Below are 57,165 nucleotides of genomic sequence, written 5' to 3'. Positions count from 1 at the left end.
GGATCCACGAGGGCGTCAAGAAGAAGTTCCGCCGGCACCTGCGCACCGGCGAGATGAACCCGAAGACCCGGAACATCGTGGAGAAGCTGGGCATGACCGGTTACGTGGCGCGCGGCGTGGTCGCCATCGGCGTCGGCGTGTTCACCGTGTCGGCCGCGATCAGCTTCGACCCCGACGAGGCCAAGGGCATCGACGCCACGCTGCGGTCGTTCGCCGACACCCCGTTCGGGCCCTGGCTGCTCGTCCTGGTCGCCCTGGGCCTGCTGACCTTCGCCGCGTACTGCTTCTGCGAGGCCCGCTGGCGCAAGACCTGATCGTCGGCCCGCATCCTTTCGCACCCCGGCGGGCCCGGGCGCGTCACGCGCCCGGGCCCGCCGTTCGTCGTCCGGGCGCCGTCAGACGTTGCGCCGGTACTGGCCCCCGGCCTCGAAGAGGGCCTCGGTGATCTGGCCCAGCGAGCACACCCGGGCGGCGTCCATGAGGGCGGCGAAGGCGTTGCCGTCCGACATGGCCGCCTCCTTCAGCCGCCGCAGCGCCTCGGGCGCCTCGCCCGCGTGCTCGTGCTGGAAGGCGCGCACCCGCTCCAGCTGGCCGCGCTTCTCCTCCTCGGTGCCGCGTGCCAGCTCCAGGGAGCCGTGCTCGGCCTCCCCGGCGGGGTTGCGGAACGTGTTGACCCCGATGATCGGCAGCGACCCGTCGTGCTTGCGGGTCTCGTACAGCATCGACTCGTCCTGGATGCGGCCGCGCTGGTAGCCGGTCTCCATCGCCCCGAGCACGCCGCCGCGGTCCGACAACCGCTCGAACTCGGCGAGCACGGCCTCCTCCACCAGGTCGGTGAGGTCGTCGATGACGTAGCTGCCCTGCAGCGGGTTCTCGTTGGACGCCAGGCCCCACTCGCGGTTGATGATCATCTGGATGGCCACGGCCCGGCGCACCGAGTCGGCGCTGGGGGTGGTCACCGCCTCGTCGAAGGCGTTGGTGTGCAGGCTGTTGCAGTTGTCGTAGACGGCGATCAGCGCCTGCAGCGTGGTGCGGATGTCGTTGAAGTTCATCTCCTGGGCGTGCAGCGACCGCCCCGAGGTCTGGATGTGGTACTTCAGCTTCTGCGACCGCTCCCCGGCTCCGTACCGCTCGCGCATGGCGATCGCCCACACCCGCCGGGCCACCCGGCCGAGCACGGTGTACTCCGGGTCCATGCCGTTGGAGAAGAAGAACGACAGGCTGGGGGCGAAGTCGTCGACGTCCATCCCCCTGGCCAGGTACGCCTCGACGTAGGTGAAGCCGTTGGCCAGCGTGAAGGCGAGCTGTGTGATCGGGTTGGCCCCGGCCTCGGCGATGTGGTAGCCGGAGATCGACACCGAGTAGAAGTTGCGCACCCCGTTGGCGATGAACCACTCCTGGACGTCGGCCATCATGCGCAGAGAGAAGTCCGTCGAGAAGATGCAGGTGTTCTGCCCCTGGTCCTCCTTGAGGATGTCGGCCTGCACCGTGCCGCGCACGGTCGCCAGCGCGGTGGCGCGCACCTCGGCGGCCTCGGCGGCGTCCGGCTCGCGTCCCCGCTCGGCGCGGAAGCGGGCGAGGGCCTGGTCGATCGTGGTGTGCAGGAAGAACGCCAGGATCGTCGGGGCCGGGCCGTTGATCGTCATCGACACCGAGGTGCTGGGGGAGGTCAGCTCGAAGCCGTCGTACAGCGCCTTCATGTCGTCGAGCGTCGCGATCGACACGCCGGAGGTGCCCACCTTGCCGTAGACGTCGGGCCGCTCGGCCGGGTCGTGGCCGTACAGGGTGACCGAGTCGAAGGCCGTCGACAGGCGCACGGCCGGCTGGCCCTCCGACAGCAGCTTGAAGCGCCGGTTGGTGCGGAAGGGGTCGCCCTCTCCGGCGAACATCCGGATCGGGTCCTCGTCGTCCCGCTTGAAGGGGAAGACCCCGGCGGTGAACGGGAACCGGCCGGGCAGGTTCTCCGAGCGCAGGAACCGCAGCAGGTCGCCGTGGTCGGTGTACCGGGGCAGGGCGACGCGCGGGACGCGGCTGCCGGCCAGGGACGTGCGCCACAGCGGCGTGCGCAGCTCCTTGCCGCGCACCGGCACCACCAGCTCGTCGGCGCCGTAGGCGGCCACCGTCTCCGGCCAGGCGTCCAGCAGCGCGCGGCTGCCGGGCGACAGGCCGGCGCCGGCATGCTCGGCGAGCGCGTCCAGCGCGGAGGCGTCCCCGTCCCGCCGCAGGAGCTCCTGGACCTCGGTCACCCGCTGGAGGCGGCGCGCCGCCTCGGCCTGCTCGGCCGTCGCCCGGTGGTAGCCGCGCACGGTCTCGGCGATCTCGGCCAGGTACCGCACCCGGGAGGGCGGGACGATCGCGGTGCCCAGCCCGGAGGTCTTGGTGTCCACCCGGGGGAGCAGCCCGGCGCCGCCGGGCAGCCCCTGCTCGGTCAGCAGCTCGCGCAGCCGGTGGTAGAGCGCGGTGACGCCGTCGTCGTTGAACCGCGCGGCCACCGTGCCGTACACCGGCATGTCGTGCGGGGCGGTGCCGAAGGCCTCGCGGTTGCGCACGAGCTGGCGCCGCACGTCGCGCAGCGCGTCCTCCGCGCCCCTGCGGTCGAACTTGTTGATCGCGACCACGTCGGCGAAGTCGAGCATGTCGATCTTCTCGAGCTGGGAGCCGGCGCCGAACTCCGGCGTCATGACGTACAGCGACACGTCGCTGAACGGGACGACGGCGGCGTCGCCCTGCCCGATGCCGGGCGTCTCCACGATGACCAGGTCGTTGCCGGCCGCCCGGCAGACGGCGATCACGTCGGCCAGGTGCTCGGGAAGCTGGTGGGAGCCCCGGGTGGCCAGCGAGCGGAAGAACACGCGGTCGCCGCCGAGGCCGAGGCTGTTCATGCGGATGCGGTCGCCGAGCAGCGCCCCGCCGCCGCGCCGCCGGGTCGGGTCCACCGCGACCACCGCGATGCGCAGCTTGTCCTCGTAGTCCAGCCGCAGCCTGCGGACGAGCTCGTCGGTGAGCGAGGACTTGCCCGACCCGCCGGTGCCGGTGATGCCGAGGACCGGCACCCGGCGCGCTCCGGCCGCCGCGCGCAGGGCGCGCAGGTACTCTTCGCCGGCCCGGCCCGCCTCCACGAAGGTGATCGCCCTGGCCACGGCCCGCTGGTCGCCGCCGTCGACGGCCGGCGGCTCGGCGCCGGCGGTCAGGTCGGCGTCGCACGCCTCGACGATCGTGTTGATCATGCCGGGCAGGCCGAGGCGCTGGCCGTCCTCGGGGGTGAAGATCTTGGCGACCCCGTGCCGCTCCAGCTGGGCCACCTCGCCGGGGACGATCACGCCGCCGCCGCCCCCGTAGACCCTGACGTGCCCGGCGCCCCGCTCGCGCAGCAGGTCGACCAGGTAGGTGAAGAACTCGACGTGACCGCCCTGGTAGGAGCTGATCGCCACCGCCTGCGCGTCCTCCTGGACGGCGGCGGTGACGATCTCGTCCACCGAGCGGTCGTGGCCGAGGTGCACGACTTCGGCGCCCTGTGTCTGCAGGATGCGCCGCATGATGTTGATGGCGGCGTCGTGCCCGTCGAACAGGGCGGCCGCCGTCACGACGCGCACGGGGTTGGCAGGCACGTGCACCGCAGCTCCTCAGAAAGATAATAGGACGTCCTACTAAACTGTATGCGGTCCCGGCTCCCGCTGTAAGCCCCGGCGCGCGCCCCGCCGATCGGCCGCGCTTTCCGACATTGGCGACATATGCGATCAATCAACGTTTTGATGGCTCAAACCGGATAAGTAGGATGCGGTCGGACGTGTGCTCCCTGTGCGCGTTCCACCTCCCCCACGGCCGGCAGAGGCCGCGCACGTGCCGCTCCGGCGCCGTGCCGGGCCGCGGCCCCGTGGGCGCCCCCGGCCCGCCCGTCCCCGCCAGCTAGGGAAAGCACGCCATGAGCCCCGACGACAACCCCGAGCCGATCGTCTTCGAGATGGACCTGTCGGCGCACGAGACCCGCCGCCGCGCCGAGGTGATGGCCGCGCTCGGCCCCGAGTGGGACCCCCCGGCCGTCATGCGGTCGGAGCGGGAGGCCCTGGACCTGCTGTACTCCGGCCTGGACGCCGAGCAGCGCGTGACCTACGAGATGCTGGCCGAGGCCGGTGTGCTCCTCCGCCGGGGCGGTGGCCGTGCTTCCGATTGACCCGCACGCCGACATCGCCCGCCGCGCCTGGGTGCCCTGCCCGCGCTGCCGCGACCACGACGGATGCGCCGACTGCGGCGCCGGACGCAACTGCCGCGACCACTGGCGCTACCTCCTCGCCACCACCGGCGGCGTCCTGCACGTGCAGTGCCCGGCCTGCGCGCACCTGTGGGACCACCACACGCGCTTCGGCGCGGGCGGGCGGCCGGCGTCCCTCTGACGCCCGGCGCCCGGCGCGCGCCCGCCCGACCTGCCGCGACGGCGGGGGCGGCGCGCCCGTGTCGCACCGTCCACTGACGGCGCGTGACGCCGAGGGCACGCTACGGTCGATGGCATGCGCAAGCCACGGGAGCGGATTCCCGCCCTGCTAGAGGGCCCGGGGGTCAAGGTCGACGACCCGCACGAGCTTCTCCTCGGCTACCTCGACTGGTACCGCGACGCCCTGATGCGGAAGATCGCCGGGCTGCCCGACGAACTGCTCCGCGCCAAGATCGACCCGCTCGGGTGGGCGCCGCTGGGCCTGATCCAGCACCTGGGATGGGTGGAACGACGCTGGATGCGGTGGGGCTTCGCCGCCGAGGACGTCGTCCCCTTCCCGCCCGGCAAGATCGAGGCCGAGTGGATCGTGGCCCCGGGGACGTCGACCGAGGCCATATTCGCCGCCTACCGGTACGAGGTCGAACGGTCACGCGCCCTGGCGGCGGGCGCCGCACTGACCGACCAGGCCCGCGTGGGCGGCCGCTTCGCCACGCCCGCCCAGGCTCCCAGCCTCGGGCGCATCCTGTTCCACCTGCTCCAGGAGTACGCCCGGCACGTGGGCCAGCTCGACATCGCCAGGGAGCTCGTCGACGGGGCGACGGGCGAGTAGGCGGCCGCGGGCCCGCCGGGGGGCGACGCACCGGGATCCCGGCGCGGTCGCGTCCACGGCGGGCCGGTCAGCCGCGGCACGCGAGCCCCACGAGGCGGGCGGTCAGGAGACGGGGCCGGCCGGCGGCGGCAAGGCCGCCGGAGCCGGCGACGCGGGCAGCGCCGCCTCGTGCGGCCGCGGGCCCGCGCCGGCGGCGGGCAGTGTGAAGATGAAGCGGCTGCCCCGCGTGACCTCGGTGTCCAGCCGGATGCCGCCCCCGTGGTACTCGACGATCTTCTTGCACAGGGCCAGGCCGATCCCCGTCCCGTCGTAGTCGTCGCGGTTGTGCAGCCGCTGGAAGATGACGAAGATCTTGTCGGCGAAGCGGGGCTCCACGCCGATGCCGTTGTCGGCGACCGACAGCTCCCAGAAGTCCCCGTCCCGCCGCGCGGTGATGGTCACCTCGGGCAGTCGCTCGGGGGCGCGGAACTTGACGGCGTTGCCGATGAGGTTCTGCCACAGCATGGTCAGCAGGTGGGGGTCGCCGACCACCTCCGGCAGCTCGGGGCGTTCGACGACCGCGCCGTTCTCGTCGAGCATCGTCGACAGGTTGGCCAGGGCCCGCTCCAGCGGCTGGTCGAGCGGCACGGGCAGGTGCTGCTCGGCCTGGGTGCGACCCACGCGCGAGAAGGCGAGCAGCTCGCTGATCAGCGTCTGCATGCGCTTGGCGCCGTCGACGGCGAACGCGATGTACTCGTCGGCGCGCTCGTCCAGCCGGCCGGCGTAGCGGCGCTGCAGGAGTTGGCAGAAGGCCGTGACCTTGCGAACGGGCTCCTGCAGGTCGTGCGAGGCCACGTAGGCGAACTGCTCCAGCTCGGCGTTCGACCTGCGCAGTTCCTCGGCCTGCTCCTGCAGGAGCCGCTGGGCCTCGCGCGAGACGGCCAGCTCCGAGGAGATGCGCCGCCGCATGGCGTCGACGTCCGCGGCCAGCTCGGCGACGTCCTTCGGCCCCCCGGCGTCGATGGCGAGGTCGAACTCGCCGCCGGCCACCCGGCGCGACACCGACCCGAGCCGGTCGAGCGGGCGCAGCACCGCGTACCGCAGCAGGACGGTGACCGCCACCAGGGTGAGCAGGAACATGACGAGGATCGCGGCGAAGATGAGGTCGCGCCAGAAGCGCGCCCGGGCGAGCTCGCCGGTCGCCGCGGCCTGCTCGCGGGCCAGGCTGCGGTCCTGCTCGGCCAGCGCGGCGCGCATGTGGTCGAAGAGGACCTTGCCCCGCTGCGCCTCCGCGGGCGTCACCATGCCAGGCCCGCGGGTCTGGACCGCCTCGATCATCGGAGCCGCGTACCCGCCGCGCCAGAGGCCGGCCCGCCGCTCGACCTCGTCGAGGCGGGCGAGCACGTCGGCGCCGGCCGGTGAGCGCCGCAGGGCGGCCACGACCTCACGCTCGGTGGCGGCGCCCTGCTCGTAGGGCGCCAGGAAATCCCTGCGCCCGCTCTGGACGTATCCGTGGACGCCCGCCTCCTGGTCGAGCAGGGCGGTGCGCAGCCGCTGGGAGTTCAGCAGCGCCGGGGTGATGTGGTCGACCAGCTTGTCGGTGGCGTTGGTGCTGCCGATCAGCGCCCAGGTTCCGAACACGGCTGAGACCGTCACCAGCAGGCCCAGCGCCGCCAGGGTCATGGTGAACCACGAACGCGTGCTCACCCGGGGCATCCCCGTGCGACCGGCCCCCGATGTGCCCACCCCCGCCTCCCAGTTCTTCGTGCGCCCCAGTGGCGTCACCGGCGGCCTTCGGAAAGGGATCGTATCGGCGCGCGGCCGCTGCGACGGACAGGCGTGGAGCGTGACGCCCGGGACCTCGGCTTCCCGGCAGCCCCGCCCCGAAACGCCTTGAACGGGGTGATGCCGAGCCGTCGACGGAGTGGGGGCGCGCTGAACTGGGGAGCGGAGACCCCCGGCTGAGCCGCGCCGGCCGTTCCCCGCCGCCCGCCGGGGCGGTCAGTCGTCGCGGGAGGCGCTGTCGATCAGCTCCATGGCCACCCTGAGCGCCGCCTCCTTGCGCTCCTCATAGGGGATCCCCTCGTCCTGCAGGACGAACCAGCTCGCGTGCAGGGTGAACAGCGCCATCGAGCTGCGCAGGCGCTGGGTCGTCGAGTCGCCCTCGTCCCACAGCACCTTCATCATGGTCGTCATCAGGTCGCGCATCTTGGTGACCTTGGGATCGTCGCGCAGCGCGGTCTGGTTGCGCTCCATGAACCTGATGAACGCCGAGTGGCGGCTGCCGTACAGGTCCTCGGCGTAGCGCCGCACCAGCTCGCGTCTGGTCTCGATGGTGCGCGGCTGGTTCTGGGCCCACTTGATCAGGCGCTCCATGCCGGCCCGCCGGTCCTCGGCCAGGCTGGCGATGATGTCGTCCTTGGTCTTGAAGTGGTAGTAGAGCGCCGCCTTGGTCACCCCCAGGGCCTCGGCGATCTCGCGCAACGAGGTGGCCTCGTAGCCCTGCTCGGTGAAGAGCTTGAGCGCGATCTCCTGGATGCGGGTCCGCGTGTCCGATTGTTCCCTCATTCTCCCCAGACGCTCCTTGGACCCTTAATCAACTTGACGACCGGCAAGTAGAAGCCTACTTTTGGGCAGTATAGTCACTTGCCGGTCGGCAAGTAAGTGCGCCGTTCCCTGGGGGAGTAAAGAAATGACTCAGACGGAGGCCGAGCCCATACCCGGCCGGCGGCGGGAGGTCATGGCCGTCCTGCCGGGCCTCATGCTGGCCATGATCCTGGCGATGCTCGACAACATGATCGTCGGCACCGCGATGCCGCGCATCGTCGGCGAGCTGGGCGGGCTCTCCCACCTGTCGTGGGTGGTCACCGCGTACATCCTCGGCACCACCGTATCAACCCCCATCTGGGGCAAGATCGGCGACCTGTACGGCCGCAAGACGATCTTCCTGGCCTCGATCGCGATCTTCATGTTCGGCTCGATGCTCTGCGGCATGGCAGGCATGGACCTGCTCGGCGGCCCCTCCGGAGGCATGGTCGAGCTCATCGCCTTCCGCGCCATCCAGGGCCTGGGCGCAGGCGGCCTCATGGTCAACGCCATGGCCATCATCGGCGACCTCGTGCCGCCCCGCGAGCGCGGCCGCTACCAGGGCATCATGGCCGCGATGATGTCGCTCGCCATGATCGCCGGCCCGCTGGTGGGCGGCTTCATCACCGACCACCTCAACTGGCGCTGGGCCTTCTACGTCAACCTGCCGCTCGGCGCCGTCGCCTTCGTCTGGCTCGCCGTCCGCCTGCGCCTGCCGAAGTACCGCACCGAGCACCGCATCGACTGGCTCGGCGCCGGCCTGCTGGCCGTGGGCATCACCGCCCTCGTGCTCATCACCACCTGGGGCGGCAACCAGTACGACTGGGGCTCCTGGCAGATCCTCGGCCTCGCGGTCGTCGCGGTGGTGACGCTGGCGATCTTCATCCCGGTCCAGCGCCGGGTCGCCGAGCCGATCATGCCGCTGCACGTGTTCGCCGACCGCAACTTCACCCTGATCTCGCTGATCGGCTTCCTGCTCGGGTTCGCGATGTTCGGCGCGATCAACTTCCTGCCGCTGTACCAGCAGACCGTGCAGGGGGCCACGGCCACCAACTCCGGCCTGCTGCTGCTGCCGATGATGGGCGCGATGATGGTCGTCTCGCTCTTCGTCGGGCAGGCGATCACCAGGACGGGAAGGTACAAGGCCTTCCCGGTGGTCGGCGGCGTGTTCATGGTCGCCGGAATGTGGCTGCTCTCGCTGCAGGACGCCCACACCAGGCCCTGGCAGACCGGGGTGTTCATCGCCGTGCTCGGCCTCGGCATGGGCTTCCTCATGCAGACCACGATGCTGATCGCGCAGAACAGCGTGGAGCAGAAGGACCTCGGCGTCGCCAGCAGCGCCTCCACGTTCTTCCGGTCCATCGGAGGCTCGTTCGGCGTCTCGCTGTTCGGGGCGGTCTTCAACCACAACCTCACCGCCGACCTGACCGGCCGGCTCGGGCCCGAGGGCGCCACGCTGGCCGAGGGGGGCGGCGGCCGCCTGGACCCGGCCTCGCTGGCCCAGCTTCCCGCCCAGATGCGCACCGGCCTGCTGGAGGCGCTCGCCTCCTCGATCTCCAGCGTGTTCGTGTGGGCCATCTTCTTCGCGGCGCTGGTGCCGCTGCTGGCCGTCTTCGTCAAGGAGATCCCGCTGCGCGGCGGCCCGGTCGCCCCCGCCGGAGACGGGCAGGACGACGACCCGGCCCGCAGGCCCCCGGTCGTCGCGGCGATCGACTGACCGCGGGACGGCGAAGGATCCCGTCCGCGAGCGCCCCACTCATCGCGCCGTTCGGCCGGCCGAGGACGGCGCTCGGGGCGGGATCATTCCGGTCGAACCCCCTCCAGGTAGTAGCGTCGGCACATGCGACTAGGGGTTCTGGACATCGGCTCCAACACCGTGCACCTTCTCGTGGTCGATGCCCACCGGGGCGCCCAGCCGCTGCCGGCGTACTCGCACAAGGCCGAGCTGCGGCTCGCCGAGCACCTCGACGACGGCGAGAGGCTGTCGGAGAAGGGCGAGAACGAGCTGCGCCGGTTCATCGAGGAGTCACTGCGCATCGCCGAGGACAAGGGGGTGGAGGACGTCATGGCGTTCGCCACCTCCGCCGTCCGCGAGGCGGTCAACGGCGAGGAGATCCTGGCCCGCACCAGGTCGGCGACCGGCGTGGACGTCCAGGTGCTCTCGGGGCAGGACGAGGCCCGGCTGACGTTCCTCGCGGTCCGCCGCTGGTTCGGCTGGTCCACGGGACGGCTGCTGGTGCTCGACATCGGCGGCGGCTCGCTGGAGATCGCCTCCGGCATGGAGGAGGCGCCGGACGTGGCGGTGTCCATGCCGCTGGGGGCCGGCCGCCTCACCCGCGAGTGGTTCACCGCCGACCCGCCGCCCGGCAGGGAGGCCCGCGCCCTGCGCAAGGAGGTGCGCGCGCGGATCGGCCGGATCGTCGGCGACGTGGTCAGGTACGGCCGCCCCGACCACGCCGTGGCCACCTCCAAGACCTTCAGGCAGCTCGCGCGCATCGCCGGCGCGGCCCCGTCCGCCGAGGGCGCGTCCGTCCGGCGCGTGCTGCGCCGCGCCGACCTGTCACGATGGACCGAGCGTCTGGCCAAGATGGGCAACGCCGACCGCGCCGCCCTGCCCGGCGTGTCGGCCGGCCGAGCGCCCCAGCTCCTCGCCGGGGCCATCGTGGCCGACGCCACGATGGACCTGTTCGACCTGGAGGAGCTGGAGATCTGCCCCTGGGCGCTGCGCGAGGGCGTCATCCTGCGCCGCCTGGACGGCATGCCCGGTTCGTGACCTCTCCCGCTCCCGGGTCACGGGGCGCCCCCATGGGCCTCCGTAGCCCCGCCCGGCCCATGGGAAACAGCGCTCCACCTGCTCGGACGACCCGGCGCGCAGGTGTGATCAAGCCTCTCCCGGGCACGTGAACCACGCGGCGACATGACACGAAGGAGGACGCGCCATGATGGCGGTCATCGGCACGGTCTGCACCCTGCTGGCCGTCCTGGCGCTCATGGGGCTCGCGCTGGTGGGCATCTCGGTGATCACGTTGATCTGCCTGGCGGTGCTCGCCTCCACCACCAGCCCCGAGCCGAGGGCGGCCGCGTACGCCAGGCCGGAGACCCGCTCACCCGCCCCGCCCCCCGCCCGCGACCGCTCACGCGGTCCGCTGTCCGCGCCGGTGCCCGCGACGCCCCCCGCCCTCCCGGACGCCCCGGCGCCCGCGCCGGCGCGCGGGACGCCCGCGAAGGTCTCGCACGGATCACCCGCGCCGGCTCGCGCCACCGCCGCCGTGCCCGAGCCCGGGCGGCGCGGCCGGAGCCCGCTTGCGGCGGGCTCGCGGGAGAGGTAGGACGGTAGGCGTTCCGATCTTCTGGAGGATCGCATGCGTACCACACCCCCGTTCCGGGCCGACCACGTCGGCAGCCTGCTCCGCCCCGATGAGGTGACCGACGCCCGCCGGCGCTTCGCCGAGGGGGCGCTGCCGGCCGAGCGGCTGCGCGAGATCGAGGACCAGGCGATCCGGGAGGTGGTGCGCGCCCAGGAGGCGGCGGGCCTGCGATCGGCCACCGACGGGGAGTTCCGCCGGGCCTCCTGGCACATGGACTTCATCTACCGGCTCGGCGGTATCGGCCAGGCCGACGAGCGCATCAAGGTCAAGTTCCACAACGAGGAGGGGGACATCGAGTTCGCCCCCGCCGCCATGCGCGTGCACGACCGGGTGCGCCTGGACGAGACGATCTTCGCCGACGACTTCACGTTCCTGCGTGACCAGGTGACCACCGCGGTCCCCAAGCTCACGATCCCCTCGCCGAACATGGTCCACTACCGGGGCGGGCGGGCCTCCATCGACCCGGGCGTCTACCCCGACATGGAGGAGTTCTGGAGCGACCTCAGCAGCGCGTACGCCGAGCAGGTGCGCCGCCTGGCCGCGCTTGGCTGCACCTACCTGCAGCTCGACGACACCAGCCTGGCCTACCTCAACGACCCCGAGCAGCGCGCCGAGATCGCCGGGCGCGGCGACGACGCCGAGAACCTGCACCTGCGGTACGTCCGGCAGATCAACGACGCCCTCGCCGGCCGTCCCGAGGGGCTGGCGGTCACCACCCACATGTGCCGGGGCAACTTCCGCTCCTCGTGGGCGGCCTCGGGCGGGTACGACTTCGTGGCCGAGGCCCTGTTCTCCGAGTTGGCGGTGGACGGCTTCTTCCTGGAGTTCGACGACGAGCGCTCGGGTGGCTTCGAGCCGCTGCGCTTCGTCCCCAAGGGCAAGGCCGTCGTGCTCGGCCTGGTCACCACCAAGCGCGGCGAGCTGGAGTCCAAGGACGACCTCAAGCGCCGGGTCGAGGAGGCGGCCAAGTACGTCGACGCCGACCAGCTCTGCCTGTCGCCGCAGTGCGGCTTCTCCTCCACGGTGGAGGGCAACTCCCTCACCCGCGAGCAGCAGTTCGCCAAGCTCCGCCTGATCGTGGAGACCGCCGAGGAGATCTGGGGCTGACCCGGCTCCCCGCCGGGCCGCGGGCCGGCCCGGCGGGGCGGCCCGGGGCCGCGGGTCAGCTCAGGGGGGCGGCTGCGACGCGGTGCTCGGCGAGGTGGGCCAGGACGGCCTGGTTGGCCTCCCAGCCGTCGGGGAACCTGACCGGGACGTTGAGCTGGACCCCTCCGGCCGTCGGGTGGGCGTCGAGCAGCTCGGGGATGCCGGCGCGGGCCACGACGACGCAGGCGTGCCGGTGCCGGGACGTCAGCACGCACAACCGCCCGGACTCCAGGTGGAAGGCGGTGGCGTCCCGCCGCCCCGACAGCGGGTGCAGAACGATCGTGACGTCGTACTCGCGCCCCTGGAGCCGGTTCGCGGTGTCCACCGTCACCCCCGGGGGGACGCCGGCGGCCAGGATGGCCGCCACCTGGTCGCGGTGGGCGGCGCCGATCGCCACCCGCTCCGGGCCGACCGCGTGCTCGCCCCGCTCCGACAGCGCGACGGGCGCGAGCTGCAGCAGCCGCGTCGCCAGCACGGCCACCGCGCGCACCGCGTCGGCGTCGGTGCGCACCGTGTGCCGCTCGGGCAGCTCGTACAGCGCCCAGCCGGACGCGGCCGCCTCCTCCAGCGCGCGGTCGTAGGCAGTCCGCATCCCGCCGGCCGTGAACCGCAGGCGGCGCTCCCCGGGGCCGGTTCCGGCCCGGAAGCCGGTGAACGGGTAGAAGGCCGCCGACACCACGGGCGCGGCCGAGGCCGGCAGCCGCCACGACACCGGGAGCCGGTGCACCGGCAGCCCCGGGTTGTGGCGCAGCAGCACCGCCACGGCGCTCTGCAGCGGATCCCACGACAGGCCCGCCCACCGCTCGCCGTCCACGACGGAGAACGGGTCGAGCTGGCCCGGGTCGCCCACGAACAGCGCCCGCTCGAACATGCCCGCGATGCGCAGCAGCTTGTCGGAGCGCATCTGGTAGGCCTCGTCGACGATCGCCCACGGCCACGTGCGGCCGCCCGCCGCCCACGCCCACTTGTCGGCCGTGGCCAGCACCACGGCCGGTTCCCCCAGATCGGGCAGCTTGGAGGCGATGGCCGCCTTGCCCGCCACCCGGGGCGGCGCGGAGTAGTCGCCCGCCGACAGGCGGCCGATCGCCAGGCCGGGCTGCTCGGCCGCGAGCCGGACGATCAGGTCGTCCACCTGCTCGTTGGTCTGCGCGATGATCATCAGTGGCTCGCCGGTCGCGGCCAGGTGCCCCGCCGCGCGCACCACCAGGGTCGACTTCCCCGCGCCGGGAGGAGAGTCCACGACGACGCCGCGGTGCCGCGGAAGATCGTCCAGCACCGCCCGCACCACCGCCCCCGCCTCCTCGGCCGCCGGCACGCCGGGCGCGCTCACGGCCGTCCCACCCGTCCGCCGCCACCCGGGCGGCGCGTCCCGCCGTTGACGCGGTGGACGACGCCTCGGGGGATGGTCGGGCTCACGACCACTCCTCCTCGGAGGACTCGGCCTCGGGCGGGTTCTCCGGCGGGGGGCCGCCGTGGGTCCAGGGGGTGTCCTCGGGGGCGGGCAGGGCGGGCGGGGGCTGGAACTCCTCCAGCAGGGCCGCATAGCAGACCGGCTCGCCGACCTCCGGGACGGCGCCGGGCGTGGCCGAGGCGCCGCGGCCCATCCCCTTGACGATCTTCAGCGTGACCTCGCCGCCGGCGACGGAGACCACCTCCGCCTGCTGCCCGCGCCGCTGCGGCGTGCCGAGCCTGGTTCCGGGGGCCACCCGCACCGGGTCGCCGGTGCGCACGGTGACCAGGGGACGCAGCTTGCGTCCCCGGCCCTCGCCCTCGGCGCGGTCGGGCTCGGCGGCCACGACCGTGCCGGCGAAGGCCTCGCCGGTGAGGCGGTACTCGGCCATGACCAGGGCGTCGTCGTAGGCGCGCTGGGCGTCGTAGGAGGACCGCGCGCGCTCCATCCGGGCGAGGCGGGAGGCGGCGCCCACCGCGCCGTCCCGCTTGGGCTGCGGCGGCGCGCCCTCGGCGAGCTGGGCGGCGAAGGCGGAGAACGACCCGCGGTCGGCCTCCCACCGCGACGCGACGCCCGGCGCGGCGGGCAGGGCCTCCAGCAGGCCGACGGCCCGCCACACCAGCCGCCACACCGGATCGAGCTGCGAGCGCACCGCCTCGCGCACCCGGGCGGCCGCACGCTCGCTCCGCGTCTCCTCGTAGGCGCGGATCGCGGGCGCCAGCACCTCGTTGTCGAAGCCGGGGTCGGTGGCCGGGCCGGCGGGCGGCCAGACGAGCGGGTCCTCCGCCTCCCGCGCCGCCTGCGCCCCGCTCATCCCCGCGGGCGGGTCGATCCAGCCCACCAGGGACGCCAGGTTGGCGTCCTCCAGCCTGCTCTGCCCGGTCGCCCAGTGCAGGGACAGCGCCTCGGTGGCCGCCAGCAGCAGCGACGACCCGGGATGCTGCGCCCGCTGCCCGAGGTAGGTGAGCCACCGGCCCAGGGTCGGCACCGACGGGTGCACCGCGTAGGGCCCCTCGGCGCGCCGGAACCGGGTGGAGCGCCCCAGCATGCGGACGAACGCGGCCGAGCCGGCGTTCGGCACGATGATCTGCGGGGCGTCGACCGACCGCTCGTACGGCTCCGCGCCGCGCCGCTCGACCGTCTCGGTCGCCTTCTGCATGCCCTCGATGTAGGGCAGCAGGACGCCGGCGAGCTCGGCGGCGAAGCCGAACCGCAGGTCGCGGTCGCGCGGCTGGGGGACGACCAGCAGCCGGGGACGCGCCGGGTCGGTGCCGGCCATCACCGCCAGCGGCGCCGCCGCCTCGCCGGCCATTCGCAGCGGGATCAGCACCATGGGCCGGTCGGACAGGTGGCAGTGGCGCACGGTGGCCAGCCGCTGCGCCGTCCCCGTGCGCACCGCCCGCAGGCGTGCCAGGGCCGCGAGCGTGCTCACGCGGCGTCCGCGCGCAGCCGTCCGGAGCGCTTCGCGCTCACCGCGCGGCGCGCCCGCGGGCCGGCCGGGCGGGTGCTCATCCGGCCTCCGCGTAGACGCGGCCGGCCAGCCGCAGGAGTCGGGCGATCTCTTCCTGGCCCTCGCCCGGGGCGATGGAGCCGTCGGCCAGTCCGAGCGCCTCGTCCACGGTCGCCACCCCGCCGAGCGCGTCGCGGACCTGCCGGCCGAGCAGCTCGGTGGAGCCGCGGCCCGCGGCCTCGTCGCGGCAGAAGAAGCACAGGTCGCAGGTCGACAGGCACTCGGGCGCGTACCGGGCGTCCACCCGGCGAACGGCGTCGCGCAGCTCGGCCACCGGCCGGGCGGGCGCGCCGTCGGGGCCGGGCGCGAGGTCGAACGTGAGCCCGGGCGGCAGGGCGTCGACGATGCGGCCAACGCGGGTCATGCGGGCGAGCTGCCGCCGCAGGACGGCCAGCTCCCTGCGCACGTCGACCAGCGTCGCGACGGGCCGGTTGGCGAAGTTCTCCGGGCACACCAGCACGATCTCGTGCGAGACCCGCAGCGGGTCGTGGCCGAGCTCCTCCAGCATGGTGCGCAGCGCCAGCACGTAGACGGCGGCCTGGCGGGCCGCCGCCGCGACCTTCTCGGGCTCGGCCTGCCCGTCGACGACGGCGAAGGACTTGACCTCCACGACGTGGAAGGCGCCGCCCAGGCGGAAGGCGACCACGTCGGGTTCGAGGTAGGCGGTGTGGCCGGCGATCTCCAGCCGCAGCAGCGGGTGGTCGTACAGCGTCCCGTCGTCGTCGGCCTCGGCGGCGGAGCGGTCGATGAGCCGCCGGGTGTGCTCGTGCCGCCGGTGGGCCGGCGGGTCGCCGGCCATGTCGCCGAGGTCGGTGTACCCGGCGCTCTCGACCGGCAGGCCGAGCAGGTCGCGCAGCAGCCGCAGCAGCTCGGCGCAGCCGTTCTCCTTCACCAGCGCCTCGAAGGCGTTGCCCCGCGTGATGGCGAAGGCCGACTGGCCGAAGGGCGCGGGGAAGCCCAGGTGCGCCGCGGTCGCGTCCTTGTCGACGCCGGCGGCGTCCAGCACCGCGCGGCGCTCGCACCCGGGGTTGGCGGCCAGCGCGGCGATGGCCCGCGCGTCGTGCGGGCGCGGCGGCACCGGGCCGCGCAGCGTGTCGAGCCGGTCCATCTCAGGTCTCCCTCTCGGCGCCCGGCCGCCCCGCGGCGGCCAGGCTCAGGATCGTGCCGCCGAACAGCCGCTCGGCGTCGGTCAGCCGCTCGCACGCGCGGGCGATCTCGGCGCGGGCCGCGGCGTCGTCGGCGGCGTGCACGTCGAGCTCCGCTCTGGCCGCCCTCGCCACCGCCTCCGCGCCCGGGAAGCCGGAACCGGCCGGGACCGCGCCGGGGATGCTCTGGGCCATGCGCGCCAGCAGCCGCCGGGCCGCCGGGGGAGCCTCGCCCCCGGGGCCGGAGATCCGCTGGACGTGCTCGGCGACGCGCACGGCCGAGGTGAGGAAGTCGACGCGGGCGCTGAGCGGGCCGACCACCCGCCGCTCCAGCGGCCAGGTGCTGACGGCGAACAGCCCCCGGGAGGCGGACAACCGGTCGGTGAGCGCGGCGCACAGGTAGTACGGCCGGGCGAACGGCGAGGACCTGAAGGAGCGCTCCTCGTCCCTGCGCAGGCTGGCGAGCTGCGTGCCCTTGAGCGGGCCGGCGCGCAGCGCCCCGTGCACCGCCACGAGCATGCGGGCCGCCGACGGCACGCCCAGCAGGGTGAGCGCCTGGTGCACCCGCTCGCGCACCGGCAGCATCGGCCCCGCGCCGCCGCCGGCCTCCGGCTCCCGCCCCGGTGGCGGGCCGGCGCCCCGGCCGCGTGCGGACGCGCCGCCGCCGGCCCGGGAGTCGTGCGGCTCGCCGGGGGAGGGCGGCTCGTGGGCCGCCAGGGCGAGGTCCCAGGCGCGTTCGGCCGTCCTGAGGTCGGCGCGCAGCGAGCGGGTGAGGGCGCTCTCTCGCGCGCGCACGGCTCGCCGGATCTCCCCGCGCAGCGCGCTGATGCGCTCCTCCAGCTCGTCCAGCCTCTCACTCACGCCCGGACCGTACCAGGAGTTCCCCCGAGTTCCAGAGTTCTCCCGGCTACCCGGCGTGTCGGCCGGCCGCACCGCGGCGGTGCGTGATCGTGCGTGCGCCTAAGCTGTGGGCATGGTCACCGCCGCGAGCGGGGGGAGGGACCCGCGGCGGCGGCGGGCGCTCCTGGACGCCGCCGACCGCGTGATCCGCCGGGAGGGCCCCCAGGCGTCCATGGCGGCCATCGCCGCCGAGGCCGGCGTCACCAAGCCGATCCTGTACCGCCACTTCGGCGACAAGAGCGGCCTGTACCAGGCGCTGGCCGACCGGCACCTGCGCACCGTGATCCGGCAGCTCCGCTCGGCGTTCGCCGGCACCGGCGCCGGCCTGCGCACCCGCACCGAGACGACCATCGAGACCTACCTCGACATGATCTCGGCCAACCACAACCTGTACCGCTTCCTGTTCCACCGCGCGGCCGAGGACGGGCGCACCCGCTCCCAGCTCGCCGCGATCGTGCGCGGCCTGGGGGAGGAGCTGGGCCAGGTGATCGCCGCCGACGGCACGGTGGCCGACCCCGTGCGGGCGCAGGTGCTCGGCCACGCCTTCGTCGGCATGGTGCACACCACGGGCGACTGGTGGCTCGACCACCCCGAGGTCGACCGCCGCCGGGTGGTGGACGACCTCGCCTGCGCCGTCGTCGCGGCGCTGACCACTCCGCGCCCGGGCTGAGGCCCGTGGCAGGACCGGGGCCGAACCCCGCGGCCGCGCCGGGCGCGGCCGCGGGGCGGGCTCAGTGGGTGCCCGACAGCTCCACCGGCTTGGTGCGGGGGTCGTTCTCGTCGGCGAAGTAGTCGGCGGGACGGGTGCCGTCCACGCCGTCCGCGGCCTTGGCGGCCCGGGCCGCGAGCGTGACGAGCGCCGCGACGACGAGGTTGACCAGCAGGGCGAGGAACCCCGCGTAGATCGTCATACCGGTGTCCAGGCCCAGCTTCGCCAGCGGGAACGCCGAGCCGCCGAAGTGGGCGTGGTTGATCGCCGGGTTGGAGATGTTGTACAGCATCACCATCCCGGCGGTCATGCCCGCGGCCCATCCGGCGATCAGGCCGTACCGGTGGAACCAGCGGGTGTACAGGCCGAGGGCCACCGCCGGCAGGGTCTGCAGGATGACGACGCCGCCGATGAGCTGCAGGTCGATGGAGAACTGCGGGTCGATGAGCAGGATGACCAGCACCGCGCCGACCTTCACGACCAGCGAGGTGATCTTGCTGACCCTGGCCTCCTGGGCGGGCGTGGCGTCCCGCTTCAGGTACTCGCGGTAGATGTTGCGGGTGAACAGGTTGGCGGCGGCGATCGACATGATCGCGGCGGGCACGAGCGCGCCGATGCCGATCGCGGCGTAGGTCACGCCCGCGAACCAGTCGGGGAACATCTGGTCGAACAGCAGGGGGACCACCGTGTTGGCGTCGGCCTTGCCGTCGGTGGTGATCGGCTTGATCCCGGCGGCGATCGCCATGTAGCCGAGCAGCGCGATCAGCCCGAGCAGCAGGCTGTAGGCGGGCAGCGCGGACATGTTCCGCTTGACCACGTCGCGGTCGCGCGCGGCCAGGACGCCGGTGACGCTGTGCGGGTACAGGAACAGGGCCAGGGCCGAGCCGAGCGCCAGCGTGATGTACTGCAGCTGGTTGTTGGCGTTCAGCAGGATTCCGTCGCCGGGCGCCGGCGTCTCGGCGAACTTCTTCTCGGCCGCGCCGAAGATGGCCTCCCAGCCGCCCAGCCGGGCCGGGATGTAGATGATCGCGACCAGGATCACCACGTAGATCAGCGAGTCCTTGACGAACGCGATCAGCGCCGGCGCGCGCAGGCCCGACTGGTAGGTGTAGGCGGCCAGGATGGCGAACGCGATGATCAGCGGCAGGTCGCCGGTGACGCCCATCGTCTTCAGCACGGCCTCGATGCCGATGAGCTGCAGGGCGATGTAGGGCATGGTGGCGACCAGGCCGGTGATCGCGATCAGCAGCGCCAGCGTGGGGGAGCCGAACCGGGCGCGCACGAAGTCGGCCGGGGTGACCATGCCGTGCACGTGCGCCACCGACCAGAGCCTGATCAGCACCAGGAACACCAGCGGGTAGACCACGATCGTGTACGGCAGCGCGAAGAACCCCATCGCGCCGGCGCCGAAGAGCAGCGCGGGCACGGCCACGAAGGTGTAGGCGGTGTACAGGTCGCCGCCGATCAGGAACCAGGTGATCCACGAGCCGAACTTCCGGCCGCCCAGGCCCCACTCGTCCAGGCTGGCGAGGTCGGCGCGCCGCCATCGGGACGCGACGAACCCCATGCCGCTGACGAGCACGAACAGGAAGGTGAAGACGACGATCTCGGTGATGTGGTCGCTCATCGCCCGCTCCTCTTCCTGCCCACCTGGTACACCACGGTCGTGGCGGTGACGCCGAGGACGATGAACGCGAGCTGCAGCCAGTAGAACAACGGGAAGCCGAAGAGGCGGGGCTCTTGCGCGTTGTACAGGACCGTTGTCAACGGGATCACGATCGGTACGAGCAGCAGCCAGTTCCATGGGCTGCGGTCGCTGCGTGCCGGGCGCTGGTCGCTGGGCGGGGTGGTCAACACATTCTCCTAGGAGAAGGGAGGCGGAACGAGCCTGGTGAAGGTCATCCGGTTGGGCGGAAGCGTAATTTCGCCGCGATGGCCAAGCTCTCACCAATCGCCGAACGGGCCGGTTGGAGCGCTGAACGGCAGGCGTCGCGCCCCGCCGCGCCGGCCGAGCCGGACGCGCCGACGTTCTGACGGGCCCCGCCCGCGGGGGCGGCCGGACGCCCGGCGTCGCCGTCCGGCGATCACCGCCCGGTCACGCCTTGACATCGTCGCACACGGTGCGTGACGGGGGGCGGCGACACGTGCGACCGCCGGGCCGGGCGGCGGGTCAGCCGGTCGCGTGGGGCAGGATGACCGCCGACGGGTGTGAGGGGTCGTGGAAGACCTCGTGGTCGGCCACGACCGTCGCGCGGCCGGTGCCCAGCGGTTCGCCCGCGCCCAGGTTGCGGGCCAGGCGGGGATAGGCCCCGCCCGCCACGTGCACCCGGATCCGGTGGCCCCTGCGGAAACGGTGCGCGATCGGCCACAGCTCCACCTCGACGCGGCGCACCCCGTCCCGGTCCTCCGGCGGCGCGCCCGGGTGCAGCCGCCGGACGCCCTCGCACACGTTGAGCGAGGCGCCGTCGGGATGGACGTCGCACACCCGCACCACCAGGTCGCTGAACGGGGTGCTGGAGCGCAGGAACACCTCGGCGACGACCGGCCCGATCGCCTCCAGGTCCTCCCGCAACGGGTCGCCGGTGTAGACGAGCACGTCGCGCCGCGCCTCCAGGCGCCGGTTGTCCCGGGAGGCCGAGTCGCCCAGCAGCGTCGGGCCGCCGATCACCGGGGTCGGGCGGGTGGGGTCGTACCGGAACCGGTCGGGCGTGGAGCCGGCGGGGTTGGCCTGCCCCAGCCCGTGCCCCGGCTGCAGGTGCCAGCGGCGCGCCGTCATGCCGGGCACGGGCCAGTCGTCGAAGTCGCGCCACTCGCCGGCGCCGGTGACGTACAGCCGCACGGGGCTGGAGCGCAGGCCCGAGGCGTCGCCGAGCAGGTGGGCGCGGAACCACGCCAGCGCGTCCAGGTTGGCCAGCCGGCCGTGCCGCATGTCGGCGTGGTGCCAGGGCCCGATCGTCAGGTGCGGCCGCCTCCCGGCGGCCCGCATGGCCGCGTAGTCCTTGAGCTGCCAGGGCAGGAAGACGTCCTGCCAGCCGCCGGTCATGGTGACGGCCGCGTCCACCTCCCCCACGGTCGCCGAGTAGTCCCTCTTCTTCCAGAACGGGACGGCCGGGTCGGCGTGGTGGTTCAGCAGCTCCTGGAAGAACGGCAGCGGCCGGCCCGCGGCCAGCACGTCGAACTCCCCGACGGGGCGCTCGGACAGCACCGCGCGCTGGGTGCGGCGGGGGGCCAGCAGCACCGCGGCCCCGCTCAGCGGCCCCGACATCATGGCGGTGAGCGTGCTCCAGCTCAGGGTGGCCTCAAGCGCGAACGAGCCGCCCACGTAGGCGGCGTCGCGGAACTGCGAGGCGGTGACCTGGGTGGCCATGGCCTTGAGGTCGGAGCCGGCGTGCGGGGCGATCGCCCACTGCGCGTATCCGAGGTAGCTGGGGCCGTGCATGGCGAAGCTCCCGCCGTACCAGGGCTGGGCGCGCATCCACTCGACCGTCGCCACCCCGTCGTCCTGCTCGTCCAGCGGGGCCAGCTCGCCCCCGGAGCCGAAGCCGCCCCGGCAGCTCTGCAGGATCACCTGGAACCCCTGGCGCGCGAAGGCGCGCCCGTAGGCCAGCCCGAAGACGCCGCGCCTGCCGTACGGAGACCGGATCAGGATCGTCGGCGGGCGCGCCACCCCGACGGGGATGTGCCGGTCGGCGAGCAGCACCACGCCGTCCTGCATGGGGATCGGCATGTCCTTGTGAACGACCACCCTGTACGGAATCCGTGCCATGCGCGCTCCCCTTTGTAAGCGGAGGGTCGCTCCGGGTGGATGTAAGCGGTGCTTTACCCCCTAGTAACATGGTAGTGCTACCCTTCCGGACGCTCGGTGACGGGGCGTCACCAAGTCCCCGCGGCCCGTCCACGACGGCCTTCCGAAGAGGTGGCGGACCGGCGGGCCCTGCGGCTATGATCTGCGCATGCGAACCAGTTCACCCGTGCAGTGGTGGCGCCGCTTCTAGGCGGCGCGCGTTTCGCATGTTTACGGACGGCCGCCCCGGAAGGCGGCCTTTTTCGTGCCCGTCCGGGGTCTATCGATCAGCGAGAAGGGCGGGGCGAAGGTGGACGTCAACGCGTATACCACTGCAGGCGGCATCGGGGTGGAGGTCACCACCAGGGATGTCCCGGAGTCGGTGCTGGAGGAGGTCGTCTCCACGCTCGGCGAACGGCGCGGCGGCGTGCTGTCCTCGGGCATGGAGTACCCCGGCCGGTACAGCCGATGGAACCTCGCCTATGTCGACCCCGTGCTGGAGATCGTCGCCAGGGGCCGCAGGATCGCCGCCCGGGCCCTGAACGAGCGCGGCCGCGTCGTGCTGCCCGCCGTCGCCTCCTGCCTGCTGGCCGCGGGCAAGCCCACCTCCGAGCCGACCGCCGACCGCGTCGAGGTCCACGTGCCGGAGTCGGAGGAGATCCTCCCCGAGGAGATGCGCAGCCGCCGCCCCACCGTCTTCACCGCCATCCGCGAGGTGATCGCCGCCTTCTCCGGCGCGGACGCCCACCTCGGCCTGTACGGGACGTTCGGCTACGACCTCGCCTTCCAGTTCGAGCCGCTGCGCCTGGTGCTCGACCGCGCCGCCGACCAGCGCGACCTGGTGCTGCACCTGCCCGACCGCGTCATGGTCATCGACCGCAAGCGCGAGACCAGCAAGGAGTTCCTGTACGAGTTCACCGTCGACGGGGTCTGCACCCGCGGCGTCGAGCGCACCGGGGAGTCCCTGCCGCTGCCGGCCCCCGCCGAGATCCCGACCAACCCCGAGCCCGGTGGCTACGCCGCCGTCGTGGAGGCCGCCAAGCAGAGGTTCCGGCGCGGCGACCTGTTCGAGGTCGTCCCCGGCCAGGTCTTCCACGCCGCCTGCGCCGACCCCGCCGGCTTCTACCGCAGCCTGCGCCAGGCCAATCCCGCCCCGTACGAGTTCCTGTTCAACCTCGGCGACGGCGAGCACCTGGTCGGCGCCTCCCCCGAGATGTACGTCCGGGTGCAAGGCGACCGCGTGGAGACCTGCCCGATCTCCGGCACCATCGCGCGGGGCGCCAACCCCGTGGAGGACGCCGAGGCCATCCGCACCCTGCTCAGCTCGGTGAAGGAGGAGTCCGAGCTGACCATGTGCACCGACGTCGACCGCAACGACAAGTCACGCATCTGCGTCCCGGGCTCGGTGCAGGTCATCGGCCGCCGCCAGATCGAGATGTACTCCCGTCTCATCCACACCGTCGACCACATCGAGGGCCGCCTGCGCCCCGGGTTCGACGCCCTGGACGCCTTCCTCACCCACATGTGGGCCGTCACCGTCACCGGCGCGCCCAAGAGCTGGGCGATGCAGTTCATCGAGGACCACGAGGCCACCGCCCGGCGCTGGTACGGCGGCGCCGTCGGCTACCTGGGGTTCGACGGGTCCATGAACACCGGCCTGACCCTGCGCACGGCCCAGATCCGCGACGGCGTGGCCACCGTGCGCGCGGGCGCGACGCTGCTGTACGACTCCGACCCCGCCGCCGAGGAGCGCGAGACCGAGCTGAAGGCCAGCGCCCTGCTCGGCGCGCTCGCCGCCGTGGCCGCCCCGGCCGTCCAGGACGACCAGGTCGTGCGCGAGCCCGAGGCCGCCCGGCCGGGGGAGGGGGTGAAGGTCCTGCTGGTCGACCACGAGGACTCCTTCGTCAACACCCTCGCCGACTACTTCCGCCAGCAGGGCGCCGACGTCGTCACCCTGCGCCACGGGTTCCCGCTCGCCATGCTCGACGAGATCGCGCCCGGCATGGTCGTGCTCTCGCCCGGCCCCGGCTGGCCGTCCGACTTCGGCTGCTCGGCCCTGCTGGACGCCGTGTACGAGCGCTCCCTGCCCACCTTCGGGGTCTGCCTGGGTCTGCAGGCGATGGTGGAGCACGCCGGCGGCGCCCTCGACCTGCTGTCGTACCCCCAGCACGGCAAGCGCGGCACCGTCGGGCGTCTCGGCGACAGCGCCCTGCTCGACGGGCTGCCCGAGAGCTTCACCGCCGCCCGCTACCACTCCGTGCACGCCAAGCGGCCGGGGGTGAGCGGCTACACCGTCACCGCGCTGACCCCCGACGGCGCCGTCATGGCGATCGAGGACACCGCCAACCGGCGCTTCGCCGTCCAGTTCCACCCCGAGTCCATCCTCACCACCGAGGGCGGCGCCGGAGCCCGGATCATCGCCAACGTCTTGAGGCTGTGCCGGGGTTGAGTAAAGGCCGGGACGTCGCGGGAGCCCGGCCGTAGAGTCCTCACCGCAGCGCGCGCCGGGCGGGCCGCCGGGAAGACCGGCGCGGCCCGCCCGGCGGTCTTCCGCGCGCCCGGACGCGGCCGGCGCGGCCGGCCAGGTCGACCGGCGAGGCGGTGAGGCGGCGCGATGGATCCGTACGGCGCGTTGCCCGCCGCGGTGCGCGCGGCGCTGCGGGCGCCGCTCGTCGACCACCACTGCCGCGGCGTGCGCCGCGACCACCTCACCCGCTCCCTGTTCGAGACGCTCATCACCGAGGCGCGCACGCCCGCTCCGCCCGGCGCCACCCACTTCGACACCCCGGTGGGCACGGCCATCAGACGCTGGTGCGGCCCCGTCCTCGGCCTCGACCCGCACGCCCCGCCCACCGTCTACCTGGCTCGCCGCGCCGAGCTCGGCGCCGAGGAGGCCAACCGGCGGCTGCTGCGCGAGGCCGGAGTCGTGGCGTTCCTGGTGGACGCCGGCGACGGCGGGCACGAGCTGCTGCCGGCCGCCGAGATGGGACGGCTCGGCGGCGCCGCGGCCGACGACATCGTGGTGCTCGAACGGGTGGAGGAGGAGGTGGCCAAGGCGGGCCCGGCGGCCGTCGGGTACGCCGACGCCCTCGCCGGCGGCCTCGCCCGCGCGGCGGCGCGGGCGGTCGCGTTCAAGTCGGCCATCGCCCGCGGGTGCGGCCTCGACTTCGACCCGGCCCGGCCGGGCCGCGGCACGGTGATCGCCGCGGCCGGCCGCCGGCTCGCGGCGCCGGGCGAGCCGCTGCGCGACCCGGTGCTGCTGCGCCACCTGCTCTGGACGGCGGTCGACGTCGCCCGCGAGCGCGGCCTGCCGCTGCAGATCGCCACCGGGTACGGCGAGGCGGGGCCGCAGCGATCGGACCCCGCGCTGATGTCCGGGTTCCTGCGGGCCCTGCCCCCCGGGGGCGTCCCGGTCGTGCTGCTGCACTGTCACCCCTTCCACCGCCAGGCCGCCTACCTCGCCGGCGTGTTCCCGCACGTCTACCTGGACATCGGCCTGGGGCTCGCCTCCACCGCCGCGGGGTCGGCGGCGGTGCTCGGCGAGCTGCTGGAGCGGGTGCCGTACCACAAGCTGATGTTCAGCTCCGGCTGCCGCGGCGTGGCCGAGACGTGCCACCTGGGCGCCCTGTGCTTCCGGCGCGGCCTGGCCCGCACGATCGCCGCCCGGCTCGGCCAGGGGGAGTGGAGCCCCGCCGACGCGGCGCGGGTGGCCCACATGATCGGTTCGGACAACGCCCGCCGGGTCTACCGCCTCTGAGGGCCCGGCGGGGGCCTTCCCTGGAGCCGCCGACGCACCCCCACTACGATGGGCGCGGTCTCAGACGAGGGGGAGCAGGGCGTTGAAATTCCAGAGTGACGTGAGCGTCGAGCTGGTCAGGCACAGCGCGGACGACTCCGACGTGGTGTGGGCGGCGCGCGTCTCCACCGCAGGCGAGCAGTCGCTGGAGGCGGTGAGCCAGGATCCGCAGCGGGCCCGCGGCCTGATCAACTACCTCATGCGCGACCGCCACGGCAGCCCGTTCGAGCACAACAGCATGACCTTCTTCGTCAGCGCCCCGATCATGGTCTTCCGCGAGTTCCACCGTCACCGTGTGGGCTGGTCCTACAACGAGGAGAGCGGCAGGTACCGCGAGCTCCAGCCCGTGTTCTACGTGCCCGGGCGCGAGCGCAAGCTCGTCCAGCAGGGCAAGCCGGGCCGGTACGAGTTCGTCGAGGGCGACGACGACCAGCACCGGCTGGTGGCCGAGGCGATGGAGCAGTCCTACCGGCGCTCCTACGAGGCCTACCAGAAGATGCTGGAGGCGGGGGTGGCGCGCGAGGTCGCCAGGGCGGTGCTGCCCGTCGGGCTGTTCTCCTCCATGTACGCCACCTGCAACGCCCGCTCGCTCATGCACTTCCTGTCCCTGCGCACCAAGGACGAGCGCGCCACCGTGCCGTCGTTCCCCCAGCGCGAGATCGAGATGGTCGCCGAGCGCATGGAGGCGATCTGGGCCGGGCTCATGCCGCTCACCCACGCCGCCTTCAACGCCGCGGGCCGCGTCGCCCCCTAGCGCCCGCCCGGCCGGCGGGCGCTCGACGCGCGCCGGGCCGGGGAGAGGAGCACACGTGTCCGCGCCGACGGCCGTGAGCGGCCCGCGGCTGGTGCGAGGCCTGCAGGAGAGGGCGGCCCGGGCTCTGCCGGCCGAGCACGTCGAGGACGCCCGGGGGTGGTGGCTGCGGCATGCCTCCGGCGCCGCGTGGTGGGCCGCGACCGTCCTGCCGCACGGTGAGGCCGGGCCGGCCGAGCTGCCCGGCAGGGTCGCCGGGGCCGAGCGGTTCTACGCGTGCCGCGGCGCCGCCGCGCGGTTCCAGATCAGCCCGGGCGCGTGCCCGCCGGGGCTCGACCCGCTCCTGGCCGAGCGCGGCTACCTCCGGCGCAGCCCGATGTCGTTGCGGACGGCGCCGGTCGAGCGGGTCGTGGCACGGGCACCTGCGGGCGCGCCCCGGGTCCTGGTGGACGAGCGCCCGACGCCTCCGTGGTTCGACGTCTGGCACGCCGTGCACGGCCACGGCGGCGACCCCCGTCTCGAGTGGGACATGCTCGCCCGGGTGGAGCGGCCGTGCGCCTACGCCCGAGTGGTGGCCGGGGCCGAGGTGCTCGCGGTGGGCCGCGCGGTCGCCGACACCGGCTGGGCCGGGGTGTTCGGCATGGCCACGCTCCCCGAGGCGCGCGGCGCGGGCGCGGCCCGCCAGGTGCTCGCCGCCCTGGCCGCCTGGGCCGGCGCGCACGGGGCCGGGCGCGTGTACCTGCAGGTCGAGCGGGGCAACATCGCGGCGCTCCGGCTGTACGAGCGCATGGGCTTCCGCGAGATCTGCGCCTACCACTACCGCATCGCCCCGGGCGCGGCGTCCCGCTAGGCCCACGCGACCCTTGCGGGGCTCCGTGATCTCCCTTTGAATGGTGGGCGTGACTCCGCCTCGGAGAGGACTCGCCATGGGTGCGCGCACGCGGGCGCTGGCGGCCGCGGCCGTCGCGGCGGCCGGCGTCGCGCTCGCCGCGGGCCCGGCGGCGGCCGCCCCGGCCGCGCGCGAGGCCGGCTCCACGAGCGTTCGCGCGATGGACTACCGGCAGTACCACGGCCACTATCCGACCAGGGCCCGGTGCGCCGCCGTGGGCGAGGAGTACCTGTGGCCGCGCCACCCGGGCGGAGCCGACGACTACGAATGCGTGGCCGCCGGCGGCGGCTGGGACCTGTACCTGATCTTCGGCTCCTGATCGGAGCGCCACCGAAGTCGTACGCCGATCCGGGGGACCCGCGATAGCCCGCTCAGACCGCTCCACGAAGGTGCCGCGCCTCACGTTCGCCGAGGTGTGCGCCCGTCGCCTCGAACGGCACGCGCTGAACGCCCCGGCCGGGGACGCCGGGCCCGCCGAGATCGCCGCCGCGATGGCCGGCGTGCACGCGCAGGTGATGCCGGCCGCGGAGCTGTCGGTCGGGCTCCGCCTGGCCGGGGCGACCCGCGCGGACGTCCGCCGGGCGCTGTGGAGCGACCACAGCCTGGTCAAGACCTTCGGCCCGCGCGGCACCGTCCACCTGCTCCCCGCCCGCGACCTGCCCCTGTGGGTGGCGGCGCTGTCGGCCGTCCCGCCGCCGCGCGTCGGCATGCCCGACGACGTGCGCATGACCCCCGAGCAGACCGAGGCGGTCGTCGCCGCCGTCGCCGACGCGCTGAAGGACTCCGAGCTCACCAACGAGGAGCTCGACCGGGCTGTGGTCGAGCGCACGGGGCCGTGGGCGGGCGAGCGGGTCATGCCCGCGTTCCAGGGGCAGTGGCCCCGATGGCGCCAGGCCGTCCACCTGGCCGGCGTGCGGGGGGCGCTGTGCTTCGGCCCGAACCGGGGACGCAAGGTCACCTACACCGGCCCCGCCCGGTTGCTGCCCGGCTTCGAGCCGGCCGGCACGCGGGCCGGCCTGGCGCACGTGCTGAGGAGCTACCTGCACGCGTACGGCCCGGCCACCCCCCGCCGGTTCGCGCACTGGCTGAACGCCCCGCCCGGCTGGGCCGAGGAGCTGTTCACGTCGCTGGAGGCCGAGCTGGAGCCGGTGGAGGTCGAGGGGACACGGGCGTGGGTGAGCGCCGGCGACACCGGCGTCCCGCCCGCCCCGCCCCGGGGCGTGCGGCTGCTGCCCTACTTCGACGGCTACGCCTACCGGGTGGGCAACCAGCCGCCCGAGCTGCTCTACCCCGGCCGTGCCGCCGAACGGGTGCTGCCGCGGAACTTCCAGGTGCTCCTGGTCGACGGCGTCGTCGCCGGGCTGTGGCACCAGCGCCGCTCCGGCCGCGTGATCGCCATCACGGTGGAGCCGGTGGTCAGGGCCACCGCCGCCCTGCGCAGGGAGATCGACCGGCAGGCGGGCCGCGTCGGGGAGATCATGGAGGGCCGCGCGGAGGCCGTCATCGGCGAGGTCACCGTGGGCGGCCACGCCTAGCCGTGCCACTGTGGGCGGCCACGCCCGGCCGGGTCACCGTGGGCGGTCACGCGTGGCCGGGTCACAGCGGGTGGTCAGGCGTGGTCGGGTCACCGTGGGCGGTCACGCGCGGCCGGGTCACAGCGCGGGCATGACGTAGACCTCGGCTCCGGGGGGCAGCGCGCAGGCCAGGCCGCCCAGGCGCCGGGCGTTCTCCCCGCACACGAACATGTTGATGTGCCGGCGGATGCCGCCGTGCTCGTCGCACAGGCGTCGTCCGAGCTTCGGGTGGGTGCGGCGCAGGGTGTGCAGGGCGGCGCCGAGGGTGGGGTGGCTCTCGGCGTCGTCCGCGACGGCGAAGACGCGGACCTCGGTCGCCCCGCTGCCCCAGTGCCCGAGCATGACGGGCAGCACGAACGTCACGAGTGTGACCGGTTTGGCCATGGGAGTCAGCGCGCTCCCGCGGCGCAGGGCCGCGCCGGGGCGACCTCGGAGTTGGGTGGCCTGGTGCCGGAGGCGAGCAGGATGCCCCGCATGTTCGCCCTTCCTTTCGGTGTCGGACCGGCACGCCCGTCCCCCCGGCTCGGCGTGGTCGCTGCGGATCAACATGTTGGGTCGCTGTGCGCGGAACGGCATCATCGTGTCACGTTGGCGGGGGGACCGCCGGACTCCACAGGATTTGCGTGATCAGTTCGCCCGGATCGTCCTGCGATATCTGGTTGGCCGAAGCCCGGGCCTACTCCTCGGCCCGGATCGCGTCCCGGTGGATCCGTGCCGGCGGGACCCCGTCGCCACGCAGGAGGCGCACGGTCTCGTCGACCATCGCGTCCGGGCCGCAGACGTAGACCTCGTGCTCGGTCCAGGAGTGGAAGCGCTGGACGACGCCGGGCAGCGTCCCGCGCAGGCCGTCGTAGGCGGGCTCCTCGGACACCACCGGGACCACCCTGAGCCAGGGGAAGGCGGCCTCCATGCGGATGAGGTCGGCCAGGTCGTACAGCTCGGCCGCGGTGCGGGCCCCGAACAGCAGGTGGATGTTGGGGCGGCGGCCCGAGGCGATGACGTGCTCGACGACGGCCTTGATCGGGGCGAGGCCGGTGCCGCCGGCGACGCAGAGGATGTCGCGCGGGTTGTCCTCCCCCGGAGGGACCATGGTGCCGACCGGCGGGCCGAGGAGCACGGTGTCGCCGATCCGGGTGTGCGAGACCAGCGCCGTGCTGACCCAGCCGCCGCCGACGGCCCGCACGTGCAGCCTGACCCTGTTGTCCGGGCGCGGGGCGTTGGCGATGGAGTAGGTGCGCCAGACCCTCGGCCAGCGCGCGCTCTGCACGCTGACGTACTGGCCGGCGGTGAACTCCATGGGCGCGCCCGGGCGCAGCGTGATCACCGCGATGCCGGGCGTGCGGAGCTCGTGGTCCACGACCTCGGCCGGCCACCAGGCGGGCGAGACCCCGGCGTCGGCCTCGGCGGCGTCGATCATCAGGTTGGCCGCGGCCGTGTAGGCGGCGACCCAGGCGGCCTCGACCTCGGCGTCCCAGGTGTCGGCGCTGAAGCGCCTGACCGTCGCCAGCAGCGCGTTGCCCACCGCGGTGTAGTGCTCGGCGACGACCCCGTACTTGCGGTGGTCCCTGCCGAGCTGGCCCAGGTAGGCGCCCAGGCCGTCGGGGCTGTCCAGGCTCCAGACGATGCGGGTCAGCGCCCGGAACAGGCGCTCGCGCTGCACGTCCATGGCGGGCGGGAACATGCCGCGAAGGTGAGGGCTCTCGGCGAACAGCCGCCCGTAGAAGTAGGCGGCCGCCTTGCCCATGACGGGCTGGATCGACGAGAAGGATTCCTTGATGAGACGCGGATTCAACGACATTTGGCGACGCCACCTTAGCGATCGGAATGGTTTCCGATCTCGTTGTGCACCTCCCTGACGGTCCGGGTTGAGAGCGTCCGGCGGCCCCGGCGCGACCGATCGCTCGAAATGGAGTCTTCCATTCCCCCTTGAGCCTCACAACCGTTTCACCACAAGGTGCGGGGAAAGCGAACTGTTAGTAGTGGATCCGTGATTTTCGGTGATAGGGATCAGGAAGGTGCCCACGGCTTAAGTGAATAAAAGTCGCGTTCGTTCATCTTGGTGGCCATAAACCTGTGGTGACCTCCCCGTAATAGCCGCCGCGCGGCAAATCCCGGAAGCGTGGCCGCCCGGCTCCCCGCCTGGCGCGGGCGCGGGACGCCCGCCCGGGGGCGGGGGGGCGGGGTGGTACGGATGGGGTGGATGTGGGGCAAGAGACGTGACTGATACCGGGATACGTGACATGCCGGATTTGGAGGTACGCCATGATGGGCTTGCCACTGAATGGGCTGGGTGCCGTCGTGACAAAGGCGGTACGACCACGCGCGAGCCCCTGGAGATCGCATGTCCCGACCGTTGATCGGTATCACCACCTACTTCGACGCGGCCCGCTGGGGCACCTGGGTCCGTGAGGCGCTGATCTCGCCCCCCGCGTACGCGAAGGCGGTGGACAGGGCCGGAGGCGCCCCCGTGCTGGTGCCGCCGCTGAGCCTGGGAGCGGTCGCCGGGTACGTGCGTGGACTGTCCGGGTTGATCGTGGCCGGGGGTGTGGAGGTCGATCCCGCCGCCTACGGCGAGGAGCGGCACGAGAGGGTCGAGGAGCCGCAGCCCCAGCGTGACCGCTTCGAGCTGGCCCTGGTGAAGGCGGCCGTCGAGGCGGGCGTGCCGGTGCTCGGCGTGGCCCGCGGCATGCACGTGATCAACGTCGCCCAGGGCGGCACGCTGATCCCGTGGCTGCCCGAGGCGGTGCACCACGAGCGGCACGCCGCCGGGGAGGCGCACGTCATCCAGATCAGCGTGTCGAGCAAGGTCGGCAAGGCGGTGGGCGACCGCATCGAGGTCGTCACCCCGCACCACCAGGCCCCCCGTCGCCTCGGCGAGGGCCTGATCGCGGTCGCCTGGGCCGACGACCAGATCATCGAGGGCGTGGAGCTCCAGGGTCACCCGTTCTGCGTGGGCGTCCAGTGGCACCCGGAGCGCGGCGGCGACAACCGGCTCGTGGACGCCCTGGTGGAGGCCGCCATCCCGTGAGCCCGGCCCCGGGCGGTCAGAAGCTGCGCGGCAGGCCGAGGACCTGGGTGGCGAGGTGGTTGAGCAGCAGTTCCTCGGTGACCGGCGCCACCCTGCCGATGCGCGCGTCGGCGAGCAGCCGGGCGATCGGGTACTCCAGCGAGTAGGCCATGCCGCCGTAGGTCTGGAAGGCGCGGTCGGCCGCCTCCCACGCCGCCTCCGAGGCGGTCAGCTTGGCGATGTTCGCCTCCGTGCCGCAGGGCAGGCCGCGGTCGAACAGCCAGGCCGCCTTGTACAGCATGAGCCGCGCCAGCTCGATCTTCGCCTTGACCCGCGCCAGCGGGAAGGCCACGGCCTGGTTGGCGCCGATCGGCCGGCCGAAGACCTCGCGCTCCTTGGCGTAGGCGACCGCGAGCCGCAGCGCGACCTCGGCGCCGCCCAGGGCGGAGGCGCCGAGCAGGACGCGCTCGGGGTTGAGCACGTCCCACAGCACGGCCGCGCCCTTGTCGACCTCGCCGAGCACGCTCGTGGCCGGCACCCGCAGGTCGTCGACGAAGACGGTGTTCGACGGGGTGGTGTTGGCGCCCATCTTCGGGATGGGGCGGTAGGACAGCCGCCCGGCGGCGACCGCCTCGGGCACGTCGACCAGGAACACCGTGAGCCCGTTGGTGCGCGGCCTGGCCTCGGCCGCCGGGATGGTGCGCGTCACCAGCAGCATCCAGGTGGCCCGCTGCACGCCGGTGATCCACACCTTCTGGCCGTTGATCACGTACTCGTCGCCGTCGCGGCGGGCGAAGGTGGAGATGGCCAGGGAGTTGGACCCGGCGTCGGGCTCGGTCAGCGCGAAGCAGGTCTCGACCTCGCCCGCGGCCAGCCGCGGCAGCAGTTCGGCCCGCTGCGCCGCCGACCCGTGCCGGGCGACGGTCATCGCGCCGAAGCCGGGCGTCAGCACGTAGGTGAACGCCGACCCTCCGGCCGCGCCGGACGCCGCGAGCGTCTCGGTGGCCACGGCCAGCTCCAGCAGGCCCTGGCCGCCCCCTCCGTACTCCTCGGGGACCGCCAGGCCCAGCCAGCCGCCCTTGGCCAGCTCCGACCAGACCTCCTCCGGCCAGCGCTTCTCGGTCTCGCAGCGCTGCCAGTAGTCCATGTCGAAGCGTGAGCAGATGTCCCCGACGCCGCGCTGGACCTCGCGGGCCGTCTCCGGGAGCGTGAAGTCCACCGTGATCACTCCGTTCCGTCGCGCGCCATGCTAGGGCAGCGCCCGATCGGCGGGCGAGGCGCGCCCAGCCTCAGGGGCGCGGCCGGCGGGCGTTGTAGACGAAGGCCGGGGGCACGTTGCCCCACACGGTGCGGCCGGCGACGACCTCCTCGAACAGGTCCGACAGGCGGCGCCGGAAGCGCACGGCCGGGGGCAGGGTGCGCGCGTGGACGTAGGCGAACGTGGTGAAGGCCCCCTGCGGCGCCAGGACGCCGATGATCGCCCGCAGCAGCCGCTCCTGCAGCTCCGAGGGGAAGGCGGCCCAGGGCAGGCCGCTCACCACCACGTCGGCCCGCTCCAGGCCGTGCCGGGCGAGGATCTGCGGCAGCTTGGCGGCGTCGTCCACGACCACCTTGGCGCCCGGGTGCCGGTCCGACAGCAGCGTGGCCAGCCGGGGGTTGATCTCGACGGCCAGGTGGTGCCCGCGCCCGCCGAGTCGGCGCTGGATCTCCCCGGTGAACACCCCGGTCCCCGGGCCCAGCTCCACCACGACCGGGTCGCCGCGCTCGGGCACCGGGGCGCAGATCGCCCTGGCCAGGCGGAGCGAGCTCGGGGCGACCGCTCCGGTGGTGCCGGGCGATCGCACGAACTGCCCGAAGAAGAGTGCTGTGTCGTTGGCCATGGCGCTGACATTAAATGACAAAACGGTCTACTCGCTTCCACCCTGGGTCGGATCTCCGGCTCCCAGGAGGATGCCACCTCCGTCCGGGCGGCCCGGCGCGGAAGGCGCGGACCGGCCTCGCCGCGCCGTCCCACGAGCCCCGCGTCCCGCCGCGCGGACCGCTCCGCCGCGCGGAGCCGTACACGGGTAGGGTCGGCATCAAGTTCACGAGGGGGGTCATGTGAAGTCCGCGGAGGACCGGATCTGGACGATTCCGAACGCCCTGAGCATGGCGCGCCTGCTCGGCGTCCCGGTGTTCCTCTGGCTGGTGCTGGGGCCCAAGGCCGACGGATGGGCCCTGCTCCTCCTCATGACGGCCGGCTTCTCCGACTGGCTCGACGGGAAGCTCGCCCGGGCGTGGAACCAGACGAGCAGGCTCGGCAGGCTGCTCGACCCGCTGGCCGACCGGCTCTACATCCTGGCCACGCTGATCGGCCTGACCCTGCGGGAGGTCATCCCCTGGTGGCTGACCGCCCTGATCGTCGCCAGAGACGTCCTGCTGCTGGCGGGCGTGCCCGTCCTGCGCCGGCACGGCTTCGGCTCCGCGCTGCCGGTCCACTTCCTCGGCAAGGCCGCGACCGCGAACATCCTCTACGCCTTCCCGCTGCTCTTCCTGGCCTCCCACGCCGGCTGGTACGCCGAGCCGGCGCGGATCCTGGGATGGGCCTTTGCCATCTGGGGAACAGGTCTGTATTGGTGGGCGGGGGCGCTGTACGTGGTTCAGGGGCGCAGGCTCATCGGAGGGGCGAGCCGGGCATGATCGATCGGGGGGCCCGCCCCGGCGGGCCCCGCGGTGGTGACCGCCTGGGCGAGCGTGACCGTGTGCCCACCGTGACGCGACATCCGGAGGGTGATCAGTGAAGGCCGTCGTGATGGCCGGCGGTGAGGGGACTCGGCTGCGGCCGATGACCGCCAACCAGCCAAAACCCCTGCTCCCCGTCGTCAACCGGCCGATCATGGAACACGTGCTGCGCCTGCTGCGGCGGCACGGGTTCACCGAGACCGTCGTCACCGTGCACTTCCTGGCCGCGCTGGTGCGCAACTACTTCGGCGACGGCGACGAGCTCGGCATGAGCCTGCACTACGCGACCGAGGAGATCCCGCTCGGCACCGCCGGGAGCGTGAAGAACGCCGCCGACAAGCTGCGCGACGAGCGCTTCCTGGTGATCTCCGGCGACGCGCTCACCGACATCGACCTGACCGACATGATCAGGTTCCACGAGGAGAACGGCTCGATGGTGACCATCGGCCTGAAGAGGGTGCCCAACCCGCTGGAGTTCGGCATCATCATCGTCGACGAGCAGGGCCGGGTGCAGCGTTTCCTGGAGAAGCCCACCTGGGGCCAGGTCTTCTCCGACACGGCCAACACCGGCGTCTACGTCATGGAGCCCGAGGTCCTCGACGAGGTCGCCCCCGGGGTGCCCGTCGACTGGTCGGCCGACGTGTTCCCCAAGCTGCTGGCGCGCGGCGCCCCGCTGTACGGCTACGTCACCGACTGCTACTGGGAGGACGTCGGCACCCACGAGAGCTACCTGAAGGCCCAGGCCGACGCCCTGGAGGGGCGCGTGCGGCTGGACGCCGACGGCTTCGAGCTCTCGCCCGGCGTGTGGGTCGCCGAGGGCGCCTCCGTCGACCCCGACGCCGTGCTGAAGGGCCCGGTGTACATCGGCGGGTACGCCAAGGTCGAGGCGGGCGCGGAGCTGCGCGAGTACACCGTGCTCGGCGACAACGTGGTGGTGAAGGAGGGGGCGTTCCTGCACCGCGCCGTCGTCCACGACAACGTCTACGTCGGCCCGAGCGCCCACCTGCGCGGCTGCGTGATCGGCAAGAACACCGACGTGATGACCGGCGCGCGCGTCGAGGAGAACGCGATCGTCGGCGACGAGTGCGTGATCGAGGCCGAGGCCTACGTCTCCTCCGGCGTCAAGATCTACCCCTTCAAGACGATCGAGGCGGGCGCGGTCGTCAACACCAGCGTGATCTGGGAGTCGCGCGGCCAGCGCAGCCTGTTCGGGCCACGCGGCGTGTCGGGCCTGGTCAACGTCGAGATCACCCCCGAGTTGTGCGTGCGTCTGGCCAGCGCGTACGCCACGACGCTCAAGAAGGGCTCCTCGGTCATCACCTCCCGCGACTCCTCGCGGGCGGCCAGGGCGCTCAAGCGCGCGGTCATCAGCGCGCTCACCGCCAGCGCCATCAACGTGCTCGACCTGGAGGCCGCCCCGCTGCCCGTGGCGCGCTTCCACACCGCCCGGGAGACCGCCTCGGGCGGCATCGCGCTGCGCACCACCCCCGGCGACCCGCAGAGCGTCGACATCATCTTCATGGACGAGAACGGCGCCGACCTCTCCCAGGGCGCCCAGCGCAAGCTCGAACGGGTCTTCTCCCGCCAGGAGTTCCGCCGCGCCTTCCCCGGCGAGATCGCCGAGCTGAGCTTCCCCGCCAGGGCCGTCGAGTCCTACGTGCGCGAGCTGCTGCGCTGCGTCGACATGTCCGGGGTGCGTGACGCCGAGATGAAGGTCGTCATCGACTGCGCCGGGGGCACCTCCGCCCTGGTGCTGCCCAGCCTGCTCGGGCGGGTGGGCGTCGACGTGCTCACCGTCAACAACCGCCTGGACGACGCCTCGCCGACCGAGACGCTGGCCGAGCGGCGCCGCGACCTGCAGCGCCTGGCCGAGCTCGTCGGGTCCTCCAGGGCCGCCTTCGGCGTCCGCTTCGACCCGGTGGGGGAGCGCATCTCCCTGGTCGACGAGATGGGCCAGCTCATCAGCGAGGAGCGCGCGCAGCTCGTGGTGCTCGACCTGGTGGCCGCCGAGCGCCAGGGCGGCCGGGTGGCGCTGCCGGTGACCACCACCCGGGTGGCCGAGCAGGTGTGCCGGTTCCACGGGGCGCAGGTGCACTGGACCTCCACGGCCCTGGACGCGCTGACCTCCGCGGCGGCCGACCCCGACCTCATCTTCGCGGCCGACGGGCGCGGCGGCTTCATCGTCCCGGAGTTCGCGCCCACGATGGACGGCCTGGCGGCGTTCCTTCGCATCCTGGGCCTGGTCGCCCGCACGCGGCTGTCGCTCAGCCAGATCGACGCGCGCATCCCTCAGGCCAAGATGCTCAAGCGCACCGTCCCGACGCCCTGGGCGGCCAAGGGGGCCGTCATGCGGTCGATCGTGGAGGCCGCCGACGGCTACGACCTGGACACCACCGACGGCGTGCGGGTCGTCGAGGAGGACGGAGGCTGGGCGCTCATCCTGCCCGACCCCGCCGAGGCCGTGACCCACCTGTGGGCCGAGGCCGACGACCTCGACGGCGCCCAGGCCCTGCTGGAACGCTGGGCCCGCGTCGTGGAGCACGCGGTCGGCACCTGAGGCGGCCGCCGCGGCCGGCGCCCCCGGCCGCGGCACCGTTGCGATCTACATCGTAAAGGCGGCGGGACGGCATCCATCCGGTCACGACGGCGACCGGGTTCGGCCCGAAAATACCTCGTTCGGTACTAAAAGGGGTTGTTCCGGGAGCAACCAAACGGCGCGCCGGATGGACCGGAGGGCGGCGCGGGCGGTAGCTTTGGACCGGCGCGGCGAGCCGAGTCGAAGTCACCCAGGGGCGAGCGCCGTCATCCAGAACGCGCGAGCCCCCGCGGCGACGACCCAGACGAGCCCGTCCGCTAGCATGTCCGAAACCGTGAGCCTGACCTCGTCTTGACCTTTGCGACTCGTGCAGCGTAAGTTGCGGCATTCGCAGTTTGAGCAATCATGAGAAGCGAAGCACCGAGGCACGCCGCACCGAGCACCGTCGCCGCGACTTCGCGGTAGGAGGCCGAGCCGATCGATGCCGAGCGTCTACTGCACGCAGTGCGGTCATGCCAACCCTGACGACGCCCGTTTCTGCTCGCGCTGCGGGTCGCCGTTGAGCCGTGCCGAGAACACCCCGGGGGACACCACCTCCACGATCTCCCTCAGCGGCATCGAGGCGATGGACGGCGAGACGGCGACGGGTCAGACGCTTATCCCCGATCGCGCGGCGGTCGAGCAGCTTCCCCCGGGAACGGCTCTGCTCGTCGTCATGCGCGGGCCGAACGCCGGGAGCCGGTTCCTGCTCGACAGCGAGCTGACCACGGCGGGCCGCCACCCCGAGAGCGACATCTTCCTCGACGACGTGACGGTGTCGCGGCGCCACGCCGAGTTCTTCCGGCAGGGCGACTACTTCACCGCCCGGGACGTCGGCAGCCTCAACGGCACCTACGTGAACCGGGAGCGCATCGAGGAGCTTCCGCTGTCGGGCGGCGACGAGGTCCAGATCGGCAAATTCCGGCTGGTGTTCCTCACGCGTGGGTGAACGGGAGCGGTGATGAGCGCGCAGGCCGCCAGGGCGTTCATGAACATCGGTGAGGTCCTCGAGGTCCTGCGCGCCGACTTTCCCGACGTCACCGTCTCCAAGATCCGGTTCCTGGAGGGCGAGGGGCTCATCGAGCCCCAGCGCTCCCCGTCGGGGTACCGCAAGTTCACCCGGGACGACGTGGAGCGCCTGCGGTACATCCTCACCGCGCAGCGCGACCGCTACCTCCCGCTGCGCGTGATCAAGGACCACCTCGACACCGAGGCCGACGCCGCGGCGCCCGGGCCGCGGGCGGTCGAGGCGCAGGTTCAGGAGGTCCGCCTCAGCCGCGCCGAGCTGCTCCAGGCCGCCGGGCTCGACGAGGAGACCCTCGCCGAGCTCGAGGACTACGGCCTGGTGGCCCCGGTGGCCCGGCGGTACGACGCCGAGGCGCTGACCGTGGCCAGGGCCTCCGGGGCCCTGGCGCGGTTCGGGCTCCACCCGCGCCATCTGCGGGTGCTGAGGGCCGCCGCCGAGCGCGAGGCGGGGCTCGTGGAACAAGCTGTGGCACCCCTATTGCGAAGGCGCGCTCCCGGGGCCGCGGAGGCCGCCGAGGAGGCCGCACGCGAGCTGTCCGCCCTGCTGCTCGAACTGCACACCGCCCTGGTACAAGGCGGTCTGCGGGGCATTCTGGGCCGCTGACGGAGGCGCCCGGACATTTCAGCGTGCGGGGATGTTACGTTGAATTTTGCGGCGATGGTCACGCCGCAGCCGTGAGCCGCCCGGGAGCAGGCCCGAAGCGGGCCGGCCGCCCAACGAGACGGAGCCGCCTGTGTTGCAGATGGAGGTCGTGGGGGTCCGCGTCGAGATGCCCTCCAACCAGCCCATCGTCCTGCTCAAGGAGGCGAAGGGTGAGCGTTATCTGCCGATCTGGATTGGGATGACCGAGGCCACGGCCATCGCTCTGGCACAGGCGGACGAGCCGCCGCCACGGCCGCTCACCCACGACTTGTTCAAGGACGTGATCGAAGCTCTCGGCGTGCGGTTGCAGACGGTCAACATCGTGGCGCTGCGCGACGGGATCTTCTTCGCCGACCTGGTGTTCTCCAACGGGGTCGAGGTGAGCGCGCGGCCGTCCGACTCCATCGCGCTCGCCCTGCGCACCGGCGCCGGCATCTTCGCCAGCGAGGACGTCGTGCGGGAGGCCGGCGTCATCATCCCCGACGACCAGGAGGACGAGGTCGAGAAGTTCCGGGAGTTCCTCGACACCATCACACCTGAGGACTTCGGGCGTGCCGGTTAGTCAAAACGGGCATTTACGCTTCACGACGCGCCGGGCGGGATCGTTGACTGAGCATCCCGCCGGTCCTACGGTGCAAGGGAACCCACGGTTGTAATTCACGAACCCCCAGATCAGACCGTGGGATGAGAGAAAGCCGGAGGTCCGCAGTGGCGGTCAGCAGCGGCGAGGGAAATACGGCAGGCCAGCATGACGCGGCCCAGCGCCGGTCGGCGCGGGACCGCGCGGGAGAGCAGGGCCTGCTGTTCGAGGAGCGGCCGGGGTCGCTGCCCGCCGACGTGGGATACCGCGGCCCGACGGCGTGCTCGGCCGCGGGCATCACCTACCGCCAGCTCGACTACTGGGCCAGGACCCAGCTCGTCGAGCCGTCGGTGCGGGCCGCGCAGGGCTCGGGCTCCCAGCGCCTCTACAGCTTCCGCGACATCCTGGTCCTGAAGGTGGTCAAGCGCCTGCTGGACACCGGAGTGTCGCTCCAGCAGATACGCACCGCCGTCCAGCACCTGCGCGAGCGGGGTGTCAACGACCTCGCGCAGATCACGTTGATGAGCGACGGCGTGAGCGTCTACGAGTGCACCTCGGCCGACGAGGTGATCGATCTCCTCGAAGGCGGCCAGGGCGTGTTCGGCATCGCCCTCGGCGGCGTCTGGCGCGAGGTCGAGGGGTCCCTGGCGGAGCTGCCGGGGGAACGCGCGGAGCCGGCCGAACGCGACTCCCAGGAGGAGCACCCGGGCGACGAGCTGGCTCAGCGTAGACGCGCCCGGCGCACCGGATGAGGGTGGGGTAGGGGTAGTTCCCCACGTCAGGCGGGACGGTACGATTGGCGGGTAGCTGAAGACCCTGTGCGGGAGAGTCCCGGGCACGGGCCGGTACCACGTTCCGCGGGGCACCGGCCGGTGATCGGGCGCCGAAGGAGCAACCTCCCCGGAATCTCTCAGGCCCACGTACCGCACGGACGAGGCCACTCTGGAAAGTAGGCATGCCCGCCAGGCCTGCCTCACCGACGGTGCAAGCCCCTCTCGTGGGGGTGAAGCTCTCAGGTCGCGATGATGACGTCGCGCCGACAGAGGGGGAGACCCGGCACACGCGCGCGTCCAGCGCCGGTCTCTACCCCTTCAGGAGGGCCCCATGACCGATCGGTCACCGCTTCGCGACCTCGCCGAACCCCCCTTCGCGACCCGGCACATCGGCCCGGCCGACGCCGAACAGGCCCGCATGCTGGAGGCCGTGGGTTACGCGTCGGTCGCCGACCTCATCGCGGTGGCCGTGCCCGAGGCGATCCGCGTCGAGACCCCGCTCGACCTCCCCGAGGCGGCGAGCGAGGCCGAGGCCATCGCCGAGCTGCGAGCCCTCGCCGGACGCAACCAGGTGCTCACCTCCATGATCGGCCTGGGCTACCACAACACGCTCACCCCCGCGGTGATCCGGCGCAACCTGCTGGAGAACCCCGGCTGGTACACCGCCTACACGCCCTACCAGCCCGAGATCTCCCAGGGCCGCCTGGAGGCGCTGCTCAACTTCCAGACCGTCGTCGCCGACCTGACCGGGCTCGACGTCGCCGGGGCCTCGCTGCTCGACGAGGCCACCGCCGCCGCCGAGGCCATGACGCTCGCCCGCCGCGCCGGCCGCGCTCCGGGCTCGGTGTTCGTCGTCGACGCCGACGCGCTGCCACAGACCAAGGCCGTGCTCGCCACCCGCGCCGAGCCGCTCGGCATCGAACTGGTGGAGGCCGACCTCACCGCGGGCCTGCCCGTGGGCGAGCTGTTCGGCGTCCTGGTGCAGTACCCCGGCGCCGGCGGCCGGGTGGCCGACTTCCGCGCCCTGGCCGCCGAGGCGCACGAGCGCGGCGCGCTGGTGGTCGCCGCCGCCGACCTGCTGGCGCTCACGCTGATCGAGGCCCCCGGCACCCTGGGCGCCGACATCGCGGTCGGCTCCTCCCAGCGGTTCGGGGTGCCGCTGGGGTTCGGCGGCCCGCACGCCGCCTTCATGTCCGTCCGCGAGGGCCTGCAGCGCCAGCTCCCCGGGCGCCTGGTCGGCGTCTCCAGGGACTCCGACGGCGACCCGGCCTACCGGCTGGCGCTGCAGACCCGCGAGCAGCACATCCGCCGCGAGAAGGCCACCAGCAACATCTGCACCGCCCAGGTGCTGCTCGCCGTCATCGCCGGCATGTACGCCGTCTACCACGGCCCCGAGGGGCTGCGGCGGATCGCCCAGCGCGCGCACCGGCACGCCGCCGTGCTGGCGGCCGGGCTGCGCGGCGCGGGCGTCGAGGTGGTGCACGACGACTTCTTCGACACCGTGCTGGCCCGCGTCCCGGGCCGGGCGGCGGCCGTGGTCGAGGCGGCCCGCGAGCGGGGCGTCAACCTGCGCCTGGCCGACGCCGACCACGTGGGCGTCACCTGCGACGAGGCCACCTCCGCCGACCATCTGCGCGCCGTCTGGGAGGCCTTCGGCTGCCAGGGCGTCGTGGTGGACGACCTGGACACCGCCACCTCCGACGCGCTGCCGGCCGCGCTGCTGCGCACCACCGGCTTCCTGGACCACCCGGTCTTCCACGCCCACCGCTCGGAGACCGCCCTGCTGCGCTACCTGCGCAAGCTGCAGGACAAGGACATCGCCCTCGACCGGTCGATGATCCCGCTCGGCTCGTGCACGATGAAGCTCAACGCCACGACCGAGATGGAGCCGATCACCTGGCCGGAGTTCGCCGGGGTCCACCCCTACGCGCCGGCCGACCAGGTGGAGGGTTACCTGGAGCTCATCGGCGACCTGGAGCGCTGGCTGGCCGAGGTCACCGGCTACGACGCCGTCTCGCTGCAGCCCAACGCCGGCTCCCAGGGTGAGTTCGCCGGCCTGCTGGCCATCCGGGCCTACCACCGGGCCAACGGCGACGCCGGACGCGACGTCTGCCTCATTCCGTCCTCGGCCCACGGCACCAACGCCGCCAGCGCCGTCATGGCGGGCATGCGGGTCGTCGTGGTCGCCTGCGACGACCAGGGCAACGTCGACGTCCCCGACCTCACCGCCAAGATCGAGAAGAACCGCGACCGGCTGGCCGCCATCATGGTGACCTACCCCTCGACCCACGGCGTGTTCGAGGAGACGATCAGCTCGATCTGCGACCTGGTCCACGAGGCGGGCGGCCAGGTCTACGTCGACGGCGCCAACCTCAACGCCCTGGTCGGCCTGGCCAAGCCAGGGTCGTTCGGCGCGGACGTCTCCCACCTGAACCTGCACAAGACCTTCTGCATCCCGCACGGCGGCGGAGGCCCGGGCGTCGGCCCGGTGGCGGTCCGGTCCCACCTGGCCGGCTACCTGCCCGGCCACCCGCTGCGCGAGTCGGTCGTGGGCCCGGTCGCGGCCGCTCCCTACGGGTCGGCGGGCATCCTGCCGATCTCCTGGGCCTACGTGCGCATGATGGGCGCCGACGGGCTCAAGGCCGCCACCGAGCAGGCCATCCTGTCGGCCAACTACCTGGCCAGGCGGCTCGCGCCGCACTACCCGGTGCTCTACACCGGGCGCGAGGGCCTGGTGGCGCACGAGTGCATCGTCGACCTGCGGCAGATCACCAAGGAGACCGGCGTCACCGTGGACGACGTCGCCAAGCGCCTCATCGACTACGGCTTCCACGCGCCCACCATGTCGTTCCCGGTGGCCGGCACCCTGATGATCGAGCCGACCGAGAGCGAGGACCTCGCCGAGCTCGACCGGTTCTGCGACGCGATGATCGCCATCCGCGCCGAGATCGCCAAGGTCGCCTCCGGCGCCTTCGACCGGGCCGACAACCCGCTGCGCAACGCCCCCCACACCGCCGACTGCCTGGTGGCCGGCGACTGGAAGCACCCCTACGGCCGCGCCGAGGCCGCCTACCCGGTGCCCGGCCTGCGCGAGTCCAAGTACTGGCCGCCGGTCCGCCGCATCGACCAGGCCTACGGCGACCGCAACCTCGTCTGCTCCTGCCCCCCGCTGGAGGCGTACGAGGACTGACCGGCACGGCGGCCGCGACCGCGCCGGCCAACTCGGCATCCCCGCTGGAGGCGCACGAGGCTGACCGACCCCGCACCCGCCGGCCCGTCGCGACGGGCCGGCGCGGCGCACCCGCCGTCCAACCCCTCCCGCGCATCGGTCCCGCGGGGCCGTCCGGCTCGGCATAATATGTCGCGCGCCACGGCGTGCCCGCGCCGTCAGGTCCGGGCGGTTCCACGCAACGAGCGAGGGCGGTCCCCCCGGCGGCGGAGGCGGCCCGGTTCCCCAGGGAGCCGGGCGGCGGCGCCGCGTCCGGGCCGCCGCGTTCCCCTACGCGGAGAAGAGGTCTCGATGGCGGCGCAGTCCGGGGGGCGGATCGACGACGCGCGCAGGCTGGCCGAGAGCGGCGATCTGGACGCGGCGGCGGAGATCTTCGCCGAGCTCGTGGCCGACGCCGGCGAGGCCGACCGGGCGCAGGCGGCGGTCGGCCTGGCCGTCGTGCTGGAGGAGCGGGGCGACGTGGCCGGCGCCAGGGCGGCTGCCCGCACGGCCCTGGCCACCGGCCATCCCGAGTACGCCTCCCAGGCCGCCTGTCACCTGGCCCGCGGGTTCGAGCGAGAGAGCCTGCCCGACCAGGCCCGCGCCGCCTGGCAGGCCGTGATCGGCCTCGGCACCCCGGCCTACATGCCCGCCGCGCACATGGCGCTGGCGCGCATCGCCGCCGACCAGGGCGACGACCGAGAGGCGGAGGCCGCGCTGCGGGCCGCCCTCGCCACCGCCGACCCGGTGGTCGGCTCGCGGGCCGCCCAGGGCCTGGCCGAATACCTGCTCGACCTGGGGGAGCCGGGTGAGGCGGCCGACATCCTGATCGAGGCCCTCGGCCTGCCGGACGTCGCCGACTCCGCGCGGCTGCGCGTGCTGCTGGGAATCGCCCATCTCGACATGGCCTGCGCGGAGTTCGCCGCCGCCGCCGAGACCGTCCGCGACACCGACGGCGCCGCCCTGGCCATCGAGCTCCTGGCCCGCACGCTCCCGCTGCGCGGCCGCGACGACGACGCCGAGGCCGTGTGGGCCTACGGCCTGGACCACCCCGACGAGGGCGTCGCCGAGCAGGTCCGCCTGCGGCTGCACCGCGACGACGGCGATCCGCCCGGCGACGACGCCGCCGCCCCCGACGGCGTGCCGGACGCCTACCACGATCCCGACCGGCTGTAGCGGCGCCGCGCCCTCACCACGCGCGCGGGCCCTCACCACGCGCACGGGCCGTTGGTGCGGTCCATATATCGCAGGGCCGAAATGACGATGACACACGTCCTTTCGTCTGCGAGCATGTGATCAACGATCACTGATCGTCTCCGAAACGACGGCGTGCCCCCCGTGGATCCCGTGGACACGCGTTTCCGATGCCGCGCGAACGCGGCGCGACGGCCGGGCGGGAAGCCCGGCGGCGGACATCTCACGACGGACGAACCACGCGAGGAGACCACGTGTTATCCGTGCACGAAAGATCGTCCAGGAGCTTCACCAAGAGCGCGCGACTGAGCGTCGCCACCCTTCTCGGCCTCGCCTGCCTCCTGTTCGGACAGGCGCCGGCGGCCTTCGGTGCCGGCGCGGCGGGGACGGCGGCGGCCGGGCAGAGCGCGGCCATGGCGCTGACCGTACCGCAGACGCAGACCCTCAAGCTGCTGCACTTCAACATGGCCGGCGGTGCCAAGAACAACGGCACCTACCCGATCATCGGCAGGATCATCCGCGAGGTGCAGGAGCGCAGACCGGACGTCATCTCGTTGAACGAGGTGTGCGACCGCCAGTACGCCCACCTGCTGATCCAGCTTGAGGCGATCGGCTACTCCATGCAGGGGTACTTCCAAGAGTCCCGCACCATCGTCCCCGACTGCATCGTGCCGCCGGACACCCGCAACGAGGCCGGCAACGCCGTGCTGGTGCGGGGCACGCTCGTCTCCGACCAGGGCTACATGTTCACCAGCGACCACAAGCTGGAGGCGCGCGAGCAGCCGACGATCACCGAGTCGCGCAGCGTCGCCTGCGTGACGGCGCTGTTCAGCATCGCCAACCAGCCGGTGAAGGCCTGCTCGACCCACCTTGCGCCCAAGGAGTCCGGCGCGGCCAACCCGTACGCCGCCCCTGAGGCGGAGGCCAAGGAGCTGGCCCGGGTCTTCGGCCCCGAGGCGTCGGCGGGGTCGTTCATCCTCATGGGTGACCTGAACCTCCAGCCAGGCAACCCGGCCCTCAGCTCCCTCTACGCCCCCGAGGCGGGCACCACGGGGCAGTTCTGGGAGGTCGACATGCACTTCTACTGCGACGAGGAGTTCTGTGACGGCCCGGTGCAGGGCGGCGACCCCTCGCACGCCGAGGGCAAGATCGACTACACCTTCGTCAGCCGCAAGCACTTCAGCTTCGAGCATCAGAACGTGCAGATGGTCGACGCCGGGAACTGCGACGACCACCCCTGCTCGGACCACAAGCTGTTCCGCAGCGAGGTCTACCTACACCAGACGACCACGCCCTACGGGACGATGCGCAACACGCACAGCAACAAGTGCATGACGGTCACCGGCACCGTCAACAACGCCGCGGCCGTGCAGTTCACCTGCAACACCACCTCCACCGACTACCGCTGGCGCTTCGAGCACGCGTGGTGGGGCGAGTACGTCCTGCGCAAGGAGAACGGCGGCAGATGCCTGCGTTTGCCCAGCTCCGCCAACGTCGGCGCCGTCCAGACCACCTGTGACGCCAACAACACCCTGCAACGCTGGAACCCCCGCTACCCGACCGCCGACATGTTGCGGAACGTGGGCTCGGGCAAGTGCCTGGCCGTGACCAACACGGTGAACAACTCGGCCGTCATCCAGACCAACTGCAGCACGACGGCCGTTCCCCAGCGCTGGACCCACCCCTAGAGCGCCGACGGTCCCGTCCCGGCGGTATCCGTCCGGGACGGGGCCCAACGGTGACGCCCGGCGGCCCCTCGAAGCCACCGCCGAGGCCGTCGCCCGGCGGGGCGAGGCCGGTACTTTGGTCCCCTCATCCGTGGCCGTGAGCCTCTGCGGGTGTGCGGCCCCCGGGCGCACACTCGATCACGGAGGTGGTCCCCGTGACCCGCATACTGGTGGCACACGGATCCAAGAGAGGCTCGACGGCCGAGATCGCCGAGTGGATCGGCGAGATGCTGCGAAGCGACGGTCATCACGTCGACGTCGCTCCCGCGCGAGAGACGGCGGACGTGCGGGAGTACGAGGCGGTGATCCTCGGCGGAGCCCTCTACGGGGGCCGCTGGCACAAGGACGCCCGCCGGTTCGCGCGCCGTCACGCCCAGGCGCTCCGCGGCCGCGCGCTGTGGCTCTTCAGCAGCGGACCGCTTGATCGAACCGCCGCGGAGAAGCGGATTCCCGCCGTGCCGGGTGTCGCCAGATCCATGGCGAGACTCGGGGCGAAGGGACACGTGACCTTCGGAGGCCGTCTGGCGCCCGGCCAGTCGGGCTTCCTCGCCTCCGCCATCGCCAAGAAGATGGCCGGCGACTACCGCGACCGCGAGCAGGTCACGGCCTGGGCCAAGGGTGTGTCCGCCGAGCTGGACGGCCCCACGCGGCCGCTCACGTGACCCCTGGAGTGAATCCCATGGAAAGCTCACCCGACAGGGCGCGGGAGCGGATCGTCGTCGGAGTCGACCACAGGCGCGAATCGCGGAGCGCGTTGTCCTGGGCCGCGGCGGAGGCGGCACGGCGTCACGCGAGTCTCATCGTCGTGCACGCGTCGGGGGCCGCGAACTCGCAGGTCGCCCCGTACGCGCCGATCCTGCGGCTCCAGGAGGCGCGACGACGGCGCGCCAGGCGCCAGGAGGCGGCCGACAGGGCGATCTCGCTGATCGAGGCCCGGTACCCGGACCTCACGGTCCACCGTCACCTCAGCGTGGAGGACGCCGCCAAGGCGCTGCTGCGGCACAGCCGGGACGCGACCCTGCTGGTGCTCGGCTCGTCCGCCCCCGACGGGGCCCGGGGAGATCTCGGGCCGGTGCTTCTGGCGTGCCTGCGCAACGCCCGGTGCCCGGTCGCCGTGGTGAGCGGCGCCGAAGCCCTCACCGGCGCGCACCCCACGCTCCGCGAGACCGTCAGTCTGTGAACCCCCGAACGGGAAGGGCGGCCGGCGCCCGGGGCCGGGGGCGGCGGCCCGTCGTCGTCCCGGAGGGGGGGCGGGCGCCGGGCGCCGGCCGCCCTTCCCGTTCGGCGGAGCGGCTCATCGCCTGGAGTGGCGGACCCGGCTCACTCCCGGGAGGGTGCGCGCCAGCAGGTCGGCGATCGAATCGAGAGGCCCGCCGGCGTCGCCGCGCAGCTCCACCTCGCCCTCGTGGACCGTCACCTCCCACGAGGGGCCGGCGGGGAACTGCTCATGCAGCGCCGTGACGACGGCCTGCCGCAAGGCGTCGTCGGAGACGGCCAGCATTGCCATGAGGTCACGCCGGCTCACCATCCCGACCACCCGGTGGTCACGGACCACCGGGACGCTCTTGACCCGTTTGGCGATCATCAGGTCGACGAGGACCGCGGCGTCGGTGTTCTCCGTCACCGTGACGACCTTGGACGACATGACGCTTCCCACCCGCTTCGGTGCCGGCTCCGGGGACGCGGCGACCGGGCGGCTGCTCGCCCGTGGATCGGGTTCGAACGCGCCGCACAGCAGGTCCATCTCGCTGACAATCCCGACGAGCTCCCCATGGTCCCCCAGCACGGGCGCGGCGGTGATGTCGTGGCCGTGCAACAGGCGGATCGCCCGCCGGATCGGGTCCTCGCGGCGGAGGGTGAAGGCCGGACTGCTCATGACCTCGTGGACGAGCATGCTTTCCTCCCGGTGACGGCGGTTGGCTGGGAGCGGTGGACGAGAGGCGGGCGTAGAGCCTCCACGGGCTCGGCGGATCGCGGACGATGATCGTCTTCGGCGGGGAAGGCGGTGGGCCCGTGCGGGCCCACCGCTCTCCCCCGAAGGGGCCGGTCACGCTCATCGCGGGCGGGGGCGGGCGGTCAGTGCCGGACCACGGCCACGGGGCAGAAGGAGTGGTGCAGGAGCGCGCGGCTGACCGAGCCGAGCAGCAGCGCGCCCAGGCGACCCCTGCCGTGGGAGCCGACGACGACCAGCTCGGCCTTCCTGGATGCCTTGGTGAGCGCGTCCACGGGGTGCGCGCAGACGGGTTCCCCGGTCACCGCGACGTCGGGGTACTTGGCGCTCAGGGCGGCCAGCCTCTCCGTCACGACCTGGTGCTGCGCGAGCCGGATCTCGTCCATGTCGTAGTAGGCGATCCCCGGAGCGTAGGCGTGCACGGGAAGCTGCCAGGCGTGCACGGCGCGCAGGGCGGCGCCGCACACCATCGCCTGCTCGAAGGCGTAGACCAGGGCGGGCTCGCATTCCGGGGAGTCGTCGACCCCGACCACGATCTCGCGGTGTCCCGGTTCGAACTCCGGCCGCACGACGACGACGGGGCAGCGGGCACGGCTCGCGACGTGGCTGCTCACCGAGCCGACCAGCGCTCCGGCGAAGCCGCCCAGGCCTCTGCTGCCCACCACGACCTCGGCGACGTCGTCTCCCTGGTGAGCGAGCACCGCGGCGGGGTCTCCCTCGACGATCTCGGTCGTGAGCGCGACCTCCGGCCGGCGTCGCCGAACCTCGGCCGCGGCCTCGTCCAGCACGCGTGTGGCGCCGCGGCTCAGCGTGTCGCCGATGTCCGCGGGCGCGGGGTACCTGGAGACGTCGTACGGCCAGGGCTCCACCACGGACACGATGTGCAGGGGGGCCTGCTTGCGAGCGGCGTCGTCGGCCGCCCATCCCACCGCCGCCTTCGCCGAGACCGAACCGTCGGTCCCGACCACGATCCTGCTGGACATGGCTCCTCCTCGCTTGCGCTTGTGTCAGGTGGTCACGAGGCGGACGATCGGGAGCCGTCGCCCGTCTCGTAGCCGATCTCGTTCACCGCGTCGACGGCCTGCGACTCCATCCCATCTCCAGGCCCTCCCGCGGTGAAGAAGGCGCAAGTCCCACGTGGCAGGGCCTTTGGGCGTACTTTTCGCGCTCATCCGCGGTCGTCGAACGTCTCGGATGGTGGAGGCGGGCGGGGCGGGGCACGCAGGCGCCGCGAAGGTCCCGCGCCCGCCGGGACGTTCGGGCGGTCGACTCAAGCCGGGCGGCGGTGCACGAGGGGGCGCCGAAACGGTGTGCTGAGAGCGCGACAAAGCTCTTCTGCCGGGGCTTCACGCCTGCGGGAGGGCCGACACTCGGAGGTGACCTGCCATGCCCGCGGTGATCGTCGAGGGATTGCGCAAACAGTACGGGTCCGTGCGCGCGGTCGACGGGGTGAGCTTCACCGTCGAATCGGGTGAGGTGTTCGCCCTGCTCGGCCCGAACGGCGCGGGCAAGACCACCGCGCTGGAGATCTTGGAGGGTCACCGCGAGCGGGACGGCGGGACGGTGTCGGTGCTCGGCTTCGACCCGGCCACCGGGGGCCGCGCCTACCGCGAACGCATCGGGATCGTGCTGCAGGAGGCCGGCTTCGAGGAGGAGTTCAGCGTCTCGGAGACCGTGCGACTGTACGCGGGCTTCTACCCGCGCCGTCGCGGCGCCGACGAGGTGATCGAGCAGGTGGGTCTGACGGACAAGCGCGACGCCCGGGTCCGCACCCTCTCGGGAGGGCAGAGGCGTCGGCTGGACCTGGCGCTCGGCCTGGTGGGATGTCCTGAGCTGCTGTTCCTGGACGAGCCGACCACCGGGTTCGATCCCCGGGCCCGGCATCGGGCCTGGGAGTCCATCGCCGGGCTGCGGCTACTGGGCACGACGATCCTCCTGACCACCCACTACATGGAGGAGGCCCAGCACCTGGCCGACCGGGTCGCGGTGCTGCGGGAGGGGCGGCTGGTCGCGGTCGGCTCCCCCGGCACGATCGGCGGCGCGCGCGCCCGCGGCAGCGTGCTGGCCTTCCGCCTGCCCCCGGACGCGGCCGTGGCCGACCTGCCCACGCTGACCGGCGAGATCCACGCCGACGGCCCGGCGGTGACCGTGCGCACGTCACGGCCGGAACAGGACATGCATACGCTGACCGGATGGGCTCTGGACCGTGGAGCCGAACTGACCTCGCTGACGCTGTCGCGGCCCACTCTCGAAGAGGTCTACCTGGAGCTCACCGGCGAGGAGGGGGCCTGCGGAGGCGCCGGGGACGCGGCGCCTCCGCGACCCGGGCGGCAGGTGCGGTCGTGAACGCCCCCCCGGTGCGGGAGCATCGGCCCGGAGCGGCCACGAGCGCCGTCGTGAACGCCCGTCTGGTCGTCCGGCTCGCCGGGCACGAGACGGTGTCGTTCTTCCGGACGCCGGTCGCCGCCTTCTTCACCATGGGCCTGCCCCTGATCATGATGGTGATCGTCGGCGCGGTCGCGGGCAACGCGGTCATCGAGGCACGCGCGGGCGTACGGGTGATGCAGTTCGTCGTACCGGTGCTGGCGGTCTTCGGTGTCGCCCAGGCGTGCTTCGGCGTGCTGGCGCTTCGCCTGACCGAGCTGCGCGAGCGCGGCTGCCTCAAGCGCATGCGCGGCACGCCCGTTCCCGCGTGGGTGCTGATGTCGGGCCTGGCCGGGGGAGCGGCGGCGATCTCGCTGATGATCGTCGTGCTCCTGTTGGGAGCGGGGGTGTCGCTCTACGAGGTGCGGCCGGTATGGCATAGGTCGCCGGCGCTGGTGCTCACCCTGCTGGTCGGGGCGGGATGCTTCACCGCGCTGGGCTTCGCGCTGGTCACCGTGGTCCGCTCGACCGCGGTGGTGCAGATCCTGGCCAACGGGCTGCTGATGGCGCTGGGCTTCGTCTCCGACGTCTTCGTGCAGGGCGAGGGGGTGTTCCCCCGCTGGCTGGAGATCGCCGGCTGGGTGCTGCCGCTCAAACACTTCGCCAACGCGGTCGGTGACGGACTCAACCCGCTCCTGCCGGGAGACGGTCCGCCCGTCGATCACCTGGCCGTGCTGGCCGCCTGGGGGACCGGCGGCGCCGTCGTGGCGGTGTGGCGCTTCGCCTGGGATCGGGGACCGGCCCGGCCCGCCGCCGCCCGCGCGGGCGGCCGCACCCGGACGCGCCCGCAGGGCCGCCCCCGGGGGTGGAGGCTGCTGACCGACCAGATCGCGCACGCGAACACGGGGCTGCGGCGCGATCCGTCATCGGCCTTCTTCACCGCCGTCCTGCCCGTGCTGCTGCTCGCGCTCTTCTCGGCGATCTTCGGCGACACGCGGATCGAGGGGCTGAGCCTTCCGCGGTTCATGGTCGCCGCCATGACCACCTACGCGCTGGGGGTCGCCTGCTATGTCAACCTGGCCGGGTTCGCGGCCCGGGACCGAGAGCGCGGTGTGCTCAAGCGACTGGCCGGCACGCCGCTGCCGGGCTGGGCATACCATGCCGGGCGGGTCGCGTCGGCGTTGTGGGTCACGCTGGCGACCGCGGCGGCGCTGACCCTGCTCGGCGTGGTCGTCTACGACGTGGAGCCGCGGGCGGGCATGATCCTTCCGGCACTCGTGGCCATCGTGCTGGGCACCGCCTGCTTCGCCGTGCTCGGGGCGCTGGTGGCCCGGGTGGCGAGGCGGGAGTCCACCGCCAACGCGGTCACCCTGGGCACCTTCCTGCCGCTGGCGTTCGTCTCCGGCGTTTTCCCGGTCGGTGGGCGGTTGCCCGCGACGCTGGAGACGGCCGGTGACATGTTCCCGCTCAAGCACCTGGCACACGCCCTGACCGCGGCGGTCGCCCCCGTCGCGAGACCGTGGCCCTGGGCCGATCTGGGCGTCGTCGTCGCGTGGACCCTCGCCGGGACCGTCGCGCTCGTCCTCCTCCGAAACGGGGAGGCCGCCGTGCCGGTCTCAGCGCGTGGGCCCACCCGTCCGGCCGCGGCCGGCGGTCACGGCGATGATCACGATTCCGGCCGGCGCGGGGCGGCTAGCGCTGGCGGCGTCGGCCGAAGGCGGCGGCGATGTTGACCAGGACGATGCCGGTCCAGGCGAGGAACAGGCCGGGCAGGTGGGCCTCGCCGGCGGCGATCGCGGTGAGCGGGATGCCGATGCCCAGCGAGCCCAGGGCGATCGGGATGGTGCCGTCACCCTTGTGCTGCTTCTGCTTCGGCGGGGGGCCGCCGTGGGGCCCGGGCTGGTTGTAGCCCGTGGGGGCGTAACCGGTGTGCGAGGCGACCTCCGCCCGCACCCGGGCGTCGATCGCGGCGTCGATCTTCGACAGGAAGGACTCGACGAGAGCGCTGTCGTAGTCGGGACCGAGGTCGCGTCGGGCTTCGACGGTGGCGCGGAGTTCGTCGCGCGGTAGTTGGTCCGGCACCCACCTAATCTCGCACATGTGCCGGCCGCGGCGCATCCCCCGCGAGAACGAGAGGCTTCGTCCGCGAGTACGGTGTCGACCATGCAGATCATGACGCCGCGCGGGCCGGCGCTCGTGGAGGTGGACGCGGTGGCCGGGCCGCGGTTCATGCTCGTGCTCACGCACGGCGCCGGGGGAGGGGTCGAGTCGGCGGACCTGCTTGCCGTGCGCGACGCCGTGAACGGCATCGGCGGCGTGGTGGTGCGCGTCGTGCAGCCGTTCCGCCTCGCGGGCGCCCGCGCGCCGGGGTCGGCGGCGGCGCAGGACGAGGCGTGGACGGCGCTCGTGCGCGATCTGCGCAGGTGGTACCCCGGGCTGACCCTCGTGCAGGGCGGCCGGAGCAACGGCGCCCGCGTGGCCTGCCGCACCGCACTCGCCGTGGGCGCGGAGGCGGTCGTCGCGCTGGCCTTCCCCGTGCACCCGCCCGGCCGGCCGGAGCGCTCGCGGGCCGGGGAACTGCGCGGGGCCGGGGTCGACGTGCTGGCGGTCAGCGGCGACCGCGACCCGTTCGGCGTGCCGGAGGAGGCGGACACGGCCCGGCTGGTGGTGCTCCCCGGCGAGAACCACGACCTCGACAAGAAGCCCGCCCGGGTGGGCGAGACGGTGGCCGACTGGCTCGGCCGCCGGCTGGGCTGACAGCTTCGGAGGAGGGGCCGCCCGTCGGTGCCGAGGAACGCCGGGCGCCCGGCGCGGGACCGCCGAGGCGGAGCACCGCTCCGGCCCCGGGCGCGAGGGACGGCCGGAGGTGCGGCCGTTCGCGATCTCGATGGTGGGGGCGGCGCGGGAGCACTCGGCCGGATCCGCCGGGGCGCGTGGCCCGCCGGCTGTTCGGCCGTTCGTGGTCCGGGGTGGTTCTTCCCCGCCTGGCCCTGGGCGGTGCGGGAGCCCGGGCTTGGCCGGATCGGGTGGGGCGTGTGGCCCGCCGAATGTTCGGCCGTTCGTGATCGGGGATGGCTCGCCCCCCGCTTCGACCGGCCGCTGTGTGCGAGCCCGGTCCCCGGCCGTTCGGCCGTGGGGGAGTGGGGGAGCCGATGTTCGGCCGTTCGCCGTCGAGGACGGCTCGGGCCGCGGTCGGCCACCTCCTGGGAGGGTGGCCACCGGTCGTGCTGACCGCGGATCGGGAGGCTCGGCCCCGTTCGGCCTCTCACCCGCGGTACGGCCCCGCCATGCGCGGGGTGGTGTCAGGCGGCGCTGATGGCCAGGTCGGTGGGGCGGTGGGGGGCGATGATCGCGCCGTTGGGCAGGAGCTCCCCGGTGTCCTCGAAGAGCACGATGCCGTTGCACAACAGGCTCCACCCTTGTTCGGGGTGGGCCGCGATCGTGCGCGCGGCCTCGCGGTCCGGCGCGGCGCTGGTCGGACAGGACGGTTCATGCGGGCACACGGTGTGCCTCCGGTTTTCTCTCTCGATCCGGTGTGCTCGACCGGAGGCATGCGTGCCCGGGCCTCGGCCCTTGCCCCGAATTCCCCCGCTCCCCGTCAGACGGAGACGAGCGCTGTCTGTTTGGCGTGTGCGCTACGGCACATCTCTAGGGTAAGTGTGCTCCGGGTCACACGCGGGCGACATAGCCCGTTAGGACGATTTTCGAGCGGCGGTTTAGGGGGCCCGAGCGGGACTGCGGAGCCGATCTGCGTTGTGACCTGCGACACAAGCGTGCCGCACCGAAGATAACGGTCCAAGCACGACTCGCCGCCGAACTGATAAACGCAAGGTTACGCGCTCTCCAGCCCTCGGATCACGGCCGCGAGGCCCCGTTCGAACGCCGCGACGGCCTCCGCGTCCGATTCCGCGCCGCCCCCCGCGTGGCCGTCGCGCGTCCCGTTCTCCCGGCGGTCGTCGTGCGGCGCCGCGCCGTCCAGGAGGTTCTCCTCCTCCGCGTCGCCGGCGGGCGCCGCCCACCCGGACCGCTGGATCTCCACGGCCACGCTGCCCATGACGTACGCCCGCAGGGTGCGGACCGCCTGCGCGGGGTCGCTCAGCCCCGACTCGGCGAGCTGCTCGGCCTGCTCCCGGATCGCCATGAGCGCGGTGCCCTGGGGCGGCCTGGTCAGCGCGAGTGCGAGCACGCCGGGGTGCTCCAGCAGCGCGGCCCGCCCGGCGCGCGCCCAGGCGCGGGCGAGCTCGCGCCACCCCGAGAGGCCCGAGGGGTCGACGGCGACGGTGGTGACGTGCTCGGCCAGCGCGTCCATGAGCGCCTCCTTGCCGCGCGGCAGGTGGTGGTAGATCGCCATCGCCTCGACCTCCAGCGCGTCGCCGAGGCGGCGCATCGTCAGCCGCCGCAGCCCCTGGCCGTCGGCGATGTGCAGGGCGGCCTCGATGATCCGCTCACGGGACAGGGGTACGGGTGGTCGCTTCGCCGGCATGCACAGCATGATCCACCCGTCGACTTACTTTGTAAAGGGCGCCGCTCCGGATCGTGATCGTCCATCCGCGCCCCACCCGGGCGGCCGGCGGCGAAAGCGCGCCACCGGGGGACGATCCTGTCGTGGGGCGGGCGTACGCTAGGGCCAGCGAAAGGCGCCGGGGAGCCGGCGGTGTGCCGAGAAGGGGCGAGCGATGGCGTTTTTCCGTCCGGGGGTCAGCCGGGAGGCGGAGGTCAGGCACCACGCCGACCAGGAGGTCGGGAAGAGCTTCGGCGCGCTGGTCGGCAAGGCCAGGGAGGCCGAGCGCGAGCTGCGCGAGGCTCAGCTCGGCGGCGCCGGCGTCGTCGAGCTGCGCGCCGCCGGGCTGGCGTTCGACCGCGCGCTGACCGACGCCCTTCGGGCCGCCGAGGCGGCGCGACGCGCGTCCTTCGGGGTGAAGGCCTACGACGACCGCATCCGCCGGCGCAAGGGCCGCGCCACCCCCGAGGGCGACCGCTGGACCGTCGAGGTCGACCGGCTCCGCACGCTCCGCGAGGAGAACCGGCTGACCGGCATCGCCCGCTACCCGCGCCCCACCGTCGCCGCCCGCTGACGAGAACGGCCCCCGCCCTGGCGGGCGGAGGCCGTCCGTGAGACGGTGCGCGAGGTCAGCTCGCCCAGTCGAGCAGCGGGCGGGTGTTGCTCGGGTGGCGGAGCTTGGAGAGCGACTCCTTCTCCAGCTGCCGGATGCGCTCACGCGTCAGCCCGAGGTGCTTGCCGATCTCGTCCAGCGTGTGCGGCTTGCCGTCGACCAGCCCGAAGCGCAGGGCCATGATCTTGGCCTCGCGGGGGGTCAGGTTCTCCAGCACGCCGCGCAGCTCCGCGCCCAGAAGCTGCCGGTCGACGACCTCCGAGGCCTCGGGGGCGTCGACGTCCTCGATGAGGTCGCCGATGGTCGTCTCGCCGTCCTCGCCGATGGTGGCGTTGAGGCTGATCGGCTGCCGGCTGGTGCGCAGCAGCTCCTCGATCTGGTCGGGGGTCCTGTCGAGCTCTACGGCCAGCTCTTCGGGGGTCGGCTCGCGGCCGAGCCGCTGGTGCATGTCGCGCTCCACGCGCGACAGCTTCGACAGCATCTCCAGCACGTGCACCGGGAGCCGGATGGTGCGGGCGGAGTCGGCGAAGCCGCGCTGGATGGCCTGCCGGATCCACCACATCGCGTACGTGGAGAACTTGTAGCCCTTGGAGTAGTCGAACTTCTCGACCGCGCGGATCAGGCCGAGGTTGCCCTCCTGGACCACGTCGAGCAGCGCCATGCCGCGGTCGGTGTACTTCTTGGCGACCGACACGACCAGCCGGAGGTTGGCCTCCAGCATGTGGTCCTTGGCCCGCCTGCCGTCGCAGGCGACCCACTCGAGGTCGTCGCGCTCGGCGGCGGTCAGCCGCTCGTTGTCCAGCTTGTGCTCGGCGTACAGGCCGGCCTCGATGCGCTTGGCCAGGTCGACCTCCTCCGCCGCGGTGAGCAGCGTGCGGCGGCCGATCGACTTCAGGTAGGTGTGCACCGAGTCGCCCATGACCGACGACTGGTCGTCGAGGTCGAGGGTCTCGCTCTGGACCTCGGCCTCGTCGGGCTCCTCCCAGGAGTCCTCGGCCCCGGGGGAGGCGGCGGTGTCCTTGGCGGGCGCGGCGGCGGGGGCGGGGGCCTCGGCGGTGCGCGCGGTGCGGCGTGCGGCGGCGCGCCGGGGGCGCTTCCCGGAAGTGCTCTCGGGGGTCGCGGCCGCCGTCTCCGTGGGCGTGATCGTGGTGCTGGTCATGGCGCTCTTCGCGGTACTCTTCACTGTGGTGCTCTTACGGATCTTCCTCGCCGGGCTGCGGTCCTGCCGGGAGGTCTCGTTCTCCGGGGTCAGGCTCACTCCGGCCTCGGTGAGCTCACGCAGGATCGACCGGCCTCTGGCCGGGCTGACCTGCGCCGTCAGCAACGCCTCGCGGAGCTCCGCGAGGGGTAGGTGACCTTGCGCTCGCCCGCGGTCGATCACCCGGGCGAGAAGTGTCGGGGCCTCGCGCTCAGTCGAGGTCGCCACGGCAGTTCGGGGCATGAGCACACCTCCTCCGTCACGGAGTCGTCGTCTGGTCGATGAGGTTTGGCGCGGCGCTCGGCGTTCGGCGCACCAGTATCAATAACGTCTCGGCGCCTGGTTTGTTCCCGCGTTCCCGGTGGGGACCCGATCGCGTGCGCGTGTGTACCTCCCATCTTCGCTGGTCGTCACCCTCTTCCCCGAATCGGGGCCTCGACACGGCGAAGGCGGGCCGC

At 73.2% G+C, this 57,165-nt stretch carries 51 protein-coding genes and 1 riboswitch (1 of these 52 running past the window's edge); of the genes, 31 read left to right on the top strand and 20 right to left on the bottom strand.

All coding sequences use genetic code 11. From position 1 onward, the window contains the following. On the top strand, positions 1 to 314 hold the end of the coding sequence (locus PYR91_RS12540; RefSeq protein ID WP_279779819.1) for a DUF1206 domain-containing protein. Its footprint begins 511 nt before the window's first position; 314 of the gene's 825 nt are visible here — the last part of the coding sequence; its start codon lies beyond the left edge, outside the window; it ends in the stop codon at positions 312 to 314. 81 nt (positions 315 to 395) lie between these two features. Here PYR91_RS12540 and icmF read toward each other — a convergent pair whose 3' ends face one another. Next, on the bottom strand, positions 396 to 3,614 hold the full coding sequence (gene icmF / locus PYR91_RS12535) for a fused isobutyryl-CoA mutase/GTPase IcmF (RefSeq protein ID WP_279779817.1): 3,219 nt from the start codon (positions 3,612 to 3,614) through the stop codon (positions 396 to 398). 308 nt (positions 3,615 to 3,922) lie between these two features. Between icmF and PYR91_RS12530 the strand changes: the two genes are divergently transcribed. The 3 genes from PYR91_RS12530 (at position 3,923) to PYR91_RS12520 (ending at position 5,039) form a co-directional block, all read left to right on the top strand. Next, a complete protein-coding gene (locus tag PYR91_RS12530) occupies positions 3,923 to 4,171 on the top strand; it encodes a DUF6400 family protein (protein WP_279779815.1) in 249 nt (82 codons plus the stop codon). Next, positions 4,158 to 4,391, top strand: a complete 234-nt coding sequence (locus PYR91_RS12525; protein WP_279779813.1) for a hypothetical protein — start codon at positions 4,158 to 4,160, stop codon at positions 4,389 to 4,391. Before PYR91_RS12530 ends, PYR91_RS12525 begins: the two co-directional genes overlap by 14 nt. A gap of 114 nt (positions 4,392 to 4,505) precedes the next feature. After that, positions 4,506 to 5,039 carry a DinB family protein gene (locus PYR91_RS12520; RefSeq protein ID WP_279779812.1) on the top strand — a complete coding sequence of 178 codons (534 nt, stop codon included), beginning with the start codon at positions 4,506 to 4,508 and terminating at the stop codon, positions 5,037 to 5,039. Positions 5,040 to 5,141: 102 nt separating this feature from the next. On the opposite strand, the gene PYR91_RS12515 is transcribed toward PYR91_RS12520, so the two are convergent. Both PYR91_RS12515 and PYR91_RS12510 read right to left on the bottom strand, forming a co-directional pair. Then, positions 5,142 to 6,725 (bottom strand): ATP-binding protein, encoded by a 1,584-nt coding sequence (locus tag PYR91_RS12515; RefSeq protein ID WP_279779810.1) that lies wholly within the window; start codon positions 6,723 to 6,725, stop codon positions 5,142 to 5,144. 294 nt (positions 6,726 to 7,019) lie between these two features. Then, positions 7,020 to 7,586 (bottom strand): helix-turn-helix domain containing protein, encoded by a 567-nt coding sequence (locus tag PYR91_RS12510; RefSeq protein WP_279779809.1) that lies wholly within the window; start codon positions 7,584 to 7,586, stop codon positions 7,020 to 7,022. A 124-nt stretch (positions 7,587 to 7,710) separates the two neighbouring features. On the opposite strand from PYR91_RS12510, the gene PYR91_RS12505 reads away from it, so the two are divergent. The 4 genes from PYR91_RS12505 (at position 7,711) to PYR91_RS12490 (ending at position 12,079) form a co-directional block, all read left to right on the top strand. Beyond that, positions 7,711 to 9,321 (top strand): MDR family MFS transporter, encoded by a 1,611-nt coding sequence (locus PYR91_RS12505; protein ID WP_279779808.1) that lies wholly within the window; start codon positions 7,711 to 7,713, stop codon positions 9,319 to 9,321. Between the two features lie 123 nt (positions 9,322 to 9,444). Then, positions 9,445 to 10,377: a Ppx/GppA phosphatase family protein gene (locus tag PYR91_RS12500; RefSeq protein WP_279779807.1), complete on the top strand. Its 933-nt coding sequence runs from the start codon at positions 9,445 to 9,447 to the stop codon at positions 10,375 to 10,377. A gap of 166 nt (positions 10,378 to 10,543) precedes the next feature. Then, positions 10,544 to 10,933: a hypothetical protein gene (locus tag PYR91_RS12495; protein ID WP_279779806.1), complete on the top strand. Its 390-nt coding sequence runs from the start codon at positions 10,544 to 10,546 to the stop codon at positions 10,931 to 10,933. Positions 10,934 to 10,966: 33 nt separating this feature from the next. Then, positions 10,967 to 12,079, top strand: a complete 1,113-nt coding sequence (locus PYR91_RS12490) for a 5-methyltetrahydropteroyltriglutamate--homocysteine S-methyltransferase (protein WP_279779805.1) — start codon at positions 10,967 to 10,969, stop codon at positions 12,077 to 12,079. A gap of 55 nt (positions 12,080 to 12,134) precedes the next feature. On the opposite strand, the gene PYR91_RS12485 is transcribed toward PYR91_RS12490, so the two are convergent. The 4 genes from PYR91_RS12485 to PYR91_RS12470 form a co-directional block, all read right to left on the bottom strand. After that, positions 12,135 to 13,448, bottom strand: a complete 1,314-nt coding sequence (locus tag PYR91_RS12485) for an AAA family ATPase (protein ID WP_279779804.1) — start codon at positions 13,446 to 13,448, stop codon at positions 12,135 to 12,137. An 82-nt stretch (positions 13,449 to 13,530) separates the two neighbouring features. Then, positions 13,531 to 15,000 carry a hypothetical protein gene (locus tag PYR91_RS12480; RefSeq protein WP_279779803.1) on the bottom strand — a complete coding sequence of 490 codons (1,470 nt, stop codon included), beginning with the start codon at positions 14,998 to 15,000 and terminating at the stop codon, positions 13,531 to 13,533. A gap of 76 nt (positions 15,001 to 15,076) precedes the next feature. Next, on the bottom strand, positions 15,077 to 16,186 hold the full coding sequence (locus PYR91_RS12475) for a hypothetical protein (protein ID WP_279779802.1): 1,110 nt from the start codon (positions 16,184 to 16,186) through the stop codon (positions 15,077 to 15,079). A gap of 1 nt (position 16,187) precedes the next feature. After that, a complete protein-coding gene (locus PYR91_RS12470; RefSeq protein WP_279779801.1) occupies positions 16,188 to 17,084 on the bottom strand; it encodes a hypothetical protein in 897 nt (298 codons plus the stop codon). Positions 17,085 to 17,196: 112 nt separating this feature from the next. On the opposite strand from PYR91_RS12470, the gene PYR91_RS12465 reads away from it, so the two are divergent. Beyond that, on the top strand, positions 17,197 to 17,793 hold the full coding sequence (locus PYR91_RS12465) for a TetR/AcrR family transcriptional regulator (RefSeq protein ID WP_279779800.1): 597 nt from the start codon (positions 17,197 to 17,199) through the stop codon (positions 17,791 to 17,793). Between the two features lie 61 nt (positions 17,794 to 17,854). On the opposite strand, the gene PYR91_RS12460 is transcribed toward PYR91_RS12465, so the two are convergent. The 3 genes from PYR91_RS12460 to PYR91_RS12450 all read right to left on the bottom strand — a co-directional run bounded on the left by PYR91_RS12460 (position 17,855) and on the right by PYR91_RS12450 (position 21,598). Further along, complete coding sequence (locus PYR91_RS12460; RefSeq protein ID WP_279779799.1) at positions 17,855 to 19,459, bottom strand: sodium:solute symporter; 1,605 nt, start codon at positions 19,457 to 19,459, stop codon at positions 17,855 to 17,857. After that, a complete protein-coding gene (locus tag PYR91_RS12455) occupies positions 19,456 to 19,689 on the bottom strand; it encodes a DUF3311 domain-containing protein (protein WP_279779798.1) in 234 nt (77 codons plus the stop codon). The genes PYR91_RS12460 and PYR91_RS12455 overlap by 4 nt, the downstream gene beginning before the upstream one ends. Before the next feature lie 313 nt (positions 19,690 to 20,002). After that, positions 20,003 to 21,598, bottom strand: coding sequence for a CocE/NonD family hydrolase (locus PYR91_RS12450; RefSeq protein ID WP_279779797.1), 1,596 nt, complete (start codon positions 21,596 to 21,598; stop codon positions 20,003 to 20,005). Positions 21,599 to 21,926: 328 nt separating this feature from the next. On the opposite strand from PYR91_RS12450, the gene PYR91_RS12445 reads away from it, so the two are divergent. The 6 genes from PYR91_RS12445 (at position 21,927) to PYR91_RS12420 (ending at position 28,587) form a co-directional block, all read left to right on the top strand. Further along, positions 21,927 to 24,065 carry an anthranilate synthase component I gene (locus tag PYR91_RS12445; RefSeq protein ID WP_279779930.1) on the top strand — a complete coding sequence of 713 codons (2,139 nt, stop codon included), beginning with the start codon at positions 21,927 to 21,929 and terminating at the stop codon, positions 24,063 to 24,065. A gap of 165 nt (positions 24,066 to 24,230) precedes the next feature. Continuing rightward, a complete protein-coding gene (locus tag PYR91_RS12440) occupies positions 24,231 to 25,373 on the top strand; it encodes an amidohydrolase family protein (protein ID WP_279779796.1) in 1,143 nt (380 codons plus the stop codon). Between the two features lie 82 nt (positions 25,374 to 25,455). Further along, the gene (gene thyX, locus PYR91_RS12435) at positions 25,456 to 26,166 is read left to right on the top strand and encodes an FAD-dependent thymidylate synthase (protein WP_279779794.1); all 711 of its coding nucleotides are present in this window, start codon (positions 25,456 to 25,458) and stop codon (positions 26,164 to 26,166) included. Between the two features lie 55 nt (positions 26,167 to 26,221). After that, positions 26,222 to 27,013 carry a GNAT family N-acetyltransferase gene (locus PYR91_RS12430; RefSeq protein WP_279779793.1) on the top strand — a complete coding sequence of 264 codons (792 nt, stop codon included), beginning with the start codon at positions 26,222 to 26,224 and terminating at the stop codon, positions 27,011 to 27,013. 76 nt (positions 27,014 to 27,089) lie between these two features. After that, positions 27,090 to 27,371 (top strand): hypothetical protein, encoded by a 282-nt coding sequence (locus PYR91_RS12425; protein WP_279779792.1) that lies wholly within the window; start codon positions 27,090 to 27,092, stop codon positions 27,369 to 27,371. A 70-nt stretch (positions 27,372 to 27,441) separates the two neighbouring features. Continuing rightward, complete coding sequence (locus PYR91_RS12420; protein ID WP_279779791.1) at positions 27,442 to 28,587, top strand: winged helix DNA-binding domain-containing protein; 1,146 nt, start codon at positions 27,442 to 27,444, stop codon at positions 28,585 to 28,587. 117 nt (positions 28,588 to 28,704) lie between these two features. Here the strand turns inward: PYR91_RS12420 and PYR91_RS12415 are convergent, their stop codons facing one another. Further along, complete coding sequence (locus tag PYR91_RS12415) at positions 28,705 to 29,010, bottom strand: hypothetical protein (protein WP_279779790.1); 306 nt, start codon at positions 29,008 to 29,010, stop codon at positions 28,705 to 28,707. A gap of 292 nt (positions 29,011 to 29,302) precedes the next feature. Further along, positions 29,303 to 30,424: a globin domain-containing protein gene (locus tag PYR91_RS12410; RefSeq protein WP_279779788.1), complete on the bottom strand. Its 1,122-nt coding sequence runs from the start codon at positions 30,422 to 30,424 to the stop codon at positions 29,303 to 29,305. Between the two features lie 543 nt (positions 30,425 to 30,967). On the opposite strand from PYR91_RS12410, the gene PYR91_RS12405 reads away from it, so the two are divergent. Beyond that, positions 30,968 to 31,654, top strand: a complete 687-nt coding sequence (locus PYR91_RS12405) for a gamma-glutamyl-gamma-aminobutyrate hydrolase family protein (RefSeq protein WP_279779786.1) — start codon at positions 30,968 to 30,970, stop codon at positions 31,652 to 31,654. Between the two features lie 16 nt (positions 31,655 to 31,670). Here the strand turns inward: PYR91_RS12405 and PYR91_RS12400 are convergent, their stop codons facing one another. Further along, on the bottom strand, positions 31,671 to 32,852 hold the full coding sequence (locus PYR91_RS12400) for an acyl-CoA/acyl-ACP dehydrogenase (protein ID WP_279779785.1): 1,182 nt from the start codon (positions 32,850 to 32,852) through the stop codon (positions 31,671 to 31,673). Positions 32,853 to 32,922: 70 nt separating this feature from the next. Continuing rightward, positions 32,923 to 33,513, bottom strand: a complete 591-nt coding sequence (locus PYR91_RS12395) for a methyltransferase domain-containing protein (protein ID WP_279779784.1) — start codon at positions 33,511 to 33,513, stop codon at positions 32,923 to 32,925. A 220-nt stretch (positions 33,514 to 33,733) separates the two neighbouring features. Here PYR91_RS12395 and PYR91_RS12390 point away from each other — a divergent pair, with 220 nt between their 5' ends. The 11 genes from PYR91_RS12390 to PYR91_RS12340 all read left to right on the top strand — a co-directional run bounded on the left by PYR91_RS12390 (position 33,734) and on the right by PYR91_RS12340 (position 47,260). Next, positions 33,734 to 34,312 carry a CDP-alcohol phosphatidyltransferase family protein gene (locus tag PYR91_RS12390; RefSeq protein WP_279779783.1) on the top strand — a complete coding sequence of 193 codons (579 nt, stop codon included), beginning with the start codon at positions 33,734 to 33,736 and terminating at the stop codon, positions 34,310 to 34,312. A gap of 97 nt (positions 34,313 to 34,409) precedes the next feature. Then, positions 34,410 to 36,911, top strand: a complete 2,502-nt coding sequence (locus PYR91_RS12385) for a mannose-1-phosphate guanyltransferase (protein WP_279779782.1) — start codon at positions 34,410 to 34,412, stop codon at positions 36,909 to 36,911. A gap of 460 nt (positions 36,912 to 37,371) precedes the next feature. Then, complete coding sequence (locus PYR91_RS12380) at positions 37,372 to 37,878, top strand: FHA domain-containing protein (RefSeq protein WP_279779781.1); 507 nt, start codon at positions 37,372 to 37,374, stop codon at positions 37,876 to 37,878. 12 nt (positions 37,879 to 37,890) lie between these two features. Next, complete coding sequence (locus PYR91_RS12375) at positions 37,891 to 38,559, top strand: MerR family transcriptional regulator (protein WP_279779780.1); 669 nt, start codon at positions 37,891 to 37,893, stop codon at positions 38,557 to 38,559. Positions 38,560 to 38,689: 130 nt separating this feature from the next. Then, positions 38,690 to 39,160 (top strand): bifunctional nuclease family protein, encoded by a 471-nt coding sequence (locus PYR91_RS12370; protein WP_279779779.1) that lies wholly within the window; start codon positions 38,690 to 38,692, stop codon positions 39,158 to 39,160. A 146-nt stretch (positions 39,161 to 39,306) separates the two neighbouring features. Next, positions 39,307 to 39,930, top strand: a complete 624-nt coding sequence (locus tag PYR91_RS12365; RefSeq protein ID WP_279779777.1) for a MerR family transcriptional regulator — start codon at positions 39,307 to 39,309, stop codon at positions 39,928 to 39,930. 59 nt (positions 39,931 to 39,989) lie between these two features. Further along, positions 39,990 to 40,114, top strand: a riboswitch (glycine riboswitch). A gap of 168 nt (positions 40,115 to 40,282) precedes the next feature. Further along, a complete protein-coding gene (gcvP, locus tag PYR91_RS12360) occupies positions 40,283 to 43,141 on the top strand; it encodes an aminomethyl-transferring glycine dehydrogenase (protein ID WP_279779775.1) in 2,859 nt (952 codons plus the stop codon). A gap of 330 nt (positions 43,142 to 43,471) precedes the next feature. Then, positions 43,472 to 44,335: a tetratricopeptide repeat protein gene (locus PYR91_RS12355; protein ID WP_279779774.1), complete on the top strand. Its 864-nt coding sequence runs from the start codon at positions 43,472 to 43,474 to the stop codon at positions 44,333 to 44,335. A 281-nt stretch (positions 44,336 to 44,616) separates the two neighbouring features. Beyond that, positions 44,617 to 46,041, top strand: a complete 1,425-nt coding sequence (locus PYR91_RS12350; protein WP_279779772.1) for a ricin-type beta-trefoil lectin domain protein — start codon at positions 44,617 to 44,619, stop codon at positions 46,039 to 46,041. A 194-nt stretch (positions 46,042 to 46,235) separates the two neighbouring features. Then, positions 46,236 to 46,742, top strand: coding sequence for a flavodoxin domain-containing protein (locus tag PYR91_RS12345; RefSeq protein WP_279779771.1), 507 nt, complete (start codon positions 46,236 to 46,238; stop codon positions 46,740 to 46,742). Positions 46,743 to 46,759: 17 nt separating this feature from the next. Continuing rightward, positions 46,760 to 47,260, top strand: coding sequence for a universal stress protein (locus PYR91_RS12340; RefSeq protein ID WP_279779769.1), 501 nt, complete (start codon positions 46,760 to 46,762; stop codon positions 47,258 to 47,260). Positions 47,261 to 47,374: 114 nt separating this feature from the next. Here PYR91_RS12340 and PYR91_RS12335 read toward each other — a convergent pair whose 3' ends face one another. After that, positions 47,375 to 47,974, bottom strand: coding sequence for a CBS domain-containing protein (locus PYR91_RS12335; protein WP_279779768.1), 600 nt, complete (start codon positions 47,972 to 47,974; stop codon positions 47,375 to 47,377). A 182-nt stretch (positions 47,975 to 48,156) separates the two neighbouring features. Further along, positions 48,157 to 49,014 carry a universal stress protein gene (locus PYR91_RS12330; RefSeq protein ID WP_279779767.1) on the bottom strand — a complete coding sequence of 286 codons (858 nt, stop codon included), beginning with the start codon at positions 49,012 to 49,014 and terminating at the stop codon, positions 48,157 to 48,159. Between the two features lie 403 nt (positions 49,015 to 49,417). Here PYR91_RS12330 and PYR91_RS12325 point away from each other — a divergent pair, with 403 nt between their 5' ends. Continuing rightward, positions 49,418 to 50,377, top strand: coding sequence for an ABC transporter ATP-binding protein (locus PYR91_RS12325; RefSeq protein WP_279779765.1), 960 nt, complete (start codon positions 49,418 to 49,420; stop codon positions 50,375 to 50,377). Continuing rightward, complete coding sequence (locus tag PYR91_RS12320; RefSeq protein ID WP_279779764.1) at positions 50,374 to 52,128, top strand: ABC transporter permease; 1,755 nt, start codon at positions 50,374 to 50,376, stop codon at positions 52,126 to 52,128. The genes PYR91_RS12325 and PYR91_RS12320 overlap by 4 nt, the downstream gene beginning before the upstream one ends. Here the strand turns inward: PYR91_RS12320 and PYR91_RS12315 are convergent. Next, positions 52,088 to 52,477, bottom strand: coding sequence for a hypothetical protein (locus PYR91_RS12315; protein WP_279779763.1), 390 nt, complete (start codon positions 52,475 to 52,477; stop codon positions 52,088 to 52,090). The two genes, PYR91_RS12320 and PYR91_RS12315, sit on opposite strands and share 41 nt — an antisense overlap. 81 nt (positions 52,478 to 52,558) lie before the next feature. Here PYR91_RS12315 and PYR91_RS12310 point away from each other — a divergent pair, with 81 nt between their 5' ends. Further along, positions 52,559 to 53,152, top strand: coding sequence for an alpha/beta family hydrolase (locus PYR91_RS12310; RefSeq protein ID WP_279779762.1), 594 nt, complete (start codon positions 52,559 to 52,561; stop codon positions 53,150 to 53,152). 545 nt (positions 53,153 to 53,697) lie between these two features. Here PYR91_RS12310 and PYR91_RS12305 read toward each other — a convergent pair. Beyond that, positions 53,698 to 53,898, bottom strand: coding sequence for a DUF5999 family protein (locus tag PYR91_RS12305; protein WP_279779760.1), 201 nt, complete (start codon positions 53,896 to 53,898; stop codon positions 53,698 to 53,700). Positions 53,899 to 54,227: 329 nt separating this feature from the next. Beyond that, positions 54,228 to 54,878 (bottom strand): TetR/AcrR family transcriptional regulator C-terminal domain-containing protein, encoded by a 651-nt coding sequence (locus PYR91_RS12300; protein WP_279779758.1) that lies wholly within the window; start codon positions 54,876 to 54,878, stop codon positions 54,228 to 54,230. Between the two features lie 193 nt (positions 54,879 to 55,071). Here PYR91_RS12300 and PYR91_RS12295 point away from each other — a divergent pair, with 193 nt between their 5' ends. Continuing rightward, the gene (locus tag PYR91_RS12295) at positions 55,072 to 55,470 is read left to right on the top strand and encodes a hypothetical protein (RefSeq protein ID WP_279779757.1); all 399 of its coding nucleotides are present in this window, start codon (positions 55,072 to 55,074) and stop codon (positions 55,468 to 55,470) included. Positions 55,471 to 55,525: 55 nt separating this feature from the next. Here the strand turns inward: PYR91_RS12295 and PYR91_RS12290 are convergent, their stop codons facing one another. Beyond that, positions 55,526 to 56,950 (bottom strand): RNA polymerase sigma factor, encoded by a 1,425-nt coding sequence (locus tag PYR91_RS12290; protein WP_279779755.1) that lies wholly within the window; start codon positions 56,948 to 56,950, stop codon positions 55,526 to 55,528. Positions 56,951 to 57,165 lie beyond the last annotated feature (215 nt).

It is taken from the genome of Sphaerisporangium sp. TRM90804 (assembly GCF_029846175.1).
Classification (GTDB): Bacteria; Actinomycetota; Actinomycetes; order Streptosporangiales; family Streptosporangiaceae; genus Sphaerisporangium.
This window is presented reverse-complemented; position numbering and strand designations above follow the sequence as displayed.

Coding starts and splice junctions, on each gene's coding strand:
- PYR91_RS12530 (WP_279779815.1), top strand. CDS start 3,923: ATGAGCCCCGACGACAACCCCGAGCCGATCGTCTTCGAGATGGACCTG.
- PYR91_RS12520 (WP_279779812.1), top strand. CDS start 4,506: ATGCGCAAGCCACGGGAGCGGATTCCCGCCCTGCTAGAGGGCCCGGGG.
- PYR91_RS12510 (WP_279779809.1), bottom strand. CDS start 7,586: ATGAGGGAACAATCGGACACGCGGACCCGCATCCAGGAGATCGCGCTC.
- PYR91_RS12505 (WP_279779808.1), top strand. CDS start 7,711: ATGACTCAGACGGAGGCCGAGCCCATACCCGGCCGGCGGCGGGAGGTC.
- PYR91_RS12500 (WP_279779807.1), top strand. CDS start 9,445: ATGCGACTAGGGGTTCTGGACATCGGCTCCAACACCGTGCACCTTCTC.
- PYR91_RS12495 (WP_279779806.1), top strand. CDS start 10,544: ATGATGGCGGTCATCGGCACGGTCTGCACCCTGCTGGCCGTCCTGGCG.
- PYR91_RS12490 (WP_279779805.1), top strand. CDS start 10,967: ATGCGTACCACACCCCCGTTCCGGGCCGACCACGTCGGCAGCCTGCTC.
- PYR91_RS12475 (WP_279779802.1), bottom strand. CDS start 16,186: ATGGACCGGCTCGACACGCTGCGCGGCCCGGTGCCGCCGCGCCCGCAC.
- PYR91_RS12465 (WP_279779800.1), top strand. CDS start 17,197: ATGGTCACCGCCGCGAGCGGGGGGAGGGACCCGCGGCGGCGGCGGGCG.
- PYR91_RS12460 (WP_279779799.1), bottom strand. CDS start 19,459: ATGAGCGACCACATCACCGAGATCGTCGTCTTCACCTTCCTGTTCGTG.
- PYR91_RS12450 (WP_279779797.1), bottom strand. CDS start 21,598: ATGGCACGGATTCCGTACAGGGTGGTCGTTCACAAGGACATGCCGATC.
- PYR91_RS12440 (WP_279779796.1), top strand. CDS start 24,231: ATGGATCCGTACGGCGCGTTGCCCGCCGCGGTGCGCGCGGCGCTGCGG.
- PYR91_RS12425 (WP_279779792.1), top strand. CDS start 27,090: ATGGGTGCGCGCACGCGGGCGCTGGCGGCCGCGGCCGTCGCGGCGGCC.
- PYR91_RS12415 (WP_279779790.1), bottom strand. CDS start 29,010: ATGGCCAAACCGGTCACACTCGTGACGTTCGTGCTGCCCGTCATGCTC.
- PYR91_RS12410 (WP_279779788.1), bottom strand. CDS start 30,424: ATGTCGTTGAATCCGCGTCTCATCAAGGAATCCTTCTCGTCGATCCAG.
- PYR91_RS12405 (WP_279779786.1), top strand. CDS start 30,968: ATGTCCCGACCGTTGATCGGTATCACCACCTACTTCGACGCGGCCCGC.
- PYR91_RS12395 (WP_279779784.1), bottom strand. CDS start 33,513: ATGGCCAACGACACAGCACTCTTCTTCGGGCAGTTCGTGCGATCGCCC.
- PYR91_RS12380 (WP_279779781.1), top strand. CDS start 37,372: ATGCCGAGCGTCTACTGCACGCAGTGCGGTCATGCCAACCCTGACGAC.
- PYR91_RS12375 (WP_279779780.1), top strand. CDS start 37,891: ATGAGCGCGCAGGCCGCCAGGGCGTTCATGAACATCGGTGAGGTCCTC.
- gcvP (WP_279779775.1), top strand. CDS start 40,283: ATGACCGATCGGTCACCGCTTCGCGACCTCGCCGAACCCCCCTTCGCG.
- PYR91_RS12355 (WP_279779774.1), top strand. CDS start 43,472: ATGGCGGCGCAGTCCGGGGGGCGGATCGACGACGCGCGCAGGCTGGCC.
- PYR91_RS12340 (WP_279779769.1), top strand. CDS start 46,760: ATGGAAAGCTCACCCGACAGGGCGCGGGAGCGGATCGTCGTCGGAGTC.
- PYR91_RS12335 (WP_279779768.1), bottom strand. CDS start 47,974: ATGCTCGTCCACGAGGTCATGAGCAGTCCGGCCTTCACCCTCCGCCGC.
- PYR91_RS12330 (WP_279779767.1), bottom strand. CDS start 49,014: ATGTCCAGCAGGATCGTGGTCGGGACCGACGGTTCGGTCTCGGCGAAG.
- PYR91_RS12325 (WP_279779765.1), top strand. CDS start 49,418: ATGCCCGCGGTGATCGTCGAGGGATTGCGCAAACAGTACGGGTCCGTG.
- PYR91_RS12310 (WP_279779762.1), top strand. CDS start 52,559: ATGCAGATCATGACGCCGCGCGGGCCGGCGCTCGTGGAGGTGGACGCG.
- PYR91_RS12300 (WP_279779758.1), bottom strand. CDS start 54,878: ATGCCGGCGAAGCGACCACCCGTACCCCTGTCCCGTGAGCGGATCATC.
- PYR91_RS12295 (WP_279779757.1), top strand. CDS start 55,072: ATGGCGTTTTTCCGTCCGGGGGTCAGCCGGGAGGCGGAGGTCAGGCAC.
- PYR91_RS12290 (WP_279779755.1), bottom strand. CDS start 56,950: ATGCCCCGAACTGCCGTGGCGACCTCGACTGAGCGCGAGGCCCCGACA.